A 55748-nucleotide genomic window follows, 5' to 3' on the forward strand; every position below is an offset into this window, starting at 1 on the left:
CTCGGCGCGTCCAGAAAGCAAGGCAGGAATGATCTGCACGTCCGCGCCGGGCTCGGCCAGCAACAATTCGGCGATTGCAGGCTGGGCCCCGGGGCGCAGGCTCAGAGCGGCCTCGAACCGGCCCGGCGGCCCGCTTCTGCGAAAGGCCAGCGTTTGTGTCCCTTGTCCCTCGACACGAAGGCTGCCTGCCAGGGTTTCGGGCAGCCGGGCCTCCCGATCATCCGCCAGGACCAGGACCGTGACGGTCAGGCGGTCTCCGTCCTGGCGCACCCGGATGTCATAGCGTTCCGGCTGGTTCCATCCCAGCAGAGCGGACAGGATCCTGTCCACGTCGTCAGGGGGCGCATCCGCTGGAAGCGCAGACAGAAAGACCCCGGTCGCGACACCCGGCTGATCCCGATCGCGCCTGAGCGCAAGCACCGGGTCGGGTGGCGGATCGGGATGAAGGCTGACGATGTCGGCATCGACTCGCGGATAGGCGATGGCCACGCCGGGAAGGCGGAGATCCGTCAGGGGGCCCGCGCCGGCCGCGGGGACAGACATGAACGTCTCGGGGCGGAAATATGCCTTGCGCTCTTCCGGCTCGAAGTAATCAAGGCGGATTTCCCCGATGCCACGACCGCTGTGCAGGAGGATCTCCTGCCCCCAGGCCGCGACGCCATCGGGAAAGCGGGCGCCTTCGGTCGATATGGCCGTGGTAAAGCAGCGGGGGCTGGTCGCGGGCGGGCTGAACCCGGCGTCTGAGATGAAGAAGAACGCGCAATAATTCGTTCGCAGGCCTGCTGCCTTTTGCAGCGTGCTGTCCGGCGCCGTGCCGCCCCCTGCGGCCAGTGCATCGACAAAAGCCCGTGCGACGGCAAGTGACTGCGGCGTTGCGTTTCGCCGATCCAGCGCCGGGCCGGGGCTGTCCGAGAAGGGCAGGATGGCGACCGTGTCCTGCGGCCGCAGCCGGTCCAGGATCGCACGGGCGGTTGCCTTGGCAATCCCCAGGGAATTCGCCATGGACCCGGACACATCGATCATGATCACGATGTCCCGTCCCGGCGGTTCGAGGAAGAAGCTGCGCGGATCGCTGTCGACCGGCAGGATCGGCGAAAGCGGCGTCTCGTTCCAGTCTCCGATGACCTGGCGGTCTTCGACGGTGCCGCGAAGACCGCCGTTGATCAGGAACAGGCCCGTTCGGCGGGATGCCTTCAAGAGCATGTCGGAGTAACCCGACGGGAACGCGGCGGGCGCCAGCGAGTCGATGACCACGATATCGAACGCAGCGGGGTCGGGAGGCGATCCCGGACTCGCCCGTTCGACAACCCAGCGAGCGGGGTCCATGCGGTCAAGCACCGGTGCCTCCCCAAAGGCGAGGATGCGGGCCGGACCGCGCACCAGCGTGTAAAGGACGCGCTCTTGCGTGACTCCATCGCTTTGAAACGTCATCCGGACATGCCGCAAGCCTCTCTGGGAAAAGCGCGCCGACAGCCGGACCGGTTGCAGAACAGAGGCGCCCGGCACAACGCGCTCGATCTTTTCGCCAGGCGGGGCTTGTGCCAACAGGGTGCCCCCGCCGAGAACCGTGCCACGCAGGACGGCATCGCTGTTGATGTCCTGTTCCGGCCCAAGGTTCGCGGCGATCAACCCGGCGCCCGGCGACGGCGAACCGACCGCAAGAAACCAGATCGGAACGCCCTGTGCCGCAGCCCGATCCAGCAGTCCGGGCGGCACCGGTTCGTCGAAATGTCCGTCGGAGAGCATCAGGATCATCCCACGCCCACCGGCGCGACCGATGAGTTCCAACGCGGAGTCCAGCCCAAGCTCCGCCCGGCTGTGCGCCCCATGCTCTGCGAAAGAGGCCGCGCGGATCAGGGCGGGCAGGCGCCCGATCGGCTGAGCAAGTCCAAGCGCCGTTACCGTGTCCGCAAAGCCCAGAACCTGCGCCGTCCAGCCTTCGGCCAGCGCCGGATCGGCCCCGATGCTACCGGCCTCGTCCGCAAGGCGGTCCAAGGCCGCGCGGGCGACCGCTTCATCCCGCCAGACGCTTTCCGACCCGTCGATCAGGGCGATCACCAACCCGCCATCGACCGCGCAATTGTCATGGCGCGCTTGCCAGACCGGGTGCGCTGAACCCAAGGCAAGAAGGCCGGCACTGGCGATCATCAGCAGGGACGAGGCGACAAGCGCAGCCTTTCGGCGCCACAAGGCATGGCCGCAAAGGATCAGCGAGATGGCGACCACCCCAAGTGCAAGCCAGGTCCCAAGAGAGGTGACCGGCGGCTTGCAGGCAAGATGGCCGCCAGCGATGGCCAGTCCTTCGATCAGGTGACAGATCACGCCACCGCCCTCCAACCTGCAAGGGCGGCCAGCGCCCAGAGCCTTTCAACCAACATGGCCGCCAGGGCGGCAACGACCAGCCACGGCCAGAGGGGCACCTCCTGCTGTGGCGCGCGCGCCGGGCGGAGCGACAGCGCGGCCCCGGGCTGTGTCAGCGGACGGGCCGTGTCACTTTCCTTCCACGCGGAAGAAACCGGCGTATCGCCGGCCGCGATCCATTCAGGCGACACCGGTTTTTCCCCGCCGCCGGTCAAACTCTGCAATCCGGTAAAGAACAGCGTCAGGGACAAGGCCTCGACCCGCTCCGCTGCCCCAAGTTGTGGCGCCGGCAGGATCAGACCGGGGGGATCGCCGCGGCGCGCGACGATGACCGCCCCGTTTTCGTCCTGGACAACCGGGGAGAAACCGGGCGGCAGGGGGCCGGTCAAGCCCGTGGGCAAATCCTGCTCCAGCGCATCGAAATTCAGTGGCTCGAAGAGATCGGCATCTTCTACGAAGGCCCCCAAACGGGCCTTCGCCGACGCGTTGCGCCAACCATCGTAGACCGCAAGGACAGGACGATCCGACTCTCCGGCGTCGAGACGCTCGAGATCGGTGACGACAAGCGCGCCTGCGCCCGCTGCGCCGGTCCCGGGCGGCGGCGGCAAGGCATCGAGGCGCCAATCGACCGCCACGCGATCCGCTGTCTCAAGCGAGAAGCGAACGCGATCATCCCCGTCATAGGCGCCGCCCCCATCCAGAGAAGCCTGGTAGTCTCCCGCCGACAGGAGGGGCAGCCGTGCAAGAAACCGTCCTGTCCGGTCGATGGATGGTTCCAGGCTCGGGATCATCGTTCCGTCCGGCCCGGCGACGGTCAGAACCGGCGGCGGCATGTCACCAAAGGTTTCGACCGTCAGGGTCAGTTCCGCCGGCTTGCCCCCCAACTGTGACGGGCGATAGGAGACGGCAGCGATCCCGGCGTTTGGACGGGGTTCTCCAACCTGGCGCCAGATCAGGGCCGGAGCCCGGGCAGGTGAATCGATCACGGGTTCGGGCAGATCTGACACGATCAACACATGCGTGATGGCACAATCGACAGGGTCGGCAAAAGCCGTGCGCAGAAGCGTCTGAACGTCCCCCGCCTCGGGTCGCGCGACCAAGTCCCCCAGGTCGGCTGTCGACACCGGAACGGCAATGGCACCGACGGCCTGCATCTCGATGCAAAGGTCGCCGCCATTTGCGGCCTCCTCGGCGGTTGAAACCGCCCGCCGGGCGATGTCGAGCGCCTGGTCCATTCGCGTCCCCGCATCGTCGGCGACGGACATGCTGTGCGACACGTCGATCACGATGCGGAGTCCGATTTGTTCCTGCCCCAATCCACGAGAGATCCTGACATCGAGGGCCATCGCGGCGATACACAGCAGGATCACGAGGAGATGCATCCAGAACGGAACCGACCGAACCGGTGGCACGACCGTGAAGCGCGGCGTCGGACGCGGATTTTCCGGTGGATCGGGCAACACCCTGGCAAACGACAACTGCACGCGTCGAGGCGCCCGGCGCTGCATGTACCAGGCCAGGACCGCCACCCCGGCGAAGGCGCCCAGAAGCAGCCCGATCATCCCAAGCCCCCCCGCGCCGCGATGCCGCGAAACAGGCCGCTGGACAGGAACCTTTCGTGAAACTGCTCGGCCAGCGCATCCCGACCCGGAGTGTCCGGCCAGATGACGGGGGATTCCACCACCAGTCCCGGACCGCGCCAGGATGCGACATTTGTTTCGATCTGATGGTCGATGTTGCGCCGCACCGACGCCTCGAAGGCCGCGTCACGCTCGAACACGGCGTCGGCCAGAACGCGTCCCTCGGTATCGGCGACCTTGAGCCTGTCTGTCCTGCGGAGCAAGGCCAACTCCTGGGCGGCGGAATCCAGCGGCTGGACGAAAAGCTGCCTCCAGCTCTTCTGAGCCTTCCGCAGAAAACCGGCGATCCTGTTGTCCGGATCGGCGAAGAGCAGATCCGACAGCAGAACCACGGCGGAGGACGGACGAAGATGGACTCGCCATCTGCCCGGATCGCAGACGGGCACCGCGTGGAGCGAGGCAGGATTGTCCCGCCAGATCCGTTCTGCGAACTCGCGTGCCGCCGCCTCGCAACCGCGCCCCTCGGCCTTGATGATCGGAGCACCCGGCGAAAACATCCGGATCAGCACGATGGCGTCGCCTGCCTCGGCTGCAACCCGCGCAAGGGCGCGCAGGACCCAAAGCGCGTAAAGCAGCTTTTCGGCGGACCGGGGCAAGCGCATGGCCGCGCGATCATCCACGACGATCATCAGGGACATGCGCTGCTCTGCCTCGAAAACCTTCAGGAACCAGTCCCGATCCGGACCATTGCGGACGGAAGCCCGCCAGTCGACCAGCCTGATGTCGTCGCCGAAGTGATAGGATCGGTAGTCACGGAACTCCATGGATTGGCCCGCCATCCGTCGCAGATGCGCCCCAAGCCCTTGCATCGGCACCGTCTTGCGCAATCGCAATCGGGTACGGGACAGGCGGTCTGGCGAAAGCGGCGGAGTGGTCGCGTCCATGGATCAGATCCGCATCGCTCGTGAAGCCTCGAGGTCCGCCGCAAACCTGGCGTCATAGCCGCCGGGGTCGTCTCCGACCCGTGCCTCCGGCGCTGCGTCCAGCGCAAGGCGGCACACCATGGCGTCGACCCGGTCTGCCTCGCCGATCTCTGCGCCATCATAGACATGAATGATCCGCACGCGGTGCCTCAGGGCGGGTCGCACGACCTGGGCCAGGGCACGGCGCGTATGTGCGCCGCTCTCCAGCGGGGTGGCCGGATCGGTCAGGCTGCAGGCGCTCCAGCACAGCGCCGCTTTCGCAAGCGCCGTCGCCGCACGCGGACCAAGAGGATACTCGATCTGCTCGGCAGTGGCGCGCAAAGCCTCCATGCGCCGGGCCGAAACGCCCCGGACCTGGTCGAAGGCCCTGTTGCTGGCCTGGATGATGTTCACGACATGCGTGCGCACGACTGGCGGGAGCGGGGTGGACAGTGCTCCGCGCCGCGCCCGGTCCAGCCGTTCCAGTGCCGTCTGCCTGTCTGGCCCCTGCAGGCCAGGCTGCGACCGGCGGGCAGACAGCCCCAGTTCCTTCTCCATGATTGCCTCGATGACTTGTGCATCGGGGAGAGACATACGGACCTTGAAAAGGAACCGGTCAAGTTGCGCCTCCGGCAGGCTGAACGTGCCGTCCTGCTCGACCGGGTTCTGGGTCGCCATGACCATGAAAGGCGTCGATACCCCGTCCATGCCCGCTTCGCTGCGGCGCAAGGCCCTGCGCTTGCCCAGAACGGTGACCTGGAATTCTGCCATGGCCTCCAGCATGGCGGACTGTGTCTTGGGCGTGGCGCGGTTGATTTCGTCTGCCAGCAGCAATTCCCGAAAGATCGGTCCCTCGCGAAACTCCAGCCGGTTGCGATCGTCTTCCGCAGGCATGAGCGAGCCGGTGATATCCGCCGGCATGAGATCCGGGGTGAACTGGATGCGGCCGACCTTGTCCTCTCCAAGGCCAAGCGCCTCCGACAGCGCCTTGACCAGCGCTGTCTTGCCCATGCCGGGATTGCCCTCCAGCAGAACGTGCCCTTCAGACAGGAGCGCGACGACCAGAAGACGCACGATGTCATCGAGACCGAACATGCCCCGCCCTGCCACCGTCTGCGGGATCGACCGGAGTTAGGAAATGTCGTCGCTTGTCAGATCTCTGCTCATTCCTGTCTTCCCTGTTCAGTTCAAGATCTCTGCGATCCATGCTGGTACTCTCTGGCGCGCCGGCCTTGGCGGACTCTCCGGCATGAACGACTCGGGCTCGTGGCCGAGCCGATCCTCGATCAGGGCAGGCGCCTGGCCACGTCCGGCAAACGGAGGGCCGCGAAGCCCGATCGCCAAGTCTTCCCCGGTGGATGGGGCCGTCGGCACGAGCATGCGGGCCTCGATATCCGCCTCTGGTCCGGTGCCAGCGACAGGCGTGGTTTGATCGGGAATGACAGGCCCTCCCGGTGCCTGCCGTTCCCCGGACATGGCTCCTGGGGTCGCACTCCCATCGACCGTCTGCGGTTCGGCCACATCCGAGCCCGCCATACCGCTTCCGCGGGTCGTCATTTCTCGCGCTGTTGCCTGATCTTGCGACCCAATGCCAGAGGCAGTTGGCGGCTCGACCGGTGCATCCTGCCCAACCAAAGGCCCGGACCCGCCAGCAGACTCGGGCGCAGCTGAAGACCCCGCAGCGCCGGACTGCCCTGACCCGCCAGCGCCGTCACCCGACGAGCCGGATCCACCGGCATCCGACTGGGACGACCCGGAAGACCCTGCATCGCCGGACTGCCCTGCCCCGCCAGCACCATCGCCCGACAACCCGGACCCACCGGCATCCGACTGGAACGACCCGGAAGACCCTGCATCGCCGGACTGCCCCGCCCCGCCAGCACCATCGCCCGGCGATCCGGACCCACCGGCATCCGACTGGGACGACCCGGAAGACCCTGCATCGCCGGACTGCCCTATACCGCCAGCACCATCACCCAGCGATCCGGACCCGCCAGCGCCGTCACCCGACGACCCGGAGCCACCGGCGTCAGACTGGGACGACCCGGAAGACCCTGCAGCGCCAGACTGCCCTGTACCGCCAGCACCATCGCCCGGCGATCCGGACCCGCCAGCGCCGTCACCCGACGACCCGGAGCCACCGGCGTCAGACTGGGACGACCCGGAAGGTCCTGCAGCGCCAGACTGCCCTGCACCGCGAACACCATCGCCCGGCGATCCGGACCCGCCAGCGTCAGACTGGGACGACCCGTGTTCCATCGAGTCCGAAGGGTTCTCCTGCACGTCGTCATCGCTTGCGGTATCCGAAAGCTCTCGCAGGGTCTCCCACAATTCCAAGGGTGCCGGCAGGGCAGGCAACATGGGTCGCGGCAAGATGACCGCAATGAGCCAGGTCAATATCGCAACGGTCACGGCCACGGGCATTACGGGCCATAGCCCACGCAGCCGAAGACCTGCATATCCACCGAAGTCCCTGACAAGACCTGACAGATCCGGACGTAGCCGTGCGCCGCTGTCGAGCGCGGCCATGATGTCCGCAATAGCGGGGGCAAGCGTTGCGCCACCATGCGCACCCACGAACCGTGCCGCCTCAAGACGAGGAGCAAAGCGCCAGCCGACCGAAAACGCCGCCTCCCGACCGACTGGTTTGAAAGAGCCATCAAACCCTGAAAACGCGGACGCCGGGATGAAGGACAAAAGTACGGCATCCGGCGCGCGAGCGACGGAGAAGGTGAATGGCACGACCACAAAAGCTGGCGTCAAAACCAAGACCAGTATCGGTGCAAGCACTGGCATTCCCGGAAAAGCAAGTGCCGCGAGAGCCGCCAATACGAAGAAACCCGCGACAGAGAAGCTTTGTCCGGATTGGAAGACCAAGCGTTCAGATTCTCCCAGCGCGCGCGATGCCTCGGGAAAGCCAATCGTTTCTTGGGAGTAGGCTCGGTGAGAAAGCGCACGCTTGATGCTGCCCATGCATCCGGTCGCAAATCCCATGAAGCAGAAGACAGCCGAAGAGAGGATGAACCATTCGGGAGCACCCGACGGCATGCCGATCGCCCAAATCGCAACGATGGCCGAAAGTGCCCCGGGAACAACGAACATCAACAGAACGGGATTGGCGACCATAACGGGTTGAAAGCTTCCCCGCTTCGAAAGAAAACGCAAGGGTTTGCAGGAACTCCACCTCAAAGAACTTGCAAAAAGGGCCCCGGCACCAGAAAATTAACGCAGGCTGAACAGAGGGCTCCGCTTGGCGTTAAGATTCCGTCGCACAATCACACTGGCGCCTTGGCTGCGGCTGAACCTGTCACGCGGTGGCGTCAGCACGACAGTCGGCCCGCGCGGAGCGAGCATCAACTTTGGACGACGGGGCCTCTTCTATAACTTGGGGCTGCCTGGGACTGGGCTATCCTACCGAGCACGTCTTTCGAAACCATCGGCATCGAAGAAATCGGGCGTTGCCGTAAATACAACCTTTGAGAACATCAAGAGTGACATTCGAGGATCGTCCGATGATCCAAAAATCGTTCTTGATCATCTTTCAAGGCATGAGCCATTTAGGTTCGGACACCGTTCCAAAACCTGATCATCGCTATTCCCGGCAGGCGGGCACCGCGATCCTTGGACGCTGTAGACTATACCCGACGAGTTGCGCCGCGCAAAGCCGGCAGTAAGAGGCTTGCTTGGTTGTTCGGAAGCGTAGACGGTGACCGTTCGGTCATTGCGGTCTTCGGTCCCTTCCTCCTGACTGACGTCCAAACCCCCAGAATACTCCTGCCATGCCCGGCGGGCAGGATCTCGGTCTCAGGCTTGACAAAAATGTCTGCTTGACAGACCAAGAGATGGCCTTGTTGGCCATCTCTTCGCACTCCCCTCAAGGGGTATGATCACTGAACTCGCCGATAATTCGTGACTGAGTCCTGACCCCTCACGGGGATGATCGCTGACAGGGCGGCAATCCCGGAGCCGATACCACCCTTACGGGGAATGATCGAGAACTGTTGCCCTTGAAAAACAGATAGACCTCGCAGGCCGTCCACAGAAGCGGAATTCGAGACGTCTTTGAAACACTCTTTTTCAACATGTGCGCGACATTATCGAGTCGGTCCTGAACAACCCCCAAGCCTCTGATTTGGCTGGCTGAGAGGGCGTTCGAGCTATTTCTGAACTGCAGGGTTTGCTACGATTCTGGTCAGAACCCTGCAATCCCGGATGCCCCATGAAGCCGAAGTCCCGCGCTCCCGAACAGGACGATCTGCTGCGCCCGCGGCTCACCGCGATGATCGACATGCGCCACGAGCTCGTGCGGCTCGAGGCGCTCATCGACTGGGCATTCTTCGAGCGCGAATGGGCCGGGTTCTTCCCCTCGCACACGGGCCGGCCGGCGACCTCGCCGCGGATTGTGGCCGGGCTGCTGTACCTCCAGCACGCCTACGGGCTGTCGGACGAGGCCGTGGTCGCCCGCTGGGTCGAGAACCCCTACTACCAGCATTTCTGCGGAGAGACGTTCTTTCAGCACCGGCCCCCGATCGACCCGTCCTCGCTCACGCGCTGGCGCGGGCGGATCGGGGAAGAGGGCGTCGAATGGCTGCTGACCAAGACGATCGAGGCGGGGCGCGAGGCTGGCGTGATCCGCGAGCGCTCCGCCGAGGCGGTGATCGTGGACACCACGGTCATGGAGAAGGCCATCGCCCACCCCACCGACGCGCGGCTCTACGAGAAGGCGCGCCTGCGCCTGGTGAAGCTCGCCCGCGAGGCCGAGCTCGCCCTGCGCCAGAGCTACGCCCGCCTCGCGCCGCGGCTGGCGGGCCAGGTCGGGCGCTACGCCCATGCCCGCCAGTTCAAGCGCATGCGCAAGGGGCTGCGGCGGCTGAAGGGGTACACCGGCCGGGTGATGCGCGACCTCCAGCGGCAGCTGGACGCCGTGACGGACACCGCCCTGCGGGAGCGGATCGAAGGCGAGATCGCCCTCGCCGACCGGCTGCTGCGGCAGAAGCCGAAGGACAAGGGCAAGCTCTATGCCCTGCACGAGCCGGAGGTCGACTGCATCTCCAAGGGCAAGGCCCGCGTGCGTTACGAGTTCGGCACCAAGGTCTCGGTCGCCACGACCCATCGCGAGGGCTTCGTCGTCGGCATGCGTGCCATGCCCGGCAACCCCTACGATGGCCACACCCTGCGCGAGGCGCTCGAGCAAGTGGAGATCCTCACCGAGACCCGCCCCCGCCGTGCCTTCGGCGACCGCGGCTATCGCGGCCACGGCGTGGAGACGGCCGACGTCTACATCTCCGGCCAGCGGCGCGGCATGACCCCGGCGCTCAGGCGCGATCTCCGACGGCGCAGCGCCATCGAGCCCGCCATCGGACACATGAAAACCGACGGCCGCTTCGCCCGCTGCCCCCTGAAGGGCTCGCTCGGCAACGCCCTCCACGCCGTGCTCTGCGGCTGCGGCCACAACATCCGCCTGATCCTCGCCCACCTCAGGGCTCTCATGGCCGAAATCCTGCGCGTCATCCTCAACGCCATTGCCGCGCTCATACCGACAGAAGGACCGTCTGAGACCCAGCGCCCGCTACCAGCGTGATGTTCAGGACCGACTAATGAGGGTTGAGGGGGAACGGGTGTCGGTCCGAAATGCCGGTCCCGTGGCCGCGCGCGGCCGATATGACACGGTCGTTGCCCGTCTGACAGGGCCGAAGGGCGGTTCGGCCCCGCCCTCAGCGCCTTGCCTGTTCAAAGGATACCGCGTCGTCCAACCGTTCCAGCAGCGCCCGTTCCAGATCCGGGTCGTAGCGGCGCGTGCGGATGAAGTCCCGCATCTTGCCGAGGTCCTCCATGCCGATCTCTGCCAGCTGTCTCCGGGTTTGGCGGGCCTCGGCGCGATCCTTCGCACGGGTGGCCGCAACGAAGCGCAATAACAGATCGATCGGCGCGCGACTGCGGGTCAGATGAGCCGTTTCGGCCAAGGCTTTCGCGTCGGTTCCAAAGGCAACCGCGTGAAGCGCCGGGACCACGTGGAAGGCGGCGGGTGGATCGACGTCAAGGGCAAGGGCACGCTCGATCAGGGCCAGCCCGATGTCCCACCGCCCCTCGACCGCGGCCATGCGGGCGCCGATCAGGGAAAGCGTGCCGGGGTGCCTTGGATAGAGTTCCAGCAACCGGGCCGCATGGCGGTGAAAGGCGTCGAAATCACGCTCGGGCGCCTCCACGCTCAGCAGCAGCGCGGCGTTCAGGGTCGCCATGTCGATGGGGGCGTATTTCAACGCTTCTTCAACCGCGCTTTCGGCGTCGGCCCACGGGTTGGCACCCGGTCGTGGGTTCATGCCAAAACGGCCCTCGTCAAGGTAGACAAGCCCAAGTGCGGCCCATGCAACCCCGTAATGCGGATAGGTTTCAACCACCTGCGTCAGGCAGGTGCGCAGGGTCCAGTGTGCCGCGTCGTCGGGATGGACGAGATAGGGATAGACGCCAAGCACGCAAAGAAAGGACTCAAGGTTCGTATCCGGGTACGGCGCGTTGATGCTTTTGACGAGGTCGGGCGCAACTCCGGCGGTCGCGGCAAGACGCTGCACGATCCGGCTGGCCACCATCTGTTCGGTTTCCTGAATGGCGGCTATCGTGGTGTCCAGATGCTTGGCATGGGTCCATGTCACCTCGCGCCCCGGCAGGGCGATCAGCTGGCTGTGAATCACAAGCTCATCCCCCTGCCAGATCAGCCGCCCGTTCAGCGCATAGTCGGCCCCGTCCCAGTCGCCCGCTGTGTCGATGACCGAGATCCACGGATAGGCCGACAGATCGGTGACGAATTCCGAAGACAGACCGAAGGCCAGCGTGGCGGCATGGGGGCTGTCGCCCTCCGCTTGCAGGGGTTCCACCGAGAGCCGCAAGACACGGTAAGGCAGGTCCGCAACGGGGCGCGCGGCCTTGAGGAACACCGCATCTTGCAGGTGCCGTTCATAGGCAGAGACGGCCAGAAACACGACGAGCGCCGCCGCCACAAGGCCAAGACCGGCGAACAGAGGGCGTTTCGGGCGCGGCCGTTCCGGCCGCATTGCACAGGCCGGCGCTGTGAAGCGCGGACGATAGGTTCCCTTGGGTATCTCGATCCCCGGCAAGGCAGGGTCCGGTGCCTTGCCGCGATAAAGCTCCAGCGCGCGCCGCAGCCGCCCGACTTCGGTCCTGACGATGCTGTCGGTTGCAGGGTCGAAGTCTTCGCCCCGGTCGAAGACGTCCAACGCGATGGCATAGGCTTTCAGCGACGCACCGTCGCCGGCAAGTTCCCGTTCGACGAGATACTCCAGCAGCCGCCCGCGCCGCTCCCCCTGACCCAGAAGGCCCGAGGCCCGGATCGCGGCAACGGCGGCGCTGACGCCCTCGGGGTCGATCTGCGCGGGACCTTCGGCGGCGGGCCGGATGATCAGGCTACCCTGCATGTCTTTACCAGTCGCCTTTGCGGATGTGACCTGCCTGTGCGGGGCACGTGCTGTCTGTGCCGCGATTTTCATCGGCAGGATGACCCATTCCTTAACGTGGGTGCAAGGCAATGAGTGACATGGACAACACGGGTGATGGCCCGAATGACAACACTGACAAGAAAACCGCACAGACGGCAGAGGTCAGCAAGGAGTGGATTGCGCAGGAACTTTACGATCTGGCCGACCGGGTGATGGAGGCCAGACTCGACCCGGAGAAGGTCGAAGGGTTCAGGGCAGACTGGGCGGCGAAACGCATGGATATTCTGGCGCAGGTCGACCCCGAAGGCATTCTTGAATGGCGCCGCTCGACGACCCATGACTGGATCCTCGAAACGCTGGAATATCTTGTCAAATACTGCGACCGCGAAGGGCTGGACCTGCTGAGCGAGTTCTTCACGGACGCGCGGGTTCTGGTGTTCGCCCTTCTGAAAAACAAGGCATGAGGCAGGGGCCGGATCACGGTCGGTCCGTGACTGGCAAACCCCGGCGGGCATAGCGTCCGGGGCCCCGGTTGCGGCGGTTTGTGGCCGCCGCAACCTTGCCCTCGGTGATCTCGAACCGGACCGGGCGCTGGGTCTTGCTCTGGATGATCGAGGCGCGCTCCTTGACCTGGCCCGCCGCGTAGACATCCGCGACCTTGAGTTTGACTAGGTCGGAGCCGCGGAGCTTGCTGTCGATGGCCAGGTTGAACAAGGCGAGGTCGCGGTGGTTCTTGACGATCTCCAGGCAAAGCAAAACTCGACTGTCAGAGCGCAAGCGAAAACTTGATTGCGTACAGAGCGATCGCTTACGGCAAGGGGTGCAGGCTCCGACGCATCCCGGCGCCGGAGCCCCGACTGTCAGACGCGGCGCTTGCTGCGCGTGATGCCGAAGGCCGAAGCGAGGCCGCCGAGCAGCAGCACAGCGGAGGCCGGCAATGGCACCGGCGCGCTGACCGGGGTCACGGTGATGCCGAAGCCGATGGTGGTGTTGCCCAAGGCGGAATCGTAGATACCGAGGCCAAAGGCATGGCTGCGGTCGGAGGTGATGCTGTAGGTGCCCGCAGCGAGCAGCGGCGGAAGCTGGCCTTCGTCTCCTTCAAGCAAATAGGTCACGTCGCGCACGGCGGTCGTGGCCGAGACGATGTCATCGCGATCCGGTCCGCCGAGGATGCGAATGGTCTGCTCGAGTTCGTAGTAGTTGGCGACCGGCCCGAGAATGTCGCCGTTTCTCGCCGTCTAGGTCAGGTTACCGTCGTCGATATTGAACAGTCGTGACGTGGCAAAGAGCCCACCGCCGCTGCCGAACAGGACCGGGTCAGCATCCTTGCGGGGCGCGTTCCCCAAAGCAAGAAGACCGCTTCAAGACGCGGATGGCGCCCCTAGGCCCGGAGGGCTGGAAAGGGCTGTCAAAGTCGCCGTCATTCCGAGGATCAGCGCGATCAGGAAAGTTTCGACAAGGATCGATCGGCGCAGGCGGTCCCCTGAACCCGGCGAGCCTGAGCTAAGGGCGGGTGTCAACCGAAACTTGTGCACCGCGGCAAGCGACAAGATCCCGGCGAAAAGCCCAAGCTTGATCGCGAAAAACTGTCCATATGGCGTGGCGAGCGCAGACGGGGTCGCGGCACCAAGAAGGGCGAGCGTTCCGGTCCCTGCGGCGACAAGAATGCCCACGATCCAGATCGCCTTGGTCCCGAATTCCTCCGCGAGAGCACCGGCGCGGTCGGACGGTTCGCGCCTGGCCGCAAGAAGGAGGGGGCCAAGAGCGCCGATCCAGAAGGCAAGCCCCAGCAGATGAACTGAGACCAAGACACCGGCGATCGCGCCCGGCGCCCCATATGCGTGGCCGCGCAGGGCGAAGGATACGCAGGCAAGTACGGCACCCACCGAGGCAAGCCGGGGACCGATGCGACCGGGACGCACGATGGCGCAGATCAGCATCAATCCGACGATCCGAACGGCAATACTCGTGCCGAGCGGGCTTTCTGCCACCATGCCCAGAACCATCGGGTCCATGGCACCGTCAAGGGTGCCGCCCATGAGGAAGCCGGCCCGGAGTGGCAGACGCAGGATGCTGAACAAGGCCGCGGCCATCGCGGCGAGTATGGCAGTCCGCACGAGGGCTTGACGACCTCGCGAACTCAGCCTTGCGAGGCCATGCGCGACCAGCACGCTGCCTGCCGCCAGAAGCGTTGCGGCATAGCTGGCGGTTTTCACGAGGATCGACAGCAGGGTCAGGGCGTCGATAGTCCCGAGGGCCGAGAGCATTTCCAGTCAGTCTGCGATCGTGAACGAGAAACTTCCCTTCATCGGGTGGCCGTCTCCGGAAAGCCCGCGCCATTCGACGTCATAGGTCCCTGTGCTCAAGCTGGCTGGCATCGCCTCGAATTCGGTGACGGGTTGCATGCCATCGGTGCGTGTGACGTCGATTTCGCTGCCGTTCCCGTCGGTCAGCCGGAACAGCGTCAACCGCATCGGGCTGTCGAATGTTATCGCGATCACCTCCGGGGCGGCGTTCAGGGACGCGCCATCGGCAGGATACGTGGCCTCTTTCTGCGAATGTGCGAAAACAGGCAAGGCAATGACACTGAAAAGCATCGCGGCCAGCGCGAGACGCGGTGTCGGGGTCATGTGCAGTCCTCCTTGAATTGGGGTGAAACGGACCCGCGGAAGGCGCCATGGCGCGCCGGCCACGGGTCCGCTGTCCTCAGTTCCGCATCATGCCGCCGATGGCGTACATGCCGTCGGCCCCCTTGACGAGCATCAGGGTCACCCGGTCGCCGGCGGCGACGTCGCCCATCATGTCCGCATTCTCAAGCAGCGGCAGATCCATCGTCATGGCGGGCCAGCCGATCTCGGGGATCGGCTCATGGCTGACATTGGCCATGCCACCCCCGATCGAGTTCACCACCGCCTCGGTATGGACGGCGCCCTCCATCTGCTCAGCGGACATCGGCATGTCGGAATGGTCCATGCCGTGGGACATCTGGGCGAAGGTCGCTGTCGCGGAAAGCCCGATGGCCGTAAGGGAGATCAGGAGTAGTGTCATGGTTGGTCCTTTCTGGGTTGCAGTTGTGGGGGATCATTCGGCCGGAAGCGCGCCCGGCACGGGGGGTGAGGCGGTCGCGATCTCGCGGTTGACGCGGTTCAGCGCGAGCCGTTTCCAGATGACGAAGATCGAGGGGATCACGAACAGCGTGAGAAGGGTCGCCGTCACCATGCCCCCGACCATCGGCGCGGCGATCCGCTGCATGATTTCCGAGCCGGTGCCGGTTCCGTACATGATCGGGATAAGCCCCGCGAAGATCGTCGCTACCGTCATCACCTTGGGGCGCACGCGCAGCACCGCGCCATCGAAGACGGCTTCCTCGATATCGGTCTTGGTCAACTTGCGGCGTTCCGACTGCGCGAGTTTGCGCCGTTTCTCCCACGCGATGTTGAGATAGAGCAGCATGACAATCGCGGTTTCGACCGCGACGCCCGCCAGCGCGATAAAGCCCACGAGAACCGCCACCGACAGATCAAACGCGAGATACCAGACGAACCAGACGCCACCCGCCAGCGCCACGGGCAGCGCCGCCAGGATGATCCCGACCTCGATCACGCGATTGAAGGCCATAAACAGCATCAGCGTGATGATCAGCAAGGTGGCGGGTGCGACCACCATCAGCCGGTCCTGCATCCGCTCGATATATTCGTACTGGCCGGACCAGCTCAGCGCGTAGCCGGGCGGCAGCGTGACCGCTTCCGAGACCCGGGCTCGCGCCTCGGCGACATAGCTGCCCAGGTCGCGCCCGGCGATGTCGATGAAGACGAAACCGGTCCGCCGCGCGTTCTCCGACCGGATCATGCCGGGGCCGTCGACGATCCGGATCTCCGCAAGCGAGGCGAGCGGAACATGCGCCCCCGATGGCGTAACCACGGGCAGGTCGCGCAGCCGCTCGGGGCTGTCGCGCCAACCTTGTGGATAGCGCAGGTTGATCGGGAACCGCTCCAGCCCCTCGACGGATTCCGAGACCTGCATGCCGCCGATGGCTGTCTGCACAACGTCCTGCACCTCCCGCACGCTCATCATGTAGCGCGCGGCGGCCTCGCGGTTCACGTCGATCTCGATGAACCGGCCGCCCACGGGCCGCTCTGCATAGGCCGAGGCGGTGCCCTCGATATCGCGTACGGCGCGCTCGACGGCGAGCCCGATTTCTTCGATGACGGTCAGATCGGCCCCCGTGATCTTCACGCCCACCGGGGTCTTGATGCCGGTCGCCAGCATGTCGATCCGGTTCTTGATCGGCTGGATCCAAACATTGGTTACGCCCGGGATCTGCACGACGCGGTCGAGTTCATTGCGGATCCCGTCCATCGTCATACCGGGGCGCCATTCGGCCTCGGGCTTCAACTGGATCGTGGTCTCGATCATCGTCAGGGGCGCGGGATCGGTCGCCGTGTCGGCCCGGCCCAGCTTGCCGTGCACGGTGGCCACCTCGGGGATCGTCGCGATCAGCCGGTCCGACTGTTGCAGCACTTCCCGCGCCTTGCCGATGGACACGCCCGGATAGAGCGACGGCATGTAGAGGAAATCGCCCTCGTTCAGTTCCGGCATGAATTCCGAGCCGATCCGCTGCAGCGGCCACCACATCGACGCGACCAGCGCCGCGGCCAGCAGAGTCGTGGCCCAGGGCCAGGCCACGGCTGCATCAAGGAAGGGGCGATACATCCATATGACGACGCGGTTCAGCGGGTTCTTCCGCTCGGGCAGGATGCGGCCCCGCACGAAATAGCCCATCAGCACCGGCACGAGCGTGATCGACAGGATCGCCGCGGCGGCCATCGCATAGGTCTTGGTAAAGGCCAGCGGCTGGAACAGGCGACCTTCCTGGTTCTCCAGCACGAAGACCGGCAGGAAGCTGACGGTGATGATGGCCAGCGAATAGAACAGCGCGGGTCCGACCTCGCTTGCGCAGTCCTGCACGATGCGCCAGCGGTTTTCGGGCGTCAGCCTTTCCTTTTCCAGCCGGCGATGCATCGCCTCGATCATCACGATGGCGGCGTCCACCATGGCGCCGATTGCGATGGCGATCCCGCCCAGCGACATGATGTTCGCGTTCACGCCTTGGGCCTTCATCAGGATGAAGGCGGCCAGGATGCCCAAAGGCAGCGACAGCAGGATCACCAGCGACGAGCGCAGGTGAAGAAGGAACGCCGCGCAGACCAGCACGACGACAATGAACTCTTCGGTCAGTTTCTTCTTCAGGTTATCGATGGCCCGTTCGATCACGCCCGAGCGGTCATAGGTCGTCACGAGCTCGACTCCGTCGGGCAGATTGGGCCGAAGCTCCTCGATCCGTGCTTCCACGGCCTTGATCGTTGCCAGCGCATTGCCGCCCCAGCGCAGGATCACCACGCCCCCGGCCGCATCGCCCTCGCCGCCGAACTCGCCGACGCCGCGCCGCATTTCAGGGCCCAGCCGGATGTCGGCGACATCGCCCAGCGTCAGCGCCGCGCCGCGGTCGTTGACCATCAGCGGCGCTTTGGCCAGATCCTCGATACTGTCGACATACCCGGCAGAGCGGACCATGAACTCCGCCTCGCCCATCTCGATCACGCTGCCGCCGGTTTCGCGGTTCGCCGCCTGGATCGCGTTCCGCAACTGCGCCAGCGTGATGTCATAGGCGCGCAGCTTGTTGGGATCGACGACCACCTGATACTGCTTGACCATGCCGCCGATGGTGGCGACCTCGGACACGCCCTCGACGGCCTGAAGCTCGTATTTCAGGAACCAGTCCTGCAGGGTCCTGAGCTGCGCCAAATCGTGCTGCCCGGTTCTGTCGATCAGCGCGTATTGATAGATCCAGCCCACGCCCGTGGCATCCGGGCCAAGCTGGGGCAACACGCCGTCGGGCAGGCTGCCGGTGATCTGGCCGAGATATTCCAGCACGCGCGAGCGCGCCCAGTAAAGATCGGTGCCGTCCTCGAACACGACATAGACGAAGCTGTCCCCGAAGAAGGAAAAGCCGCGCACATCCTTCGCCCCGGGCACCGCCAGCATGGCCGTGGCCAACGGGTAGGTGATCTGGTTCTCGACGACCTGCGGCGCCTGTCCCGGATAGGGCGTGCGGATGATGACCTGCACATCCGACAGGTCGGGGATCGCGTCCACCGGGGTTTCCCGGACCGCCCAGATACCGGCAGCCCCCACCATGAAGGCCAGCACGAGGATGACGAACCGGTTCGCGATGGAGGCGCGGATGATGGCCTGGATCATTGCGTGGCCCCCGGGCTTGCGGCGACACCGACGAGCGTCATCGAGAAATCGGGGTTCTGGTGCAGCAGCAGCGTCAGGTCGGTGCCGACGGGCAGGTCAGCCGGGTCCAGCGTTTCCGCCAGCGCGAAATCCATCGTCATGCCGGGCATGCCGATCTCGGTCATCGGCCCATGGGTGACATTGGCCAGGCGCGCCCCGGCATCGATGCTGTTGATCCGCCCCGACACCTCCATGGGCGGTGTGACCGGCTCGGCCGCGGCCAGAACCATGGTCATCCCGTCCGGCCGCGCGAATGTCAGCGTGACTTCGACGCCGATGGGCAGCGACGCGGCTTGGACTGAAGCGTCAAGCGGAAACTCCATGGTCATGCCCGGCATCCCGATCTCGACCATCGGCCCATGTGTCACGGTCGCACTGCCCGCCTCTGCGTCGGCGGCCTCAATGGTGCCCGAGACGATGATCGGCGGGGCGGCCTCCGCGGCTGCGGCGGTGGGCTCCGGCGATGCTGGCGTGCGCCCCTCGGCACGGACGGCGACGATGGTGAACATCCCGGCCTCGTCCCTGGCCAGATCGAACGCCAAGGGCGCGTCCAGCGGAACGGTGGCAAGGTCCACCCCGTCCACGGGTAGGTCCATCTGCATCGCGGGCCAGCCCAGCTCCGGGATCGGATCGTGGCTCAGCGTCAGCTTGCCATCGGCCGTGACGGCAAGCACGGTGCCGGTTCCGGTCGCGGCAATCCCGTCATCAGGCCGCAGGTCGACCAGGCCAAGCAGCCCGTCTGCGCCACGCACGGCCGCAAAGGCGACGGCCTCGCCCGCGCGTAACCGGTCCAGCGCTACGTCGGCCCGCACGGGAAAGTCGGACGTCATTTTCGGCCAATCCAGACTGGCGAGGGCGTCGTGCCGGATCGTCGCGACGCGGGTATCGCGGTCGAGCGCCACCAGAACACCGATGCCCCGCGCCGGTTCCGTATCGGTCGGCGCCATCCGCATGAACCCGGCGTTGAGCGCGCTTTCGCTGTCGATCAGGAACTGGGCCGAGGCGACAACCTCCTCCCCCGGCGCGAGCCCCTGCAATATTTCCGTGCGGCCACCGGTCCCGAAACTGTCGCGCAGGCCGGTCGTGACCAGCCGCGGCCGAAACGTGCCGGCGCCAGTCTTGAGGATCACCCGTTCCGCGGCACCGGTCCGGATGACGGCTTCGGACGGGACGGTGATCGCTTGCCGGCGCAGATCCGGCAGCAGGCTCACCGTACCGAACATGCCGGGACGCAGCAGGCCCTCGGCATTGTCGAAACGCAGCCGAACGGGCAGCGTCCGCGTCTCGGGATCAAGTTCGGGATAGATGTAGTCGACCTCGCCTTCGAACGTGCGCCCCGGAAGGTGCTCGAACCGGGCGACCGCGCGCATCTGCCCGGACAGTCGCCCGATGTCGCGCTCGAAGACGTCCGCGATCAGCCAGACGCTGCTCAGGTCAGCGACGGAGAAGGCCAGCGTACCGGGCTGCAAATACATGCCATCCGCCGCGTTCAGCGCGACAACGACACCCCCCTGGGGGGCTTCGATCCGGATGTTCCGGGCGAGTGTGCCGTTGGCCTCGATCTCCGCGATCTGGCGGTCGGACATGCCGTGGCTGCGCAGCTTGTTACGCGCCGCATCGAGGATAACCGGATCACCGTCTTCAACGGATCGCACGAGGTCTCCGGTTGCCGCGGCGACGAGGGGCGAAAAGAGGTCGAAAAGGACCTGACCTTTCTCGACGCGGTCGCCAAGTGCGCGGACCTCCAGCCGTTCGATCCAACCCTCGACCCGCGTATGCACATGGCTGGTCGCGTACTCGTCGTAGCCGACGAAGCCCACGGTCTCGATCCGCGGCTCGATCTCGGTCATTCGGGCAATCGCCGTACGCACGCCGATGGCGTTGATTTCCGCGGCGGACAAAGTGACTTCGGCCGGATCGCCCGCGGGCTCCTGCCCGGCATAGACCGGGATCAGGTCCATCCCCATCGGCGATTTTCCCGGCCCGTCCCGCCGGAAATTCGGATCCATCGGCGCGACCCAGTAGAGGATCTCTGCCCCTTCAGCCTCCCCCGGACCGCCGGGGTTCAGGTAAAGCCGTTCAATCCATATTCCACCGGCAATGCCGGCTGCACATGCAATAATGGTGAGCGCTGCATATCGTCCGCGCATCGAAACCTCCTGTCAGACCGGCAAGAAGAGACCGGTCGCCAATACCCCGAACCGACCGGGCCATCAGGTCCAGCCGGGAAGCGGAATGTCAGGAGAGCCGGGGAGGTCGTTCGGGAAGGCCCGCTGTATAAATGTCCGGGCATCGGTCTTCGGAGGTGTCCGGGTCAGTTGGCCTTGGAAGCACGACGAACTGTGGCCAGCCGGTTTGCGGGAAATACCCCACACAGCACGCCATCATGCCACAACTCTTGACCGTCCCTGCGCCGTGAACGCAGCCGCCCACCATGTCGACTGCGGCGTCGTGAACTGTCCTGGCATGACCGATGTGGCCACTCATTGGCACTACGGTTTCATCCATCTGCATGACATGGGAGCCAGCGCCGGAAGACGAGCTACCCGCCCCGAAAGCAAGGCATACACACGCAGCGATCACCAACAGGCGTTGCGTCAGATATGGCAGGGAGCGCCCAAGCATGGGTCAAGTTTTGCCTTTGCCCGATCCCGCGGCAACCAACATTTTTGCGAGCATGTACCGACCTCGTCCTTCAACCTGCGGCTAGGCACCCAGTTTGCACTGATCGGTTCCTGCGCTTCGAAGACATCGGTGTGTGCGCAGCAAAAAGGCATTGAGGATTGAGCGCAGCTGTGTTGAGCGTCAGCTCTTGAGCAATGGCCGATGAAAATTCGCACCTGCAGCAGAGCGGGAGCTGCGTCCGGCACATATGTCTCAAATGGGCTGGCCAACGACATCTGATGGTTTGTGTCAGGTATTCGCAATACCCGCGATGCGCGGTGCGCCGGATGCCCGGCTTCGCAGGCGCAGCGAATGGCTGAAATGACGGGCCGCGCCGCGGCAGCGGCCTGAAGAGTTGAAAGGCAGCTGTGGGCCGGCTATGCAAGCAGCGTCGCGTCTTGGGAACTTTGGAAAATCCATCACTGAACAGACATCGGTTGCAGCATTTCGTCGGTGTCAAGGTTGAGCGCGCTGCGCCAGAGTGGAGACTTGAACACATGGCATACATGCTTGCCGGCGCTTTCCTCGCGGGTCTCAATCAGCAATCCCGCCCATTCGAGCGGCTGCAACACGCAAGATGAGAACGCGGCCATCTCTCGCCACCCCGCGGTGTGCCAATCCTGTGTCTCACCGTAGAACGTTTCGAACAAGGCAGCCTCGGTCGTGCCATGGTCGGCCTCTACGTTGATCACGTTCATCCAGACATCCCACTTTCCGAAGGGACGGTTGTCGAAGCGCGCATAGGAAGCGTGATCGATCTGGAACAAAAAATAGGGGATCAGTTCGGCAAACAATTGGCCAGGGGCTTGCGCCAGCTCTGCGCCACGCTTGGTCAGTTGAAACGCGCCCTTTCGGTGACGCCCAAGGCGCAGCGATATTAGCAGGAAATGCAGAACCTCGAGCGGGGGAAACTCATACTCGTTGATCAACTTGTTGTAGCGGAACATCTCCTCAGCGCTTTTCCCCGGCCAGTCGAAGTGCTCAACGGCCCAATGGACGAAAACGCGCTTGAAGGCCTTGGTTTTGGTTAGACCGATTGATCCGTGCTCCTGAGCATATTGCAGGGTCAGGAGAGCGCCCCGAAGCAGCGGAGAATGCGCGAGGTCGGGATGGTCATCGGCGAGAGCGCGGAATTCGATCATGTCAGGATGCTGCCACAGACCGTGGCGAGGTTCCATGATGTCCGCGTTGTCAGCCTTCATCCGATCCGGCATCGTGCAAATGCCGCGAAAATCCGGACTCGCGGGCCGCACTGCGGCGATGCAGGACAAGGGTCAATGGCCGGAATGGGCCGAACTACTCCGTCAGATCGTCCAGCGTGACGTCGAGGGCGCCCGCGAGGGCACGCAAGCTGGCGACCGAACCCTGTTTCCGGCCCGTTTCGATCTCGGCCACGGTGACGCGATTGACCCCTGCTTTCTCGGCTAGCATGGCTTGGGTCAGGCCACGCAGATCCCGGTAAACGCGGAGAGGATTTTCACCGTCCAGCAGCCGGTTCGCGTAGTCAGCGGGAATCAGTTCATCCGCCCCTTCGGCCAAGGCCCCCTTTGCCCGACCGTAGTTCTGGAGATCGGCGAGGTCCTCGGCCGCGGCCCGCAGGCGGTCATATTCCTCGCGCGGGATCGTCACCATCTCGTTCATGTCAGTCCCTTTCAGTCATAAACGCCACCACGTGGGCCAATATCGAGAACCGCCAAGACATTGCCCTGGTCATCCATGATCACGCGCCAGTCCCCGACCCGCAGCCGGATCCCCTCTCGCCCCTTGAGGGACCTCACGTTGTTGCTCTGTGAGGCCGGGTCCCTCGCATAGGCCTCGATCTTGGATCGGATCAGCGTGGCCGTGTTGGCGGGCATCCGGCGCAAAGCCCGGATCGCGGCCTTCGTGTAGCTGATCTGCTTCATGTTGTAGCTATAGGCTACATGTGGCGCTGCGTCAAGCGTAATGTCGCCCTGGGCGACAAGCGCGGCTAGCTTGCGCCGGCCGCGTTTGCCTCAGAGGTCGATCCCCTCCGAGAGCGACAAAGCACTTCGATGTCGACGCCGAGGTAGCGCACGGTGCTGTCCATCTTCGTATGGCCCAGCAGAAGTTGGACCGCGCGCAGGTTGGTGGCTTCGTTCCGCCCTGCTGGGCTCTGTTGCACAAAGCCGCTGACGACGGAGCTACCCCTTTCCCCGGACACAGTGAGGATGTGAATGCCACCGGTCCGAATGTACATCCGAACCCCACGGCCTCGGTCACGGGTATGCCGAGCGAGGTGAAGCCGTTCATGACGGCGACACGGGTCTGAAGCTCGGCGACTTGGCGGTCGGGCTCCCGCGCCATCAGGCGTTGGCCCAACAGCTTCATGCAGTGCATCTTGGTTTCGGCCCGACTTCGGCGATGGTAGCCGCTCCACTTCCGCCAGATTTTCCGGCCCAGGCGTTTCGATGCGCGCAGCGCCTCGTTGCGGGCAATAGCACCCGCGCTGTCGGGCTTCCAGAACTTGGCATTCTTGCGGGGCGGGATGACGGCATAGGCCCCGCGGTCGGCGATGGCGTCGTGACACTTGCGCGTATCGTAGGCGCCGTCTGCAGTGACGCTGCCGATCTCCCGATCGGGCGGGATCTGGTCGAGCAATTCAGGCAATGAGGAGGATCAGGAAACGATCCGGGGGATCGTTTCCCCGACGAATGGGGGCGTCGCCGATATCGCTGCTGGTGAACTCCACCGCCCGGATTTCCAGTGTTTTTTCATCGATCCCGAGGTGAACCTTGCGCCAGATGCGGCGTTTGGCGCCGCCATGCTTGCGCGCATTCCACTCGCCTTCACCCTCGACCTTGATGCCGGTGCTGTCGATCAGCAGGTGCAGCGGTCCCTCCGACCCCCGATACGGAATGTTCACGTTCAGGGTCTTCTGGCGGCGTGACAGCGTACTGAAACCCGGGACCGACCAGTCCAACCCGCTCAACTGCAGAAGGCTTTCGACAACGCCCGTCGTCTGCCGGAGCGCCATGCCAAACAACACTTTCATCGTCAGGCAGGTCTGGATGGCGGCGTCACTGTAAGTGGGCTGTCGGCCCCGCTTGCCGGTCGGCCTAGCCTCCCACGTCATCGCTGGGTCGAACCAGATCGTCAGCGAGCCCCGGCGCTTGAGCGCTTCGTTATAGGCCCGCCAGTTCTTGATCTTGTAGGTCGGGGTAGATGGTCTGCTCATGCGCCCCAGCTATCACGCTGGATTCACGAGGTGAATCCCTCACGGGCTTTGTGCAACAGAGCCGGTCAGAACCCAAAACCCCGGTGTTGAAGGTCCGCTTTCACGGGGCAACCTAAGTCGCGCTGCAACGCGGCGAATTCACACTTCCCGCCCTTTTACCTTTCTTCAAAAGGGTTGATCAGCTTCAGCCCACCGATCTCGCGGCCAGCCTGCATATCTTCGGTATAGAGCGAACGAGCGCCGGAGCTCAAAGCGGCCGAAACGATGAGGCAGTCGAAGGTCGCGTAGCCCGTCTGCCGCGCCACCTGCAACGCACCGTCGAAAATCTCCTCCGTCATGGGGACAACGTCGAGGAGATCGCGAAGCGTGCCGGTCAGCGCCGCGATTTCGTCGATTTCGAGGCCCGCCTTGCGACGGGCAACATTTGTGAGCTCACCAAGGACCTGAACGCTGATCGTGCCGCCCCGGGCGACAAGTGTACGGGCGATCTCGGCCTTCCTCCGATCCGGCGACAACAGGTAGAGCAGGACATTCGTGTCGAAGAACCTGTCAGTCACGCGCGTTGGCGTCTTCGCGATCGAACCGGAAATCTGCCGGCAGACGACCGGCGAAGGCCTTGAGGCGGTTCACCAGGTCTTCGCGGCCGGCTTTTCGCGCGATGCCAAAGGTTCGGGCGTCAGCAAGCTGAATCTCGATATCGTCGCCTTCCTTGAGGTCGAGCGCCTTGACCAGATCGGCGGGCAACCGCACGGCGAGCGAGTTCCCCCATTTGGAAACCTGCATGGAAACCTCCTTGGATAAACGCGCTGATACATGTATATCGTGTCGGCTTGCAAGGGCGTCAACTGGCTTCTGCGGCGCCGAAGTCGAGAATGCGGTCGCAATCGTAACGCATCGATGCGGACAGCCAGATCGTCAGGCCGCGCGCGACCGTCACGCGCGCCTTGATCTCGGCATCGCCACCATCCTGCATCCGCGAATGCACAAGCTCGACGTATTCAGGGGGTCCGTTCCGGTAGGGGGCCAGATCGTATCATAAGGCGTCTTTGGGCATTCCGGCCGAGTGGCAGATGACGCCCGAAGCCGTCGGATCACCGTTTCGGCCATCGGTATTCTCCGGTCAGCAGGATATGCGCCCATCCAAGGGGCGAGACATGGGCGAGGAGGTTCGGCGAACAGTCCAGACCGGCCTTGCGCCTTGCCGCGACGGCATGGCCGAGATGGAGGGTGTTCCAGTAAATCACGATGGCGGCCAGCAGATTCAGGCCGGCCATACGGTAATGCTGGCCTTCGGCGGTCCGGTCCCGGATTTCGCCCTGACGGCCGATGCGCAGGGCGTTCTTGAGGGCGTGATGGGCTTCACCCTTGTTCAGCCCGATCTGGGCCCGGCGCTGCATGTCGGTATCGAGCAGCCATTCGATGATGAACAGCGTGCGTTCGATGCGTCCGATCTCGCGCAGGGCGATGGCCAGTTCGTGCTGGCGGGGATAGGCCGCGAACTTCTGCAACAGCTGGCTGGGTGGCATGATCCCGGCGGCCATGGTGGCCGCGCTGCGCAGGATATCCGGCCAGTTGGCGATGATCACGTTTTCCCTGATCTTGCCGCCGATAAGCGGTTTCAGCGCTGCGGGCACCGCGGCCGTGTCGAAAACGTAAAGCCGCTTCGACGGGAGATCGCGGATGCGGGGGATGAACAGAAAGCCAAGGAGCGCGGTTACGGCAAAGACGTGATCGGTGAACCCGCCGGTATCGGCATATTGCTCCCGGATGGTCCGGCCGACCTCGTTCATCAGCAGGCCATCGAGGATATAAGGGGCCTCGTTGACCGTGGCCGGAATGGTCTGCGTGGCGAAAGGGCCAAACCGGTCGGAGACATGGGTATAGGCCTTCAGCCCCGGTTCGGCACCGTATTTTGCGTTGATCAGGTTCATCGCTTCACCCTGCCGGGTGGCGGGAAAGAACTGGCCGTCGCTGGAGGCAGTGTCGCCCGCGCCCCAGAACCGCGCCATCGGCAGTGCTGCCTGCCCCTCGATCACCGTCGCAAGGGCGCGGTTGACGGCCTCGCTCTCGATATGCCAGCGCGACAGGCGGGAGAGTTCGAAATAGTCGTGGGTGTTCGAAGCCTCGGCCATCTTGCTCAGGCCGAGATTGATCCCTTCGGCCAGCAGCACGTTCAGCATGCCGATCCTGTCGGTGCAGGGCGCACCCGTGCGCAGATGGGGAAATGCGTCGGTGAAGCCGGTGGCGGCATCGACGTCCAGCAGGATGTCGGTGATCCGCACATCGGGCAAGCGCGCGCGGCAGCCGACGCGCTGGCTGGACTGAGCGGCGGCTCGAGGCTCAAGATCGAGAAATGGAGCCGCAACGTCGTTCGGCATGTCGACCGTCGCCGCGCGGCACATGACGATTTCCGGACGGATGCGGAGATCCTCGCGGCTCGGCTGCGCGCGCTCGAGATCGACGGCGAAGGGGCGCAAGCCCGCGACACCGCTCTGTATCATCTTTCCGAGGCGCTGCGGCTGTCGCATCGCGTGTCGGACCTCGTCGCCGCGGAGCGCGACCTCGCCTACCTGCGCGGCCTGACGCGCTGACCCCATCTGCGGGCACTCCTTCATCCCACCCACTCGTGTGCACTGCCCGCAGTCCGGGCGGGGTTCGTCCCCGCCCGGCTTTTCGCCATCCGTTCGAGGTCTCTTAATGCGTTTGCCGAGATTTCCAAGGCCGCTGCGCAATCCCGGCTTCCGTGTCCGCCACCCCGACCCGATCATTGTGCCTGCCGCCGCTTTGATCACGAAATCGCGTGACGCACAGGGCGTTCTCGACGCTCCCGCCGGCTTTTTCGCGGCACTCTTCTTCAAGGATATTGCCCAGATGCGACTCGCGATCCAAGACCGTCACCTTCAACGCGCCGACTTTCGTCATGCGCAGGTAATCCTCCTCGCAGTTGCGCGGATCCGGCATATGTGCGCGTTCGACAACAAGACTTTCGGCCGGTTCATCGAGGTCTGCGGTCCGGTGCTCGACGAAAACCGGCACCTTGGCGATCTTATCGCCGCCGAAGCCGCCTTCCTCGCCCGCGAGGGCCGCGCCAAACAGGCGCATTCCTGATGCGAACCGCCAGATGTTCCCAGCAAGCGGCTGGTTTTCCGGCGACCGCCGACGACCTCGTTCTTGCCTTGCGGGCGCGCGCGGCAAGCAGTTTCGCCGCCCTCGTGAAGCAAGTTCACGCGCTTTGCTCGGTGCTCACCTTCATGGCGTTGAAGGACCCGCTAAATGACATCAGGGACAGTCTTGGCCGAGACTTCGTAGACCCAAATGCCATGAGGAGCCTCGTGGAGGCATTCGCAAGGGAGTTCTGCGCGCAGGAAAACATGGGGTTCGTTGGCGAGATTGAAGCACGCAACCTTTATGCCGCAGCAGTGCAGGTAGATGCGCATCTGATCGCATACGCTTGCGCGATTGCAGAGATCGAGGTCGCTTCGGATCGGATCTTGCATTGATGGGCACTCGATAGTCGGTCCTGAACATCACGCTGGTAGCGGGCGCTGGGTCTCAGACGGTCCTTCTGTCGGTATGAGCGCGGCAATGGCGTTGAGGATGACGCGCAGGATTTCGGCCATGAGAGCCCTGAGGTGGGCGAGGATCAGGCGGATGTTGTGGCCGCAGCCGCAGAGCACGGCGTGGAGGGCGTTGCCGAGCGAGCCCTTCAGGGGGCAGCGGGCGAAGCGGCCGTCGGTTTTCATGTGTCCGATGGCGGGCTCGATGGCGCTGCGCCGTCGGAGATCGCGCCTGAGCGCCGGGGTCATGCCGCGCCGCTGGCCGGAGATGTAGACGTCGGCCGTCTCCACGCCGTGGCCGCGATAGCCGCGGTCGCCGAAGGCACGGCGGGGGCGGGTCTCGGTGAGGATCTCCACTTGCTCGAGCGCCTCGCGCAGGGTGTGGCCATCGTAGGGGTTGCCGGGCATGGCACGCATGCCGACGACGAAGCCCTCGCGATGGGTCGTGGCGACCGAGACCTTGGTGCCGAACTCGTAACGCACGCGGGCCTTGCCCTTGGAGATGCAGTCGACCTCCGGCTCGTGCAGGGCATAGAGCTTGCCCTTGTCCTTCGGCTTCTGCCGCAGCAGCCGGTCGGCGAGGGCGATCTCGCCTTCGATCCGCTCCCGCAGGGCGGTGTCCGTCACGGCGTCCAGCTGCCGCTGGAGGTCGCGCATCACCCGGCCGGTGTACCCCTTCAGCCGCCGCAGCCCCTTGCGCATGCGCTTGAACTGGCGGGCATGGGCGTAGCGCCCGACCTGGCCCGCCAGCCGCGGCGCGAGGCGGGCGTAGCTCTGGCGCAGGGCGAGCTCGGCCTCGCGGGCGAGCTTCACCAGGCGCAGGCGCGCCTTCTCGTAGAGCCGCGCGTCGGTGGGGTGGGCGATGGCCTTCTCCATGACCGTGGTGTCCACGATCACCGCCTCGGCGGAGCGCTCGCGGATCACGCCAGCCTCGCGCCCCGCCTCGATCGTCTTGGTCAGCAGCCATTCGACGCCCTCTTCCCCGATCCGCCCGCGCCAGCGCGTGAGCGAGGACGGGTCGATCGGGGGCCGGTGCTGAAAGAACGTCTCTCCGCAGAAATGCTGGTAGTAGGGGTTCTCGACCCAGCGGGCGACCACGGCCTCGTCCGACAGCCCGTAGGCGTGCTGGAGGTACAGCAGCCCGGCCACAATCCGCGGCGAGGTCGCCGGCCGGCCCGTGTGCGAGGGGAAGAACCCGGCCCATTCGCGCTCGAAGAATGCCCAGTCGATGAGCGCCTCGAGCCGCACGAGCTCGTGGCGCATGTCGATCATCGCGGTGAGCCGCGGGCGCAGCAGATCGTCCTGTTCGGGAGCGCGGGACTTCGGCTTCATGGGGCATCCGGGATTGCAGGGTTCTGACCAGAATCGTAGCAAACCCTGCAGTTCAGAAATAGCTCGAACGCCCTCTCAGCCAGCCAAATCAGAGGCTTGGGGGTTGTTCAGGACCGACGAAGTAAGCGGCGACGAAAACGCCTTTGCCCAGATGCTGGCGGCTGCCGTGGGGGGCGAACGGGAAGATGCCCTGATCTTCGCCCTGGCCCTGATGGGTACGCGTCATGCTTTCGAGGCGGTGCAACTGGCAGAGGAAATGGGGTTTGCCCTTCTGGGTCTTGTTCGGGCTGGTCCGGACGGTGGGCAGCCCAGCGGACTGCACTAGGACAAGCGGCCGATACGAAATCTTGCGTTTCTTGCTCGCTCTTTTGCGCGTTCGCCGGTCGTTCGGCAATGCGCACGGACAGGGTTTTGAAGGGCTGCAAAGGAATGCGGTGCGAAAGGCCACGCTGCGCGATCTTCGCAGCCTTTCGCAGCACAGGTTCCCCGTCAGAAGATGATTTCCGCCCCGAAATACAAACTGCGTCCCGGGCCCTTATCGTCGGTCGCTAGCCATGGGGTGTAGTCCTGGTTGAACAGGTTGGCGATCTTTGCGTGTATTGTCACATTGTCGCTCACTTCGTAGACGGCGAAGACATCTACCAGATCGTAGTCGTCATCGCGCTGTACGGCTTCCGTTGCATATGGCTCTGAGTAGAGACCGCCGGAGACATAATTGTATTGCCCCCCAAGGCGTAGCTTGTCCTGCAGGAACTTGCCGGTCAGGCGAATGCTGACCGTCTGGTCTGGCAGATACTGTCCGGTGCCAAGACCCGCGATCTGGCTGGGCATGTCGGAGTCGTTTGCCGTGAAGGACAGGCCTGCGAGGAGGCCGTCGTTCTCATAATCCAGTTCGACTTCCAGGCCGCTGGTTTCCGACGTGCCGGGCGCGTTGATGAAGGCGGTTCCTGTGTTTCCGTAGGCGTTGGTAAAGCCGAAGCTGGCAATGACGTAGTCCTCGACGTCCATCCGGTAGTAGTTTACGCGACCTGAAAGGTTGTCATCCGCCGAGAATAGCCCGGATTTCTGAATATTGAAGCCGATGTCGAAGCCGTTGGAGGTTTCGGGCTTGAGATCGGGGTTTGCAATCATGCCCGCCGTGCCGGCGCCGGGATGGGTCCCGCCGAGCAGGGTTTCCTGCAGTGTCGGTGCGCGCATTGTTCTGGACCATGTCACATAAGGTTGGAGCCAGGGCGTGACCCAATAGGCCACGGTCAGTTTCGGGTCGAGCGACTGATCGCTCTGGTCGAGCGGGCCGCTGTCCGTGTCGCCTTCAAGCTCATAGAAACTGCCGCGCAGCCCGGCGGTGATTTCCAGATCGCCGTAAGTTAAGATGTTCTCGGAAAAGAGCGCGGCGCGCGTGCTTGTCCCATCGGCGGGGTTGACGCCTGCGTTGCTGCCCGAAAGCCTGTCTTGCGAGATTTCTGCGCCGTTGATTGTGGTAACATCCCATGCGCCGAACGACACCTCTGATATATTGGTCACGTCGCCGCCCGCGGTCCTGGTTGTCATCTGCCTTCCGACAGAACCGCCGCCAAAGGACGACGTGCCGACATAATCGCCGTATTCAGAGTCAATCCTGGCGTAGTAGAGGTCGACATCGAGGTTGATCAGCCCATCGCCGGCATCGAAATCGTAGCCCAGAGTATAGGTGTCGCTGGTCAACTCCTGTTCATAGCTGTTCGCCGAAAATTCGCTGTCATAGCGCATGGCCGAGAAGGACAGCTTCTGCCGGTCGTCCAGACGATAGCCCAGTTTCAGAAGGCCGGAGCGGGTATCCTTGCCTGAATACGCGACCGCGTTGCCGTTGGCGTCGTCATAGTCGTCCGACCCGCGGCCGCTGACGGCGACGAACATGTCGAACCGGTCGTCAAGATAACCCACGCCGAGCATTGGTGAAAAGTCATTGCCGTTGTCTCCGTAATTCAGCCGGACGATTCCGCCGAAGCCCTTGCCATCCACGACATCCTCGGCCGAGAGGGTGCGGAAGTTAACGGCGCCCGCAATGCCTGTGCCTCCTGCCGTTGTGACCGCGCCCCGTGTGATATCGATACCCGCAAGCAGGTTCTCATCGACATAGGTGTAGCCTTGTGCGGCATGGCCCGTGAACCGGTAGGTCTGCGGCACGCCATCCACTGACGTCGCGACGCGGCCTGATCCTTCGAAACCGCGGATGTTTACGGCAACGCCGGGGTTGGCAGGGTTTTCTTGCGTGAAGACCGACGTCTGTTGCCGCAGAATGTTGTCGATCGAGGTCGTGCCACCCTGTTCGCGCAGATCGTCGCGGTCGAGGCCGGTTGTGTTCTCGCCCGCGGTTATCGGTGTGCCGTCCTGCGAATAGCCGAGCACGACCTTGCCGAGCAGCATTGTCTCCGAAAGCTCTTGCGCCGGGGCAGTCCCGCCGGTGGCGGCGAGCCCGAGCGCGATAGCGGTCGTGCGGACCAGTCGATTGCGATACGTCATCTTTTGCATACTCCGAAACCCCCGCACCGCCGCCGGCGATGCGCACCCTCTCTTCCGCAAACAGATCGACAGACCCGCCGTGGGCGGTGCGGGTCGATCCTGCGGGGTGATTGTCGCTGGCTGGAGAAGGCCCGATGCCATGCGCGGCATCTCTGGGCGTTCCAAGACTGGCTCCGAAAACAGGCTTAACCGAAAACCTGCCGTTTTCAAGTGTTTTAGTCAGGAATAGTGCGGGGCGCTGTGCATGTGTCTCTGGCGCGACAGGGTGCCATCTATTGCGCCGCCGCGACCTCCTCAGCCGCTAAATGGCCCGCGGCATGGGGCAACAGATAGGGACCCTCGCGCGGCGTGGTGTTCATGCGGATCGCACAGCGATAGGCCCGGCTCAGCAACGCGTCACACAGAACGTCATGCGGGCCGCCATGGCCCAGCACGCGCCCTTCGGCCAGCAGGGTGACGGCATCGGCGAACATCGCGGTCAGGTTCAGGTCGTGCATTACAGCAACCACGCCGCCGCCCTGGTCCGCAAAATCCCGCGCGATCCGCATCACCTGCAACTGGTGGCCGATATCAAGGCTTGAGACGGGTTCATCGAGAAACAGCCAGCGTGGCGCCCCGTGGGCCGTTGGGTTCCAGACCTGTACCAGAACGCGGGCCAATTGCACCCGTTGCTGCTCGCCGCCCGAAAGTTCCTGATAATAGCGCCCTTCGAACCCGGCCAGCCCGACGCGCGCCAGCGCCGCGGCTACCCGATCAGTCTCGGCCGCCTCGATGCCCGCGGTCAGGCCCAGCCGCACCACCTCGGCCGCGGTGAATGGAAAGGCCAGAGGCGTGGCCTGCGGCAGCACACCCCGCAGGGCTGCGAGCGCCCATGGGCGAAGGGAGGCAAGGTCGCGGCCGTTCAGCCTCACTTGGCCTTCGTGGGAGAGATCGCCCGTAAGCGCTCGCAAAAGGGTTGTCTTGCCCGATCCGTTTGGGCCGACGATGGCGGTGATCTCGCCCGGGCGCGCGTGGAACTCGACCGCGTTCAGGATCTCTCGCCCGCCGAGGCGAAGGGTGATGCCGATTGCCTCCAGCATCACAGATCCACAACGCCCCGGCGGCGCAGCAGGATCCACAGGAAGAACGGTCCGCCCAGCGTGGCCGTAACGATGCCGATGGGTAACTCCGCGGGCGCGATGATCGCGCGGGCAATGACGTCCGCGAGGATCAGGAGCGTCGCCCCCAGAAGGGCCGCGTTGATCAACAGGAAGCGGTGATCCGGCCCTGTGGCCAGCCGCAACAGATGCGGCACGACGATGCCCACGAAACCGATTCCGCCAGAGACGGCAACCGCTGCGCCCGTCGCCCCGGCCACCGTCAGGATGGCCACGTTCTTCAGCCGCTGGACAGGAATGCCAATATGCGCCGCGGCCGCCTCCCCCAGCGCCAGCGCGTTCAGGCCCCGGGCCAGCATAGGCGCGCAGGCGAGCGCCAACAGCATCAACGGCGCGGCGGTGGCGAGCTTGCCCCATGTCGCGCCTGATAGCGACCCAAGGCCCCAGAAGGTCAGGTCGCGCAATTGCGCGTCATCGGCCATGTAGACCAGAATGCCCGACAGAGCTCCGGCCAGTGCACCAGTGGCGATTCCGGCCAGCAGCATGGTTGCGACCGATGTGCGCCCCTTTCGGGTTGAAATGGCATAAAGCGCCAGCGTCGTGCCCCAGCCGCCAAGGAAGGCTGCCACCGGAACGGCATAGTAGCCCAGTGCTGCCGCAAGCCCGGCGGGCAACAGACTACCAAGCACGATGGCCGAGATCGCGCCGAGGCCCGCCCCGGCACTGACACCCACAAGCCCCGGATCGGCCAGCGGGTTGCGGAACAACCCCTGCATCACCGCGCCCGAAACGGCGAGCGACGCCCCCACCAGCGCCCCCATCGCCAGCCGGGGAAGCCGGATCTCGAACAGCACGACGCGGTCGGCCAGCGCCACCTCGCGCCCCGCAACCAGATCGGCCAGAACCTGCCACGGGGACGTCCCCGCCGCGCCCACGGTCAAGCTGAACAGGGCGACGGACGCAAGGGCGGCCATCAGCACAAAGCTCGTGCGGCGGGCCAGCGGTGCGCGATCCCAGCCTTGCGCGGCGGCTGTCTCCGGAGCGATGGCAACCACGGTGTCAGCCCCCTAGCGCGGCGAGTTTGAGGGACAGTTCGCGCGCCGCATCGGCGGTGCGCGGCCCGAAACCCAGCAAGTAAAGCCCGTCCATACGGATCACCGCTCCCGCGCGCCCGGCCGGGGTGATCTTCATCGCCGGGTGGGACTGGACGCGCTCAACGAGTTCGGTACTTCCGTTACGGTCCATCATCAGGATCGCGTCTGGTGCGGCCGCAATCACCGCCTCATCGGTCAGTTGCTTGTAGCCCTCGAACGCCGTCATCGCATTCTGTGCTCCGGCCAGGCGGATGATACCGTCGGCGGCCGTCTCGCGCCCAGCAGCAAGGATACGCCCGCCCTGCACCGACATTACGAACATCACCTTCGGATGTGCGGCATCAGCCCCGGCCGCCGCCGCGGCATCGAGAGCACGGCCGACGTCATGGGCCAGAGTTGCGCCCCGCTCCTCGACGCCAAGCGCCGCGGCAATGGCGCGGATCTTGTCCAGAACGGCTTCCCGGTCGAAGCCATCGGGGATCTCGACAAACGGAATCGCTGCTTCGCGCAAGAGTTGCACGGTCTCCGGCGGGCCGGAGCCCTCTTCGGCAAGGATCAGGTCGGGCGAAAGCGAGAGAACGCCTTCTGGCGAGAGCCGGCGCATGTAACCGACATCGGGCAGGTCGCGCGCGGCCTCTGGCCAGGTCGAGGTTGTGTCGCGCCCGACAAGGCGATCCTCTTGCCCCAGGGCATAAACGATCTCGGTGACCGCGCCGCCGACCGACAACACCCGGTCGGCCGCTGCGGGCAGGGGCGCAAAAAGCGCTGCGACAAGAATCAGGATGCGCATCACAGGGGGGCCTCCGCCGGTTCGGGAAGGGTTCCGACAAGATCAACCCAGGGGGCCATGTGGTCGACATTGTCGGTGCGTAGACCGAAAGCTTGCAGGATCAGCCTACCCGCCGCGTCGAACGCCTCCACCGACAGGGTCGGGCCGCGCCGCGTGGGCTTGCTCACCGCCCAAACCTCTGCGACGTGATCGCCCCGCAGATGCAGGTTGAACCGCGGGTCGAGGATGTTCAGCCACGCCCCGGTGGGTTTGGTCGTGTCGATCGGGCCGGAATGGATCTCGATACAGCCGCTATTTCCAACAAACAGCATGAACGGCAGACGGGCTGCGGACAGCCCGTCCAACAGGGAACCGATGCAATCGTGGGCCAACGGCCGCACGTAAGGTGCACCGGCAATCCGGTAGGCGCCGAGGCGGTTCATCTTCAGCTTGCGCACCATCTGCAGGAACTGGTGCGTGTCGGTCAGGCGGTCCCATTCGCTGCGGAGGCGGTCGGTCTTGGCTGGGTCGGCTTTTGTGGGCTCCACCGGGGCGCGCGGAAACAGGTCGAGGACTTGCGACTGATCTTCCATGCTCAGATCTGCCACCAGCCCATCCCAAACCTCATCCGGGGTGTCCACGGGCACATGGATCTTGTGTACCGCATCGCCTGCTGCGTCGAATATCTGGATCGAACGGCGCAGCTTTGGCCCTTTCTGCTCCTTCAAAGCGAAGGCATGGACCCAGTGTTTTGGAAAAATTCGCAGGTCGATCTCAGGGCTCAACACCATCGCAGCATGAGCACCGGGGGTGTAGTCACCGTACTGGCCAGTCTTCTCGATTACCGCGCTGTCGTTGCGGGTCAGGGCCATTACCTCGCCAAAGGCTGGCATCAGCGGCATTATCCGATCCGGGTCGGCCGAGATACGGGTCGCGTCATGGCCCGTTTCGGCGGCGACAAGCTCTGCCTCTGCCAGACCCATCGCACTTGCCAGATCGCGCGCAAATGCTTTGGGGTTCTCTTGACGCGCCGCACGTATTTCGCCGGGCGTGATGGCCCTTCCATCTGCCATTCGGACACTCCTGTCACCGGTTCGATTTTCTGGAATTCGATCTTGCCGGCCGAAGCGTCAGTGCGCCCGGCATCGCTGGACCGGTCAGGGCATCCATTGCCCATACTTGATAGAAGTTATCAGCTTTATGGCGCGACGCAAGATTTACCTTTTTGACAGGCCCGTGAACAGAACACTTCTCCCGGGTCGACGCCGCGTCAAAAAGTCGACAAATTTGCAAAGGCATTGCGGGCGGCGGGCCGATGTGTTCTTTTGTCAGGGTCGACTCCAGCCAGATACGGGCCGTGCGTCCCCCGCCAGACAGCCGACATGTTTGTGATGTCTGAAGGGATGGGGAAGCAATGAGCCTTTGGCGATTTCGGGCCGCGGCAATCGGTTTCATCGCTGGTACAAGCGCAGCGGCAAGTGGGCAGGAAAGTTCTGCGTACCTTTCTATCGAGTTGAACGCGCTCTCCCCGGCCGAGCGCGGCTGCACCATCAGTTTTCTGGTTCGCAATGGCCATGACCGAGATATTGCGGCCGCGGTGTTCGAGACGGTCCTGATCGACGCCAACGGGCAGGTGGACCGGTTGACGCTGTTCGATTTCGGTGCGCTGCCCGCCGGTCGGCCCCGCGTGCGCCAGTTCGCCCTTCCCGATCTGTCCTGCGGCGACCTCGGGCTGGTGCTTATCAATGGCGTCAGCCGCTGCGAGGCCGGCGATCTGGGTGCGAAGGCCTGCAGCGAGGAGTTGAAACTGAGCAGCCGTACGGATGTGGAGTTGGCAGGATGATGGAACCCGTTCTGGAAACCTTGCGCCGTATTGCCGATCTGGGCGGGCCCGTCGTTTTGCTGCTGATCGCGATATCGGTCGTGACGCTGGCCGTTGTTCTTTACAAGTTTTGGCAGTTCGCGGTGGCCGGCGTCGGGCGCCATCGTGCGCTATCTCAGGCTGTGGCGGCCTGGGATGCGGGCGACCGCGCTGCGGCGCGGGCCACTTTGGACAGCTCGCGCAGCTATCTGCGCCCGGTGATCGATCTGGCGATGTCAGGCCATCGCGATGACGCGCGGCTGGCCGCCGAGGCCGAGACCCGCTTTGCCAAGTTAGAGCGCGGTTTCCGGTTTCTGGACTCCGTAGCGCAGGTTTCGCCGCTATTGGGTCTGTTCGGCACCGTTCTGGGCATGATCTCGGCTTTTCAGGCGTTGCAGGCGGCCGGTGCGCAGGTCGACCCTTCGATTCTGGCCGGCGGCATCTGGGTGGCGCTGCTGACAACTGCGGTGGGCCTTGCCGTTGCCATGCCCACCGCGCTGATCCTCAGCTGGTTCGAGGGACGGATGGAGGCCGAGCGGGTGCTTGCGGAAAAGGCCCTGCGTACCGTTCTGGCCCCCACCCGCCGCGAGGCCGATCAGGTTGCACCCGCCGGGGCGAACGCCCATGCATAGCCGCGCGCGTCGGCGCATGTCGCTCACGCCGCTTGTCGACGTGATCTTCCTGCTCCTGCTATTCTTCATGCTGACATCGACCTTCACCCGCTTTGCCGAGGTCGATCTGACCGCTGCCGGGCCTGCACAGGCGGCAAGCCCGGACAACCGTCCGCTGTTTCTGCAACTGGAGCCGGAGGCGCTGCGGCTCAACGGTCGGGCAGTCGGGCTTGAGAGTCTGCCGGAGGCGCTGACCGAAATTGTGACGGAGGATGAAAACCCCCTGCTGGTGGCCCTGCGCGGATCGGTGTCGGCGCAACGTCTGACCGATCTTCTTGTCGTCTTGCGGCGCATGCCCGGGTTGCAGGTCACAGTTCTGGGGGCGTCATGAGACGGGCCGGGCGATACAGCCGGCGCGAGCCGACCATTGCGCTTATCAATGTGGTGTTTCTGCTTCTGATCTTCTTTCTGGTGGCGGGCACCATTGCCGCGCCGCTCGACGGGGACGTGCGCCTTGTCGATACCGCCGATCTGGCTGGCGCCCCCCCTGCGGATGCGCTGGTTTTGCATCGCGACGGGCGGCTGACCTATCGGAGCGTGGCGGTCACGGCGGAGGAGTTCGTCGAAGCTCAGACCGTGGAGGACGCCCCGGACGTGCGTGTCGCGCCCGACCGGGAGGTTGCGGCGACAGAGCTTGTGGCGCTTGGTCGGGATTTGCGGGTGGCGGGGGCAGCGCGGGTGATCATTGTCACCGAAAGGGGGCTGCGATGATCCCGTCTTCGCAAGGCGGCAAGGGGCTGGCGCTGGGGCTGGCGGTTGCGGGCCATGCGGCGCTGGCGCTGACCCTGATGCCGCGGCAGGAGGTGTTGATCGAGGGCCGCGCGGGAGCTACCGAGGCGGCGATCGGATCGAGTTTCACCGACATGGTGGCCGGGCGGATGACGCCCGAGGCACCCGAGGCCGTGATTGAACCGCAGGCGGAACTGACTCCCATTGCCCCCGCCGCCGCTGTCGAGACGGTCAGGCCGGTCAAGGCCGACCTTGTCGAACAGCCGCAACTCCGCCCGCTTGCCGCCCCCGTCCCGGCGGGGGCTGCCGCACCGACACCCGCCCTCGATGCCCCCCCGCCGCGGCCCGAACCCCGTCGTATCGCAGCCACGGCCCCGCGCAAAAAGATCAGCTCCGAACCGGAGCGGAAACCTGCGGCGCAACCCGCGCCGCGCGGCAATTCCGAACGAACCGCACGCACCGGACAGGCGAGCGGCAGCGCGCGTGCGAAGGCGGCCTCCAGCGGGCGGGGCGGCGCCTCGGCAGAGGCCGGCAATACGGCGGTCAGCAACTATCCCGGCCTGGTTATGCGTAAACTCGCCCGCGTGCCGAAACCCAGGGTCAGCAGCCGCGGTGCGACAGTCATCGCCTTTCGCATCGCCTCAGGCGGTGGGCTGTCGGCGGCCTCGGTCGCCCACAGTTCCGGTTCTTCCGTGCTGGATCGGGCCGCATTGCGCCTTGTCCGGCGGGCGGCCCCTTTTCCGGCCCCGCCAAACGGCGCGCAGCGCAGCTTTTTGATCAGGATCGAAGGGCGATAGGCAGATAGTCCGTCTGACCGATGTCGCCATGCTCGACCAGGACGGGATCGAAGATCGGGAAAGTCCGCGATATCGAAGCATGCAACCGGCGGGCAAGACCCCAGGCCCTTGCCCTAACCGCGCGCACCTTGCCCTCCGATTCTGGCTTCAACGAGACGGCCGGATTTGACGGTATCATCCGAAAGCCGGTCTCGCGCGGGGGCTTGGAACGGCTGTGTTCAAGGCGCTATTCGGCCGAGGTCACCAACCGGAACTCTGTCAGTTCCTGCCGGTCGAGCACGTAGATCTCTTCTGGGGGTGTGCGCATCGCGGGTTCCATCAGCGCGGGATCGACGCCCATGGCGCGCAAATGGGCCATGACATCGGCCTGTCCGCGCTGGATGTCCTTGACGGCCATGAAGGCGGGCAGGAAAGTGTTCTCGCCGAAATAATGCTGGTGCACACCCAGCCGTCCGCCAGCCTCCACCCGCCGCGCGACCCCGCCGGCAAAGATGTAGGGACAGGCGGAAAAGCAGATGGCGCCATCGACAACTTCGGTGTCGATCTCGCCAGCGCGCAGGGCGCGGCCGATGGCCAGTGCGTCGTGCACCGACCCGCCGGTGCTGTCGAGATCGAGGACGCGGACGGGCGTGCCCTCATGTTCGCGCCGGGAAAGTTCCAGCATCAAGCGCTCGGCATCGCCCGGTGCAATCTTGCCGGTCAGATGCAGGCGCGCACCCGTCCCGTCAAAGGTCAGACGATCCGCCATGGGGCGCCCGCGCGGCGCGTCGGGGCTGGCCGGATGCCGATCCGGGGTGTAGGGGCGCACCGATGGCCCGGTCGGCCCCGGGCTCGTGGGAAACCCGGGCTTCGGAAGGGCCGAAAAAAGGTCCATGGCCACCAGAAGGGCTGCGATGCAAGCCTGCACCCCGAGCACGGCCATGATGGCCCGGCGCAGTCCGCGCGCGGAAGGGGCCTGCGGGTCCTTCATAGCCTATTCGGCCACCCGGACCGGGCCGGGTTTTGATCGCGGGCTGTCATCCCCTGCGCTGTCAGGCGCCGTGGGGCGGTCGTTTAGTCCCAGCGCGCGGGCAGAATCGAGGGCGGCGCGCAATTCGGCGACCGTCATCGTGTCCTGAAGGGTACTGACACCCCGGCTGGACCGGATCGCCTGATGCGTGACCATGAGGATAAACACCAGAACCGCCGGCAACAGGTCGATGGCGATGGCCCCTGCCCAGGAGGGCACGAAATTCCCCGCATAGCGGATGACCGCATCGGCAGCAGAGAGCGGCGTATATTCGACTTCGGCCGGTTCGGGCCGGGTCGCAACGTCGGTCGCAGCGGCTTCCAGCGTATCCGCCCGGTCGCGCAGTGCCGCGAGCACCGAGGCAATGGTCGCCTGCTGCGACTGACGCCCCGAGGCAGAGCTTGCATCCAGATCTGGGAGAACGACCGAGTCCCGCAGATCACCCGCCGCGCGCACCACCAGCGGCGCGGCGTTCAACTGGCGCAGGCGGGCGACAATCCCGGAAAGCCGCACCGCTTCTTCCGAGAACAAAAGAGACCGGTTCTCGACCGCGCCGGACTGGACGGTCAGCGCCCGCATCCGGCTGAGGATGGCATTGCCTTGGGCAAACGCCTCCTCCACGGCGCGGCTCTGCCCGGATATCTGCGCCTCAAGCGCGGCCAGTTCCGCGGCCTTCTGGGTCAGGATCCGGAACACCGCGCCGCGCCCGGCAAGGCCCGAAAGGTTGCCGCCCTCCTCCTGGTCCGAGAGTGTTTCGAAGCTGGCGCGCACCCGGGCGACATCCCGTGCAAGGCTTTGGCCTGCGATTGTGTTGGCATGGGTGCGTTCCAGCGCGGTCTGATAGTCCTGCACCGTATGTGCCAAGTGCTGTTCCACGGCCGCCGCGCCCGCCAGGGCCGCGGCATTCAGCCAGGACGACATGGCGATGATCGCAGCGCTTCCCAGGGCCATCGACAAAAGCAACCCGACACGCGAGGCGGCGTTTCGCATCGCGGGCAACAGGCGCATCATGTAGGTCCAGAACACGAAGATTGCGACCGAGACCGCCAGCGAATAGGCCAACGCGGCAAAGGTCGTCCACGCCCCGCTGGCATCGAGCAGGGAGCGCACGCCGATATAGGTGTAAATGCCGGAGGCCGCCGCCAGAACGCCAAGCGCCACCCCGGTAAAACTGTCAAGCCAGGCGAGATGCGTGGTCAGTTCCCGCGCATGCAGGGCCATGTCAGGCGGCGCCTGCGCGGTGTCAGGGTCGGTGTCGGGCGGATGGGTCACATCGCGATCCTTCCAGAATGCAGGGCGGTCGATTTAGGCATCGCCGGTTGCGGGAGACAACATATTTCAGATCGCTGTCGTTCACAGTGCCTGAACGTGTCCTTGTTACGGCCAGCGGGTCGCCGCCGGTGCATTCTTCTGGACGGAACGATGGACGGGCCTGTGCCTGCAAAGCCACAGGCCCGATCGCAACTCATCCGGCGTCTTCCCGATCAGGTCATGCGTTTCAGGAGCGATGATTTCCACACCACCTGATGGAAGACCACCGCGCCCACATGCAGGGCTATCATGCCCAAAACGACGTTGGCACCGAATTCGTGTAGACGCGCGGCCCAACCGGCCTCAAGAAACCATGCGATGAGACCCAACAGGGGCATGGCGATCAGAACGGCGTAGAATGCGACGTGTGTCAGACCCGCGAGCGTCGCAGCCCAATCGGGTTCGCCCTGCGGGCTTGAGGGCACGCCATGCGCGCGGCGGATTGCGAGGCGCCAGAGCATAAGGACAAGGATCAAGCTGCCTGCAATCGAGTGGGCGATACCGCCCTGCGAAAAGACCAACTCCCCGCTTTGCATGCCCCGTCCGAAATCCCGGCTGATCGAGTCGAAGGCCAGGTATTGCAGGGCGACAAGCGCCACCACGGCCCAGTGCAGCAGCTTCTGTCTGGAGGAATAGGTGTCGGGCGTGTCGTGCGGATCGGTAATTGCGGTGCTCATTCGGCTATCCTTTCAGGAAATCGGGTTGCGAATTCGGGCCGGATGCATCGCGCAAGGATGAACTGCACGCGGCGCAACGTCATGTTCCGGCCACCCTCAAGCCCAATGCTGGGGAAGTGAGGAAGTTTCCGCTTATCGCCGCACAGGGCATCCTCCAAAAGCGCAGACCGGCCCCGTTCAACGGCACGTTTCGGGATCACGTCACCGTGGGGCCCGTTCCATTGCGGCTCAGCGACGCCATACTTGCTTTCAGAGAGTGCGCAGATGTTCGTCCCGGCGAGAGAACGCCGTATGCCTCTGCCAACACTTGCGGAAAGGAAAGACTGCCATGACCGCCCATCGCCGGACACGCCGTAGCCTGCTGATCGCTGCCGCCGCGACCGGGGCCGCAGTGACAACAGGCGTTTCTGGTTTGGTTGTTCCCGCCCGCGCACAGGGGCTGACGCCTACACGTACGATGCGGGGCGGTGCGAACAACTACCTTCCCGGTGCGCCCATCGTCGAACGGATCGGCAATGGCGGGTTCTGGATGACCGGCACGGTTCGTCGCGCAGGCGACGGTGCGCCGCTTGAGGGCATTCGCATCCAGATTTGGGCTCATACGACCGAGGGGCATGAGCGCGAGCGGAAAAGTCACGGCGCGACCCTGACCGATGCGGAGGGGCAGTTCCGCCTCGAGATGCCGCAGATCGTGCCAGCCTTCGGCCAACCCCACGGCCATCTCGCCTATGACAGCGGTGCGTTCGAAAGCGTTTTTCTACGCCCGGTCATGGCCAGCGCCCGCGACACCAGCCTGAGCGCCGATTTCGTCCTGCAACCGGTCTGAGACCGCCCTTGGCCCGTGCGTTTCTGGTTTGGAGTGCCATTGTCGCGCTGGGGGGAGTGCCGGTTGCAATCGCCATGACAAGCCCCCTGCTGGCCTGGCGCGATCCGGTTTACATCCTCGGCGGGTTTGCCGGAGTGGTGGCCCTGGTACTGATCCTCTTTCAGCCATTGTTGGCGGACGGCGCGCTCCCCGGCCTGTCCGTCCGCCGGGGTCGGATCGTGCATCGGTGGCTGGGCACTCTGCTGGTGCTGGCGGTGCTGCTTCATGTCGGCGGGCTCTGGTTGACCAGCCCGCCCGACGTGATCGATGCGCTTCTGTTCCGGGCACCGACGGCATTCTCGGTGTGGGGCGTGATCGCGATGTGGGCGCTGTTCGCGGCGGCTTTATCGGCCATGCTCCGGCGACGGCTGCGGCCGTGGAGGTGGCGCAACGCCCATGTGGTGCTTGTGTCGATCTGCGTCGCTGGCTGTGTCGGGCACGCGCTTCTGATCGAAGGCACGATGGGCACGGTGTCCAAGGGCGTCCTTTGCGCCGCCACGCTCGCCGCGACTGCGAAAACCATTTTCAACTTGCGCCAAGGGCCATGAATCGCTGTACGAACACAACCGTCACGGAGGGCGGTGCAAGTACCGGTTTTCCTTCGGTGAAGATCGAAAGATACCGTATTTCACGCTGCCGGGCCCGGGGTTCGACACCGACAACGATACCGTGAAGAACTGGTGCAAGGCGCGGAGCGTGACCTTCACTCGCTCGCGCCCGCAGGAGAGTGTTCATCAGCGGGAAAGGCTCCGGAAGATGTGTCTCCGCCCTCGGCCTCCATTCCGCGCCTGGCGACAAGGGGGCAGATCAGGCCCTCAGCGCTATATGCAATCCCCCGGCACCCCTGCGCTATTTGTCGCATTCCCGTTTCAGGGAAGGAAACGCTTGATCCGTTAGCCTATCCCTTGCACCCTTTCCGCATGCGGGGAGGAATTCTGTTTAGCCTTGTGCTTACCTTGGGAGGGGTCGGCCAAGGCATCGCCCAGTCCGGGCCAGAGGAGATCGGCGATCCCGAGCGGGGCGCCGACGTGTGGATCTTCTGCAGTGGGTGCCATCAGATTGGGCCTGATGCAGAAACGGGGATCGGGCCGCCCCTGAACGGCATTTTCGGGCGGCGCGCGGCCGCGATAGAGGGTTTCCCGTATTCCAAGTCAATGCGGCGCATGGGAAATGACGGGCTGACCTGGACGTTGGAGACCCTCGACGCTTATCTCGAAAATCCCAGGGTTCTTGTCTCTGGCACCCGGATGAGTTTCGACGGGCTGGAAGATGCGGGGGAGCGTGCGGACCTTCTGGCCTACCTGCGGGTATATTCCGATCGTCCGTCAAACATTCCCGAGGCCGCGCCGACGGCCCGACCGGACTATCCGCATCTGCCAGCAGAAACACTCGCCATCGTGGGTGATGCGGCCTATGGCGAATATCTGGCCAGCGAATGCCAGACCTGTCACCAGAGCGACGGATCGGACAGGGGGATTCCGTCGATCACGCTCTGGCCCGAAGAGGACTTCGTCCTGGCCATGCATGCCTACAAGCAAAGACTGCGCCCGCACCCGGTGATGCAGATGATGGCGAGTCGCCTGTCGGACGAGGAGATCGCGGCGCTGGCCGCCTATTTCGGTACGCTGTCCCGGTAGACGGCCCGAATTTCGCGAACTTGGAAACGCGCGGTAACCATGTCTAGGGAGGACATACAGACATGACGCTGAACAGACGGAATTTCATCGAAGCAGGTGTGGCACTCGGCGCCGCGCTTTCCGCGCCCCGCGTTATCGGACAGGCGCGGCCGAAGGTCGTGGTCGTGGGCGGCGGTGCAGGTGGGGCCACCGCTGCGCGCTATCTGGCCAAGGACGGCAAGGGCGCCATGGACGTGACGTTGATAGAACCGACGCGCACCTATTACACCTGCTTCTTTTCCAACCTTTATATCGGCGGGTTTCGGGAGTTCTCCTCCATCGGGCACAGCTATGGCGAACTGGCGTCGGGCTATGGCGTGAATGTCGTTCATGACTGGGTCGTGGGGGTCGACCGCGACGCGAGCACCGTTGCCACGGCGGCAGGCCACACCTTCCCATATGACCGGCTTATTGTGGCACCGGGCATCGATTTTGTGGCAGGCGCCGTGCCGGGATGGAGCGCGGCCGCCCAGAACAAGATGCCCCACGCCTGGAAGGCCGGCAGCCAGACCCAGTTGCTCAAGGCGCAGATCGAATCGATGCCGGAGGGCGGCGTTTACTGCATGGTGGCCCCACCCAATCCCTATCGCTGTCCGCCCGGGCCGTATGAGCGGGTGTCGATGGTCGCCCATGTGCTGAAGGAGAAGAATCCCACGGCGAAAATCCTTATCGTCGATCCAAAGGCGAAGTTTTCCAAACAGGCTTTGTTCCAGGAGGGCTGGACCCGGCATTACGACGGAATGATCGAATGGGTCGGCCCGGATTTCGGCGGGGCGAATGTTTCGGTCAACCCCGATACGATGGAGGTCGATATCGACGGAACAGTCGAAACGGTCGATGTCTGCAATGTCATCCCCAGGCAGAAGGCAGGCCACATCGCTCATGTGATGGGGCTGACCGAAAGCAGCGGATTTTGCCCCATCGTGCCGACGACCATGCAAAGCAGGATGGACGAGAACATCCATGTTCTGGGCGACGCCACCATTGCCGGCGACATGCCGAAATCCGGCTTTTCGGCCAACAGCCAGGCCAAGGTAGCGGCCATGGCAGTGCGCGGCGCGCTGACCGGCAGCCGTGTGTTCCCAGCGAAATACTCCAACACCTGCTGGTCGTTGATCGACACTGATGACGGGGTAAAGGTTGGTGCCTCCTATCAGGCGACGGACGAAAAGATCGCCAAGGTCGATGGTTTCATCAGCCAGACCGGGGAAGACGCGGCGCTACGCAAAGCGACCTACGAGGAGAGTGTCGGCTGGTATGCGGGGATCACGACCGACATGTTCGGCTGATTGTCACACACGGGGAGGGTCCGGCCGCGCGCCTTGGCCGGGCCATCTCCTTTCCCGTTGAGTTCAGGTACCACTCTTGCCTGTGGTATGCGAACGCGCCGAAGCGCTGCGCCCGGCGCTTTGCGTCTAAAGCCCCGCGCGCCTGCACATTGCTGGGGTAGCTTCCCGCTTTGATATGCCTTGCACGCACCGAGCGAGCGGACAGATTTCCGGGGCACGCGGACCTGCCGCGTCGCGGGCGGGCGTGCAGCGCAATCTCGACCGGCTCGCCGACCGCGGGCGGATCCGAGAGGTGACCGGGCATGGGCGCGATTGGCTCTGGGCGGCGGCAGTGTGACGAGTGGCGACCGCGGTCATGAACGGGCTCAACGAGGATGCTGCCCGGGTTTATCGCGCGCGAGGTCATGGTGGACCTGGTCTGGGTGCTCGAACGGGCCTACGGCTTCAGCCGCGCCGAGGTGGCCGGCGCGCTGGAGAGCCTGCTTTCGGCGGCCGGGATCGACGTGGCAGCGGCGGACGATGTCGGGCAGGGCTTGTTTCGGTAACGCGACACGGGCTTCGGCTTTGCCGATCTCATGATCGCCGCCGCGGCCCGGCGGGTCGGGGCGCGCCCGCTCGTGACCTTAGACCGGAAGGCCGCGCGCCTGACCGGGGTCGAACTGTTGCAAGGCTGAGCGGGCCGAAGGTGCGTGGCGGTGTTCAATTCTCCCCTGACGGGACGACAGGGCGCGGGCTGTTCCAGGGCATCAAGGGGCGCCATGGGATGCAGACGGCCTTGGCATGACGCTCGGGGCAGAAGATGATCGGTCGCCCTGGAAATCTGATCTGCTTGTGGTCCGGCGGCCATTGTGGCACGACAGCGAGATTGACCTCTGGCATCTAGCTATCTATCTGGACATAAACAGGGAGGCGCGGATGTGGACACTTCACGATGCCAAGAACCGGTTCAGCGAGGTGGTGAACGCCGCCCTTGCCGGCACGCCGCAGGAAATCTCCCGGCGCGGCAAGCCCGCGGTCGTCGTCCTGTCGGCCAGCGCCTATGCCGATATGAAGGCGCGCGTGACGGCCGAGCGGCCGAGCTTTGCCGAGCATCTGGCGCGGTTTCCGGGCATGGGGGATGACGACCTCCCGCGGCTTGAGGCACGGATGCGCGACCTCGACCTCGGATGATCCTGCTCGATACCAATGTGCTCTCCGCCCTGCGGCGACCGGAGCGCGCGGAGCAGGTCGCCCGTTGGCTTCGGGCACAACCCGATGACGCGCTTTTCCTAAGTGTCGTGACGATCGGCGAGATCGAACGCGGCATCGCCCTGCAGGCGCCGAAGAACCCGGATTTCGCCCGCGACTTGGCCGACTGGCTGTCGGCGACGATGGACTATTACGCGGATCGCATTCTCGACTTCGGCGCGGCCGAGGCCCGCATCTGGGGGCGCCTCTCTGCAGAGATCGGCTCGGCCGGCGCCGATCTGATGATTGCCGCCACGGCGTTGCATCATGGCGCGGCCGTTGCCACCCGGAACGTGACGGATTTTCGGCCAACCGGTGTCGCGGTGATCGATCCCTTCGCGGGTTGAGAAAGCAACGAACCCGGCACTTTTCCGAAGCAAGCCCATTACCCGGACGGTCCGAAAACCTGCCGTGTCACAATAATTTCTGAACCCTCTTCAACGCCGGATAGAGGGCCCTGTATGCGGCCAGCCGGTCTTGTACCCCCTCGGCCGCGTCTGGCGACGGTTTGAACCATCTGTTGGGTTCGGGCTTGGCCATTACCGATGCGGGATCAGCCATACCTGTCGAGGCCAGGGCCAGTCGGGCCGCGCCCAAGGCCGGGCCGACATCGGCGCCGTCGCTCCGGGCGAGGGGGCAGCCTGTCGCATCGGCGATCATCTGCATCAGGAGGTCGTTTCGCGCTCCGCCACCGATGGCCAGAAGGCTGTCTGGCTTCGTGCCAGCCTCTGCAAGCGCTGCCATCGCGTCGGCAAAGGTGAAAGCAATCGCCTCCAGCACTGCGCGCATGAGACTGCCTTGCGTTGTTGTTTCGCCCAGCATGGCGAACCCGCCGCGGATCGCCGCATCGCCATGCGGCGTTCGTTCGCCCATCAGATACGGCAGAAAAAGCGGGCCGGTAGAAGCGGATTCGGCTTCGGCCAGCAACGCCTCGATGGGCCGGTCGAGAAGTCCTGCCAGCCAGGCAATCGGGCGCGCGCCATTCAGCATGGCCGCCATCTGGAACCAGCGATCCGGCAAGGTGTGTGCGTAGGCGTGGATGCGGCTTTCGGGGTTGGGGCGGTAATCCCTTGTGGTGACAAACAATTGACCGGAGGTGCCAAGCGACAGGAACCCGTCGCCTTCCTCGATCGCGCCGATGCCGACCGCCCCCGCCGCGGCATCGCCTGCACCGGTCGCGACGGGAATGCCAGCCGGCAGGCCGAGGTCCTCGGCCGCGCCGGGCAGCAGCTGGCCGGCGATGTCGGCTCCGTTGCGCAGGTCGGGCAGCCAGGCGGGGTCGGTCGCGCTGATCTCGCACAGCCGGTCCGACCAGGCCCGCCGTTGCTGATCAAGCCACCCGGTGCCCGCCGCATCCGATGGATCGGTCACACAGGCGCCATGCAGGCACAGGCCGATGTAGTCCTTGGGCAGAAGGACATGGGCGATACGCGTATGGGTTTTCGGTTCATGCCGTGCCAACCACAAAAGCTTGGGCGCGGTAAAGCCCGGCATGGGCGGTACGCCGGACAGCTGGCCGACCTGCGGTTCGGCGTCCGTCATCGCGGCGCATTCGGCTGTCGCGCGGCCGTCATTCCAAAGGATCGCAGGGCGGATGGGCTTGTGCGCGGCATCCAGCAGGACGGCCCCGTGCATTTGACCGGACAGCCCGATGGCGCACACCCGTGCCCGCGCTTCGGGCGGCAGCCCGCGCACCGCCTTGCAGGCACCCGTCCACCAGGCATCACAATCCTGTTCACTGGCCTCCCGAAACGGATGCAAGACCGAAAGCGAGGCGGATGCCGTGGCGCTGACAGCGCCACGGTCGTCAATGATGCAGGCTTTCACAGCCGAAGTACCGAGGTCGATCCCGAGATACATGCCCAGCGATTCCCTTGCCATTTGCAGCGTATCGGACACCGTTTGCCGCGCTTGCGCGAAGACGAGGCAGGCGATGCCGTCCTACATCTCTGCCCCGGTTTCCAGCGACAGTTTTCGTCTGGAGGACGGTTGCGCCCCTGTCCGCATCACGGCCATTCCGATTGCGGCAATGCGCTGTTCCAGCGCCGCCCGCAGCATGTTTCCGAAGTCGTCCGCGGACAGACCCGCCAGCAGGCCCTTCGGGACAACAAGCCGCCCCAGCGCGATGGTGGTGTTGAAGCCGGCACCGTCACGATGGGCCGGACAGGCCGGGTCTTCCACCAGATCGCGAACCGGGATCGTGGCGATCAGCACTTTACAACAGCCCAGGATCATCGCGCGCCCTTTCCGGTTACGACGGGTCGGGCCATTGCCTGATCGGTCATTGGGGCGGGTGCCCCTGCATATAGGCCTTAAGCGCGGAGTCCGTGCCATCGCTCCATAGCATGCGCAACCATCGGTCGAACGGCGCGGCAAAGCGAGGCTCCTGTGCCAGCGTCCCGTAGGTGGCGGCTTGCTCAAGCCAGGCGGCGGGCCGGTCGCGCGCCTGCAATGCGGTCGCGTGCAGCACGTCCCAATTGGGATCGTTGGGCGCGATATCAGAGCCGTCCTCGCGGCGACCAGCGCACATGCGGGCCCAGAGCGCCTCTACCAGAGCCAGCCCGTCCACGGGGGAATCGGCAGTCAGCGCATCGCGCAGGATCGGCAGCACGAAGCCCGCGTGGCGGGACGAGCCGTCGAAGGCAACGCGGCGCGTGGTGTCGCGAATGGCGGGATTGGAAAACCGCGTCTCGATCAGGCGGAGGTATTGCTCTGGGGACATGCCCGGTACCGGCGCGACCTGTGGCACGATCTCTTCCGCTTCGACCTTGCGCCAGAAGGGGGCGATTTGGGGATGTGCCATGCAGTCGGCGATGGTCTCCACCCCCAGCAATTCGCCCGCATTCGCCAAGACCTGGTGGCCGGCGTTGAGGATACGGATCTTCATCGCCTCATAATCGTGGACCCGGTCGGTAAAGGTCGCGGCGGCCTTGTCCCAGTCCGGACGGCCGGCGCAGAACGCATCCTCCATCACCCATTGACGGAAATTCTCGTGTGTCACCGGGGCGGCGTCGTCGATGCCGAGCGCCGCCGCCGCGGCGATCTCGGCCGGGCCGGTGGCTGGCACGATGCAGTCGACCATCGAGTTTGGAAAGGTGCACTGCGCCTCGATCCACTCTGCCAGCGCCGGGTCCGACATACGTGCCAGGCCCACCACCGCGTCGCGCGTGATGGCACCGTTGCAGCGCAGGTTGTCGCAGCTTTGCACGGTAAAGGGGCCGCTACCCGCATCGCGGCGTAGTCGCAGGGCGGCGACGATGGCCCCGAAAGCCGTCCGCGGGGCTTCCGGCTGGGCGGCGTCGTGGGCGATGTCGGGGTGGCCGGGGTCGAAGGCGCCCGTGGCAGGGTTCACGAAATAGCCGCCCTCGGTCACGGTTAGCGACACGATGCGGATCGCGGGGTCCGCCATCTGCGCGATCAGCGGGCCATTGCCCTCTTCCACCGGTAGAAAGTCGATCATGGAACCCACGATCTCGGCCGAGATGCCGGTGGGGTCCAACTCGATCAGAGTGGTCAGGCAATCTTGCGCCAGCAGGCGTTCGCGCATCGCGTTGTCGGCGGGCCGCACGCCCGCGCCGACGATCGCCCAATCATGGGCCAGGCCCTGCTGCATCAATCGGTGTAGATACCAGGACTGGTGGGCGCGGTGGAAATTGCCCAGCCCGATATGCACGATGCCGGGGGTCAAGGCGCTGCGGTCATAGCTGGGGCGTTCGATGCCCTCGGGCAGGTCGGCCAGCGTGGCGGTGCTGAGTTTCATCGGGTGGCTCCCCGCGGTTGGGTGTTCATCAGCTCATCCAGTTGCCGCCATCGACATTGTAGGTCTGGGCGACGATGTAATCTGCCTCTTTCGAGGCGAGGAAGATGGCCATGCCGGTCAGATCTCCGGCCCGGCCCATGCGGCCATAGGGGACGGCGGCGCCAACTTCCTTTTTCTTCTGGCCCGGGGCTTTGCCTTCGTACTTGGCGAAGAGCGCATCGACCCCGTCCCAGTGTTCACCATCCACCACACCCGGCGCGATGGCGTTCACGTTGATGCCGTGGGCGATCAGGTTCAGCCCGGCCGACTGGGTCAGGCTGATAACCGCGGCCTTGGTGGCGCAATACACGGCGACGAGCGACTCGCCCCGGCGCCCGGCCTGGCTGGCCATGTTGATGATCTTGCCGCCGCCGCCACGTGTGATCATGTGGCGCGCCACCGCTTGCAGGGTGAACAACGTGCCCGCCACGTTGACGGCGAAAACGCGGTCATAGTCTTCACGCGTGATCTCGGTGATGGGGGCGGCGGTGAAAAGCGCCGCATTGTTGATCAGTATGTCGATGCGGCCCAGCCGGTCGGCGGTGTCCGCCACGGCGGTGTCAACGCTGTCCTGGCGGGTCACGTCCAGTTCCACCGCGATCGCGGCGGGGCCGATTTCAGCCGCCGCGGCCTGCGCGGCCGCGATGTTGATATCGGCGATGGCGACCTTTGCGCCCTCGTCTACGTAAGCCTTCGCAAAGGCCAGCCCGATGCCGCGCGCCGCGCCCGTGATCAGGGCGCATTTGTCCTGCAAGCGTTTCATCCGTCGATCCTGTTGCCCTGCGCGTCGAAGCGGTGGATTTGCGATTCATCCGGCGTCATGCAGATCCGGTCGCCGTGGTAAAGGTTCACGTCCCCCCCGGCCCGGACCGTCAGCGGCGGCAGATCCTGCCCCTTCATGTGGATATGGAAGAAGGTGTCCGAGCCCAAGTGTTCGGAGACGCCGACCTCGCCCTCCCAGACGCAGACCTTTTCGTCGGAGACGGTGATATGCTCGGGCCGAATGCCGATCGTATGTGCGCCGCGCTTTTCGGCCTCAGGGCCGGTCAGGAAGTTCATCTTGGGCGACCCGATGAAGCCCGCAACGAAGAGGTTGCGGGGCGTGCGGTAGAGCTCTAGCGGGCAGCCTACCTGTTCGATCCGGCCTGCATTCAGCACGACGATCTTGTCTGCCATGGTCATCGCCTCCACCTGGTCGTGGGTGACGTAGATCATCGTGGTCTTCAGCCGCTCGTGCAGTTCGCTGATCTCCAGCCGCATGCCCACGCGCAGCGCGGCATCGAGGTTCGACAACGGTTCGTCAAACAGAAATGCCGCCGGTTCGCGCACGATGGCGCGCCCTATGGCAACGCGCTGGCGCTGTCCGCCCGACAACTGACCGGGGCGGCGATCCAGATAGTCGGTCAGGTTCAGCACCTTGGCGGCGGCCTCGATCCGGCGTTCCTGTTCGTCCCGCGGCAGGCCTGACATTTTCATAGGGAAAGCGATGTTCTTCTTCACCGACATATGCGGATAAAGCGCGTAGGACTGGAACACCATGGCCAGACCGCGCTTGGCGGGCGGCACGTCCGAGGCATCCACGCCGTCGATCTTTATGGCGCCCGATGTGATGTCCTCAAGCCCCGCGATCAGGCGCAGCAGGGTGGATTTGCCGCAGCCCGAGGGCCCCACGAAGACGCAGAATTCGCCGTCTTCGATGGTCAGGTCAAGGGGCGGGATAACTTCGATGCGGCCGAAGCTCTTGCTCACCTTTTCAAGTGTGATCTGTCCCATCTCTTCCCCCTATTTCACCGCACCGAAGGTGAGGCCGCGCACAAGTTGTTTCTGGCTGAACCAGCCCAGGATCAGGATCGGCGCGATGGCCATGGTCGAGGCCGCCGACAGTTTCGCGTAGAACAGCCCCTCGGGGCTGGAATAGCTGGCGATGAAGGCCGTGAGCGGTGCCGCCTTGGCCGCGGTCAGGTTCAGCGTCCAGAAGGCCTCGTTCCAGGCGAGGATGAAGTTCAGCAGGATCGTAGAGGCGATTCCAGGCACCGCCATCGGCGTCAGGACATAGAGGATTTCCTCTTTAAGACCGGCGCCGTCCATCCGCGAGGCCTCCAGGATCTCGCCCGGGATTTCGCGGAAATAGGTATAGAGCATCCAAACGATGATCGGCAGGTTGATCAGCATCAGGATCATGACCAGGGCCGCGCGATTGTCGAGCACGCCAAGTTCTATGCAAATCAGATAGATCGGATAGAGTACGCCCACCGCCGGCAGCATTTTGGTGGATAGCATCCACAGCAGGATGTCCTTGGTCCGGCGCGAGGGGACGAAGGCCATTGACCACGCTGCCGGCACCGCAACGAGGATGCCCAGCAGTGTCGAGCCGCCCGCGATGATGACCGAATTCCAAAGAAACCGCAGATAGTCCGAGCGTTCCTGGACGATACGGTAATTCTCCAGCGTCCAGTCGAAACCCAGGAAAATCGGTGGATCGGCGACGGCCTGTGCCTCGGTCTTGAAGCTGGTGAGGATCGTCCACAGGATCGGGAAGAAGATCAGCAGACCCAGACCCCAGGCGATGGCGGTGTTGAGCGCCTTGCGGCGCGGGGTGACGGCGCGTGCCATGATCAGGGCCTCACTTGTCCAGGTTCTTGCCGACGATGCGCATCAGGAAGATGGCGACGATATTGGCGAGGATGATGGCGTAGACGCCCCCCGCGCTGCCCAGACCCACATTCTGGCTTTCCAGAACGCGCTGGAAGATCAGGTAGGTCAGCGTGCGGGTGCCGAATGCGCCGCCCGTGGTCACGAATATTTCCGCGAAGATCGACAGCAGAAAGATCGTCTGGATCAGGATCACGATGGTGATCGCCCGGCTCAGATGCGGCAGGATGATGTAGAAGAAGCGCGCCAGCGGACTGGCCCCGTCCATTTCAGAGGCTTCCAGCTGTTCGCGGTCCAGCGACTGCACCGCCGTCAGCAGGATCAGCGTGGCGAAGGGTAGCCATTGCCAGGACACGATCATCACGATCGAGGCGGTCGGAAGCTCGGACAGCCACGCCACGGGGTCTGCCCCGAAGAACCGCCAAAGATGCGCCAGAAGGCCGTTCGTTGGGTCCATGAACATGTTCTTCCACACCAGCGCTGACACGGTTGGCATGACGAAAAACGGCGCAATGACCAGGATGCGCACTGCGCCCTGTCCCCACATCGGCTGGTCCAGCAACAGGGCCAGCAGCACGCCCAGAACGACGGTGATGAAAAGCACGCCGCCGACGATCACCAGCGTCGTCTGTACGCTGGGCCAGAAGGCACTGGAGGTCAGGAAGCGTTCGAAATTCGAGAAGCCGGCCCAGCCAGGTTCGCGGTCGGGGCGTAGTGGGAAATAGTTGCGGAACGAGAACCACAGCGTCATCGTTAGCGGAACCAGCATCCAGCCCAGAAGCAGGATCACGGCTGGTGCCATCATCAGGCGTGCGGCGGAGCGGGAATGCTGGGTAGCCATTGGGCAAAACCTTTCTGGTCAAGCCTGCGACCTGCGCAAATAGGATCGTGATATCACCGAGGTCAGCGGGCAGCATATTTGCCGCCCGCAGGAAGGCCGGGGTTAGTAGCCGGCGGCTTCCATTTCCTCGGTGGCGATGGCCTGCGCCTTTTTCAGGGCGTCCTGTACCGATTGCTGGCCAGCGTAGACGGCAGAGAACTCCTGGCTGACCTGCGAGGCGATTCCGGCGAATTCCGGGATCGCGACGAACTGAATACCGACATAAGGCACGGGGTCGACCGTCGGGTTGGTCGGATCGGCTGCTTTGATCGATTCCAGCGTCATCTTGGCGAACGGGACCTTTTGATACTCTGGCGTCTCATAGAGTGACGTGCGTGCGCCCGGCGGCACGTTCGCCCAGCCCTCGTTCGCAGCTACAAGCTCGATATAGTCCTTTGACGTCGCCCATTCGATGAACTGCTTTGCGGCGTCTGCTTTCTGCGTGCCCGCCGGGATCGCCAGCGCCCATGCCCACAGCCAGTTGGAGCGCTTCTCAACGCCTTCCTTGTTCGGCGCCAGGGCGAACCCCACATGATCGGCGACGGTCGACTCCTCGGGGTTCGTCACGAAGGAGGCCGCCACGGTGGCGTCGATCCACATGCCGCACTTGCCCTGCTGGAACAGCGACAGGTTTTCATTGAAGCCGTTGGTGGCGTAGCCTGCCGGGCCGTAGTCGTTCATCAGGTTGGTGAAGAAGGTCAGTGCCTCTTCCCACTCGGGCTGGTCGAACTGGGGCCGCCAGTTTTCGTCGAACCAGCGCGCGCCGAAGGAGTTGCCCGTCACCGTGATGAAGGCGCCGCCTTCGCCCCACCCGGCCTTGCCGCGCAGGCAGATTCCGTTGATGTCGTTGGCATCGTCGTCCATCGCGGCGGCCGCTTCGCGGATGAATTCCCAAGTCGGGGCCTGGGGCATTTCCAGGCCAGCTTTCTCCATCAAGTCGGTGCGGTACATGACCATGGAGCTTTCGCCGTAGAATGGTGCAGCATACAGCGTTCCGTCATGGCTCAGTCCATTACGCATCGCGGGCAGGATGTCGTCGACGTCGTATTCGGCGGACAGGTCATCCAGTGGCACCAGCCAGCCGTTCGCACCCCAGATCGGTGTCTCGTACATGCCGATGGTCATGATGTCGAACTGGCCGCCCTTGGTGGTGATGTCGGTGGTGACACGGCTGCGCAGCACGTTCTCTTCCAGTGTGACCCACTCGACGCCGATGCCGGTCGCCTCGGTGAACTGGTCGGTGTAGCCCTGCATCCGGATCATGTCGCCGTTGTTCACGGTGGCGATGGTGATCGTGGTGTCTTGTGCAAGGGCCGCGCCGGTGAGCAGCGAAAGCGCCGTCGTGGCACCGAGAACGCGCTTGAGTGACATCCGAATTCCTCCCTGAGCTTGGATGTTGTGCACGATTCGATACGCTATTGCACAGATTCGCGTCAATAA

55 protein-coding genes and 3 pseudogenes are annotated in these 55748 nt (G+C 64.6%); 20 read left to right on the plus strand and 38 right to left on the minus strand.

All coding sequences use genetic code 11. From position 1 onward, the window contains the following. Positions 1-2318 precede the first annotated feature (2318 nt). The 4 genes from RGUI_RS20260 to RGUI_RS20280 all read right to left on the minus strand — a co-directional run bounded on the left by RGUI_RS20260 (position 2319) and on the right by RGUI_RS20280 (position 7044). On the minus strand, positions 2319-3923 hold the full coding sequence (locus RGUI_RS20260; RefSeq protein ID WP_081536287.1) for a hypothetical protein: 1605 nt from the start codon (positions 3921-3923) through the stop codon (positions 2319-2321). Then, a complete protein-coding gene (locus tag RGUI_RS20265; RefSeq protein ID WP_081536288.1) occupies positions 3920-4885 on the minus strand; it encodes a DUF58 domain-containing protein in 966 nt (321 codons plus the stop codon). Before RGUI_RS20265 ends, RGUI_RS20260 begins: the two co-directional genes overlap by 4 nt. A 3-nt stretch (positions 4886-4888) precedes the next feature. After that, the gene (locus RGUI_RS20270; RefSeq protein ID WP_081536289.1) at positions 4889-5998 is read right to left on the minus strand and encodes a MoxR family ATPase; all 1110 of its coding nucleotides are present in this window, start codon (positions 5996-5998) and stop codon (positions 4889-4891) included. A gap of 860 nt (positions 5999-6858) precedes the next feature. After that, on the minus strand, positions 6859-7044 hold the full coding sequence (locus tag RGUI_RS20280) for a hypothetical protein (RefSeq protein ID WP_156883118.1): 186 nt from the start codon (positions 7042-7044) through the stop codon (positions 6859-6861). 545 nt (positions 7045-7589) lie between these two features. Here RGUI_RS20280 and RGUI_RS21610 point away from each other — a divergent pair. From RGUI_RS21610 to RGUI_RS20290, 3 genes are all read left to right on the plus strand, one after another. Beyond that, positions 7590-7841, plus strand: a complete 252-nt coding sequence (locus RGUI_RS21610; protein WP_156883119.1) for a hypothetical protein — start codon at positions 7590-7592, stop codon at positions 7839-7841. Positions 7842-8153: 312 nt separating this feature from the next. Continuing rightward, positions 8154-8489: a DUF4236 domain-containing protein gene (locus RGUI_RS20285; RefSeq protein ID WP_081536292.1), complete on the plus strand. Its 336-nt coding sequence runs from the start codon at positions 8154-8156 to the stop codon at positions 8487-8489. 633 nt (positions 8490-9122) lie between these two features. Beyond that, a complete protein-coding gene (locus tag RGUI_RS20290) occupies positions 9123-10484 on the plus strand; it encodes an IS5 family transposase (RefSeq protein ID WP_081536293.1) in 1362 nt (453 codons plus the stop codon). Between the two features lie 133 nt (positions 10485-10617). On the opposite strand, the gene RGUI_RS20295 is transcribed toward RGUI_RS20290, so the two are convergent. Beyond that, positions 10618-12333, minus strand: a complete 1716-nt coding sequence (locus tag RGUI_RS20295; protein WP_081536294.1) for a hypothetical protein — start codon at positions 12331-12333, stop codon at positions 10618-10620. Between the two features lie 110 nt (positions 12334-12443). Between RGUI_RS20295 and RGUI_RS20300 the strand changes: the two genes are divergently transcribed. Next, positions 12444-12818: a hypothetical protein gene (locus RGUI_RS20300; RefSeq protein WP_081536295.1), complete on the plus strand. Its 375-nt coding sequence runs from the start codon at positions 12444-12446 to the stop codon at positions 12816-12818. A gap of 85 nt (positions 12819-12903) precedes the next feature. Here the strand turns inward: RGUI_RS20300 and RGUI_RS20305 are convergent. The 7 genes and pseudogenes from RGUI_RS20305 to RGUI_RS20335 all read right to left on the minus strand — a co-directional run. Further along, a pseudogene (locus tag RGUI_RS20305) lies at positions 12904-13131 on the minus strand (hypothetical protein); the annotation flags it as partial. 83 nt (positions 13132-13214) lie between these two features. Continuing rightward, positions 13215-13469 carry a VPLPA-CTERM sorting domain-containing protein gene (locus RGUI_RS20310; protein WP_172841228.1) on the minus strand — a complete coding sequence of 85 codons (255 nt, stop codon included), beginning with the start codon at positions 13467-13469 and terminating at the stop codon, positions 13215-13217. Between the two features lie 246 nt (positions 13470-13715). After that, a complete protein-coding gene (locus tag RGUI_RS20315; protein ID WP_081536297.1) occupies positions 13716-14621 on the minus strand; it encodes a CopD family protein in 906 nt (301 codons plus the stop codon). Positions 14622-14627: 6 nt separating this feature from the next. Continuing rightward, positions 14628-14984: a copper resistance protein CopC gene (locus RGUI_RS20320; protein WP_081536298.1), complete on the minus strand. Its 357-nt coding sequence runs from the start codon at positions 14982-14984 to the stop codon at positions 14628-14630. 76 nt (positions 14985-15060) lie between these two features. Continuing rightward, on the minus strand, positions 15061-15402 hold the full coding sequence (locus RGUI_RS20325) for a copper-binding protein (protein WP_081536299.1): 342 nt from the start codon (positions 15400-15402) through the stop codon (positions 15061-15063). Positions 15403-15435: 33 nt separating this feature from the next. Continuing rightward, the gene (locus tag RGUI_RS20330) at positions 15436-18615 is read right to left on the minus strand and encodes an efflux RND transporter permease subunit (RefSeq protein WP_081536300.1); all 3180 of its coding nucleotides are present in this window, start codon (positions 18613-18615) and stop codon (positions 15436-15438) included. Next, the gene (locus RGUI_RS20335; protein WP_081536301.1) at positions 18612-20804 is read right to left on the minus strand and encodes an efflux RND transporter periplasmic adaptor subunit; all 2193 of its coding nucleotides are present in this window, start codon (positions 20802-20804) and stop codon (positions 18612-18614) included. Before RGUI_RS20335 ends, RGUI_RS20330 begins: the two co-directional genes overlap by 4 nt. Before the next feature lie 316 nt (positions 20805-21120). On the opposite strand from RGUI_RS20335, the gene RGUI_RS21615 reads away from it, so the two are divergent. Continuing rightward, the gene (locus RGUI_RS21615) at positions 21121-21441 is read left to right on the plus strand and encodes a hypothetical protein (protein WP_156883121.1); all 321 of its coding nucleotides are present in this window, start codon (positions 21121-21123) and stop codon (positions 21439-21441) included. Positions 21442-21737: 296 nt separating this feature from the next. On the opposite strand, the gene RGUI_RS20340 is transcribed toward RGUI_RS21615, so the two are convergent. The 8 genes and pseudogenes from RGUI_RS20340 to RGUI_RS20370 form a co-directional block, all read right to left on the minus strand. After that, positions 21738-22496 carry a hypothetical protein gene (locus tag RGUI_RS20340; RefSeq protein ID WP_081536341.1) on the minus strand — a complete coding sequence of 253 codons (759 nt, stop codon included), beginning with the start codon at positions 22494-22496 and terminating at the stop codon, positions 21738-21740. 118 nt (positions 22497-22614) lie between these two features. Next, positions 22615-22959 carry a helix-turn-helix transcriptional regulator gene (locus RGUI_RS20345; RefSeq protein WP_081536302.1) on the minus strand — a complete coding sequence of 115 codons (345 nt, stop codon included), beginning with the start codon at positions 22957-22959 and terminating at the stop codon, positions 22615-22617. A gap of 11 nt (positions 22960-22970) precedes the next feature. Then, the gene (locus RGUI_RS20350; protein ID WP_081536303.1) at positions 22971-23222 is read right to left on the minus strand and encodes a type II toxin-antitoxin system RelE/ParE family toxin; all 252 of its coding nucleotides are present in this window, start codon (positions 23220-23222) and stop codon (positions 22971-22973) included. 319 nt (positions 23223-23541) lie between these two features. Beyond that, positions 23542-24514 (minus strand): annotated as a pseudogene (locus RGUI_RS20355) (IS5 family transposase); the annotation flags it as partial. Between the two features lie 155 nt (positions 24515-24669). Beyond that, positions 24670-25071 (minus strand): PIN domain-containing protein, encoded by a 402-nt coding sequence (locus RGUI_RS20360; protein WP_172841229.1) that lies wholly within the window; start codon positions 25069-25071, stop codon positions 24670-24672. Then, positions 25064-25297 (minus strand): AbrB/MazE/SpoVT family DNA-binding domain-containing protein, encoded by a 234-nt coding sequence (locus tag RGUI_RS20365; RefSeq protein ID WP_081536305.1) that lies wholly within the window; start codon positions 25295-25297, stop codon positions 25064-25066. Before RGUI_RS20365 ends, RGUI_RS20360 begins: the two co-directional genes overlap by 8 nt. Positions 25298-25355: 58 nt before the next feature. Continuing rightward, a complete protein-coding gene (locus RGUI_RS22420) occupies positions 25356-25487 on the minus strand; it encodes a hypothetical protein (RefSeq protein WP_256387894.1) in 132 nt (43 codons plus the stop codon). Between the two features lie 118 nt (positions 25488-25605). Further along, positions 25606-26808 (minus strand): annotated as a pseudogene (locus RGUI_RS20370) (Tn3 family transposase); the annotation flags it as partial. Here RGUI_RS20370 and RGUI_RS21810 point away from each other — a divergent pair. Beyond that, on the plus strand, positions 26731-27105 hold the full coding sequence (locus tag RGUI_RS21810) for a hypothetical protein (RefSeq protein WP_172841227.1): 375 nt from the start codon (positions 26731-26733) through the stop codon (positions 27103-27105). The pseudogene RGUI_RS20370 and the gene RGUI_RS21810 sit on opposite strands and share 78 nt — an antisense overlap. 103 nt (positions 27106-27208) lie before the next feature. Here RGUI_RS21810 and RGUI_RS20375 read toward each other — a convergent pair whose 3' ends face one another. Beyond that, a complete protein-coding gene (locus RGUI_RS20375; RefSeq protein ID WP_081536306.1) occupies positions 27209-27616 on the minus strand; it encodes a hypothetical protein in 408 nt (135 codons plus the stop codon). Between the two features lie 5 nt (positions 27617-27621). Here RGUI_RS20375 and RGUI_RS20380 point away from each other — a divergent pair, with 5 nt between their 5' ends. Beyond that, a complete protein-coding gene (locus tag RGUI_RS20380; protein ID WP_081536307.1) occupies positions 27622-28014 on the plus strand; it encodes a hypothetical protein in 393 nt (130 codons plus the stop codon). Between the two features lie 27 nt (positions 28015-28041). Here RGUI_RS20380 and RGUI_RS20385 read toward each other — a convergent pair whose 3' ends face one another. Continuing rightward, positions 28042-29403 (minus strand): IS5 family transposase, encoded by a 1362-nt coding sequence (locus RGUI_RS20385; protein WP_081536293.1) that lies wholly within the window; start codon positions 29401-29403, stop codon positions 28042-28044. Between the two features lie 103 nt (positions 29404-29506). Between RGUI_RS20385 and RGUI_RS20390 the strand changes: the two genes are divergently transcribed. Further along, positions 29507-29728 carry a hypothetical protein gene (locus tag RGUI_RS20390; RefSeq protein WP_081536308.1) on the plus strand — a complete coding sequence of 74 codons (222 nt, stop codon included), beginning with the start codon at positions 29507-29509 and terminating at the stop codon, positions 29726-29728. A gap of 164 nt (positions 29729-29892) precedes the next feature. Here the strand turns inward: RGUI_RS20390 and RGUI_RS20395 are convergent, their stop codons facing one another. The 5 genes from RGUI_RS20395 to RGUI_RS20415 all read right to left on the minus strand — a co-directional run bounded on the left by RGUI_RS20395 (position 29893) and on the right by RGUI_RS20415 (position 35938). Continuing rightward, positions 29893-31914, minus strand: a complete 2022-nt coding sequence (locus RGUI_RS20395; RefSeq protein WP_172841230.1) for a TonB-dependent receptor domain-containing protein — start codon at positions 31912-31914, stop codon at positions 29893-29895. A 263-nt stretch (positions 31915-32177) separates the two neighbouring features. Next, the gene (locus RGUI_RS20400; protein WP_081536310.1) at positions 32178-32984 is read right to left on the minus strand and encodes a heme ABC transporter ATP-binding protein; all 807 of its coding nucleotides are present in this window, start codon (positions 32982-32984) and stop codon (positions 32178-32180) included. Next, positions 32984-34057 (minus strand): iron ABC transporter permease, encoded by a 1074-nt coding sequence (locus tag RGUI_RS20405; protein ID WP_081536311.1) that lies wholly within the window; start codon positions 34055-34057, stop codon positions 32984-32986. Before RGUI_RS20405 ends, RGUI_RS20400 begins: the two co-directional genes overlap by 1 nt. A 4-nt stretch (positions 34058-34061) precedes the next feature. Further along, positions 34062-34886: a hemin ABC transporter substrate-binding protein gene (locus RGUI_RS20410; protein WP_081536312.1), complete on the minus strand. Its 825-nt coding sequence runs from the start codon at positions 34884-34886 to the stop codon at positions 34062-34064. After that, complete coding sequence (locus RGUI_RS20415) at positions 34886-35938, minus strand: hemin-degrading factor (RefSeq protein ID WP_081536313.1); 1053 nt, start codon at positions 35936-35938, stop codon at positions 34886-34888. Before RGUI_RS20415 ends, RGUI_RS20410 begins: the two co-directional genes overlap by 1 nt. A 341-nt stretch (positions 35939-36279) precedes the next feature. Between RGUI_RS20415 and RGUI_RS20420 the strand changes: the two genes are divergently transcribed. The 5 genes from RGUI_RS20420 to RGUI_RS20440 are packed head-to-tail and all read left to right on the plus strand — an operon-like array spanning position 36280 to position 38923. After that, entirely contained in the window at positions 36280-36708 is a 429-nt protein-coding gene (locus tag RGUI_RS20420; RefSeq protein WP_081536314.1) for a hypothetical protein, read from the plus strand. Next, entirely contained in the window at positions 36705-37358 is a 654-nt protein-coding gene (locus RGUI_RS20425) for a MotA/TolQ/ExbB proton channel family protein (protein WP_081536315.1), read from the plus strand. Before RGUI_RS20420 ends, RGUI_RS20425 begins: the two co-directional genes overlap by 4 nt. A gap of 16 nt (positions 37359-37374) precedes the next feature. Then, positions 37375-37728, plus strand: a complete 354-nt coding sequence (locus RGUI_RS20430; RefSeq protein WP_081536316.1) for a biopolymer transporter ExbD — start codon at positions 37375-37377, stop codon at positions 37726-37728. After that, a complete protein-coding gene (locus tag RGUI_RS20435; protein ID WP_081536317.1) occupies positions 37725-38108 on the plus strand; it encodes a biopolymer transporter ExbD in 384 nt (127 codons plus the stop codon). Before RGUI_RS20430 ends, RGUI_RS20435 begins: the two co-directional genes overlap by 4 nt. Next, a complete protein-coding gene (locus RGUI_RS20440) occupies positions 38105-38923 on the plus strand; it encodes a TonB family protein (protein WP_081536318.1) in 819 nt (272 codons plus the stop codon). Before RGUI_RS20435 ends, RGUI_RS20440 begins: the two co-directional genes overlap by 4 nt. Before the next feature lie 226 nt (positions 38924-39149). Here the strand turns inward: RGUI_RS20440 and RGUI_RS20445 are convergent, their stop codons facing one another. The 3 genes from RGUI_RS20445 to RGUI_RS20455 all read right to left on the minus strand — a co-directional run bounded on the left by RGUI_RS20445 (position 39150) and on the right by RGUI_RS20455 (position 41920). Beyond that, positions 39150-39893, minus strand: coding sequence for a hypothetical protein (locus RGUI_RS20445; RefSeq protein WP_081536319.1), 744 nt, complete (start codon positions 39891-39893; stop codon positions 39150-39152). 3 nt (positions 39894-39896) lie between these two features. Continuing rightward, positions 39897-41153 (minus strand): hypothetical protein, encoded by a 1257-nt coding sequence (locus RGUI_RS20450; protein ID WP_081536342.1) that lies wholly within the window; start codon positions 41151-41153, stop codon positions 39897-39899. Positions 41154-41416: 263 nt separating this feature from the next. Continuing rightward, entirely contained in the window at positions 41417-41920 is a 504-nt protein-coding gene (locus tag RGUI_RS20455; protein ID WP_081536320.1) for a cytochrome b, read from the minus strand. A 328-nt stretch (positions 41921-42248) separates the two neighbouring features. Here RGUI_RS20455 and RGUI_RS20460 point away from each other — a divergent pair, with 328 nt between their 5' ends. From RGUI_RS20460 to RGUI_RS20485, 7 genes are all read left to right on the plus strand, one after another. Beyond that, entirely contained in the window at positions 42249-42746 is a 498-nt protein-coding gene (locus tag RGUI_RS20460; RefSeq protein ID WP_081536321.1) for a twin-arginine translocation pathway signal, read from the plus strand. 74 nt (positions 42747-42820) lie between these two features. Next, the gene (locus tag RGUI_RS20465; RefSeq protein WP_081536322.1) at positions 42821-43333 is read left to right on the plus strand and encodes a ferric reductase-like transmembrane domain-containing protein; all 513 of its coding nucleotides are present in this window, start codon (positions 42821-42823) and stop codon (positions 43331-43333) included. 372 nt (positions 43334-43705) lie between these two features. Beyond that, positions 43706-44422 (plus strand): c-type cytochrome, encoded by a 717-nt coding sequence (locus RGUI_RS20470; RefSeq protein ID WP_081536343.1) that lies wholly within the window; start codon positions 43706-43708, stop codon positions 44420-44422. Between the two features lie 62 nt (positions 44423-44484). Beyond that, entirely contained in the window at positions 44485-45750 is a 1266-nt protein-coding gene (locus tag RGUI_RS20475) for an NAD(P)/FAD-dependent oxidoreductase (RefSeq protein WP_081536323.1), read from the plus strand. 374 nt (positions 45751-46124) lie between these two features. Further along, positions 46125-46295 carry a hypothetical protein gene (locus tag RGUI_RS21620; RefSeq protein WP_156883123.1) on the plus strand — a complete coding sequence of 57 codons (171 nt, stop codon included), beginning with the start codon at positions 46125-46127 and terminating at the stop codon, positions 46293-46295. A gap of 370 nt (positions 46296-46665) precedes the next feature. Beyond that, positions 46666-46920, plus strand: coding sequence for a type II toxin-antitoxin system Phd/YefM family antitoxin (locus tag RGUI_RS20480; protein WP_081536344.1), 255 nt, complete (start codon positions 46666-46668; stop codon positions 46918-46920). Further along, positions 46917-47324, plus strand: coding sequence for a type II toxin-antitoxin system VapC family toxin (locus RGUI_RS20485; RefSeq protein WP_081536324.1), 408 nt, complete (start codon positions 46917-46919; stop codon positions 47322-47324). The genes RGUI_RS20480 and RGUI_RS20485 overlap by 4 nt, the downstream gene beginning before the upstream one ends. 67 nt (positions 47325-47391) lie before the next feature. On the opposite strand, the gene xylB is transcribed toward RGUI_RS20485, so the two are convergent. From xylB to RGUI_RS20525, 8 genes are all read right to left on the minus strand, one after another. Continuing rightward, complete coding sequence (gene xylB, locus RGUI_RS20490; RefSeq protein WP_253799369.1) at positions 47392-48876, minus strand: xylulokinase; 1485 nt, start codon at positions 48874-48876, stop codon at positions 47392-47394. Between the two features lie 42 nt (positions 48877-48918). Further along, positions 48919-49191 carry a hypothetical protein gene (locus tag RGUI_RS20495; RefSeq protein WP_172841231.1) on the minus strand — a complete coding sequence of 91 codons (273 nt, stop codon included), beginning with the start codon at positions 49189-49191 and terminating at the stop codon, positions 48919-48921. Between the two features lie 67 nt (positions 49192-49258). Continuing rightward, positions 49259-50737 carry a mannitol dehydrogenase family protein gene (locus tag RGUI_RS20500; RefSeq protein ID WP_081536327.1) on the minus strand — a complete coding sequence of 493 codons (1479 nt, stop codon included), beginning with the start codon at positions 50735-50737 and terminating at the stop codon, positions 49259-49261. 28 nt (positions 50738-50765) lie between these two features. Then, complete coding sequence (locus RGUI_RS20505) at positions 50766-51539, minus strand: L-iditol 2-dehydrogenase (protein WP_081536328.1); 774 nt, start codon at positions 51537-51539, stop codon at positions 50766-50768. Then, entirely contained in the window at positions 51536-52549 is a 1014-nt protein-coding gene (locus tag RGUI_RS20510; RefSeq protein WP_081536329.1) for an ABC transporter ATP-binding protein, read from the minus strand. Before RGUI_RS20510 ends, RGUI_RS20505 begins: the two co-directional genes overlap by 4 nt. Positions 52550-52558: 9 nt before the next feature. Continuing rightward, positions 52559-53389: a carbohydrate ABC transporter permease gene (locus tag RGUI_RS20515; RefSeq protein WP_081536330.1), complete on the minus strand. Its 831-nt coding sequence runs from the start codon at positions 53387-53389 to the stop codon at positions 52559-52561. A 10-nt stretch (positions 53390-53399) separates the two neighbouring features. After that, positions 53400-54269, minus strand: coding sequence for a carbohydrate ABC transporter permease (locus tag RGUI_RS20520; RefSeq protein ID WP_081536331.1), 870 nt, complete (start codon positions 54267-54269; stop codon positions 53400-53402). 102 nt (positions 54270-54371) lie between these two features. Continuing rightward, positions 54372-55679, minus strand: a complete 1308-nt coding sequence (locus RGUI_RS20525; RefSeq protein WP_081536332.1) for a sugar ABC transporter substrate-binding protein — start codon at positions 55677-55679, stop codon at positions 54372-54374. Positions 55680-55748: the final 69 nt, after the last annotated feature.

The sequence above is a fragment of the Rhodovulum sp. P5 genome (assembly GCF_002079305.1).
In the GTDB taxonomy this organism is placed as follows: domain Bacteria; phylum Pseudomonadota; class Alphaproteobacteria; order Rhodobacterales; family Rhodobacteraceae; genus Rhodovulum.

Bases quoted from the DNA above. Each gene is read 5' to 3' on its own strand.
- RGUI_RS20440 (WP_081536318.1), top strand. From the start codon at position 38,105: ATGATCCCGTCTTCGCAAGGCGGCAAGGGGCTGGCGCTGGGGCTGGCG.
- RGUI_RS20465 (WP_081536322.1), top strand. From the start codon at position 42,821: ATGACAAGCCCCCTGCTGGCCTGGCGCGATCCGGTTTACATCCTCGGC.
- RGUI_RS20460 (WP_081536321.1), top strand. From the start codon at position 42,249: ATGACCGCCCATCGCCGGACACGCCGTAGCCTGCTGATCGCTGCCGCC.
- RGUI_RS20365 (WP_081536305.1), bottom strand. From the start codon at position 25,297: ATGCAGGTTTCCAAATGGGGGAACTCGCTCGCCGTGCGGTTGCCCGCC.
- RGUI_RS20455 (WP_081536320.1), bottom strand. From the start codon at position 41,920: ATGAGCACCGCAATTACCGATCCGCACGACACGCCCGACACCTATTCC.
- RGUI_RS20410 (WP_081536312.1), bottom strand. From the start codon at position 34,886: ATGCGCATCCTGATTCTTGTCGCAGCGCTTTTTGCGCCCCTGCCCGCA.
- RGUI_RS20500 (WP_081536327.1), bottom strand. From the start codon at position 50,737: ATGAAACTCAGCACCGCCACGCTGGCCGACCTGCCCGAGGGCATCGAA.
- RGUI_RS20520 (WP_081536331.1), bottom strand. From the start codon at position 54,269: ATGGCTACCCAGCATTCCCGCTCCGCCGCACGCCTGATGATGGCACCA.
- RGUI_RS20260 (WP_081536287.1), bottom strand. From the start codon at position 3,923: ATGATCGGGCTGCTTCTGGGCGCCTTCGCCGGGGTGGCGGTCCTGGCC.
- RGUI_RS20475 (WP_081536323.1), top strand. From the start codon at position 44,485: ATGACGCTGAACAGACGGAATTTCATCGAAGCAGGTGTGGCACTCGGC.
- RGUI_RS20525 (WP_081536332.1), bottom strand. From the start codon at position 55,679: ATGTCACTCAAGCGCGTTCTCGGTGCCACGACGGCGCTTTCGCTGCTC.
- RGUI_RS20330 (WP_081536300.1), bottom strand. From the start codon at position 18,615: ATGATCCAGGCCATCATCCGCGCCTCCATCGCGAACCGGTTCGTCATC.
- RGUI_RS22420 (WP_256387894.1), bottom strand. From the start codon at position 25,487: ATGCAGGATGGTGGCGATGCCGAGATCAAGGCGCGCGTGACGGTCGCG.
- RGUI_RS20270 (WP_081536289.1), bottom strand. From the start codon at position 5,998: ATGTTCGGTCTCGATGACATCGTGCGTCTTCTGGTCGTCGCGCTCCTG.
- RGUI_RS20425 (WP_081536315.1), top strand. From the start codon at position 36,705: ATGATGGAACCCGTTCTGGAAACCTTGCGCCGTATTGCCGATCTGGGC.
- RGUI_RS21615 (WP_156883121.1), top strand. From the start codon at position 21,121: ATGACCGATGTGGCCACTCATTGGCACTACGGTTTCATCCATCTGCAT.
- RGUI_RS21620 (WP_156883123.1), top strand. From the start codon at position 46,125: ATGCTGCCCGGGTTTATCGCGCGCGAGGTCATGGTGGACCTGGTCTGG.
- RGUI_RS20375 (WP_081536306.1), bottom strand. From the start codon at position 27,616: ATGCGCCTGTTTGGCGCGGCCCTCGCGGGCGAGGAAGGCGGCTTCGGC.
- RGUI_RS20510 (WP_081536329.1), bottom strand. From the start codon at position 52,549: ATGGGACAGATCACACTTGAAAAGGTGAGCAAGAGCTTCGGCCGCATC.
- RGUI_RS20290 (WP_081536293.1), top strand. From the start codon at position 9,123: ATGAAGCCGAAGTCCCGCGCTCCCGAACAGGACGATCTGCTGCGCCCG.
- RGUI_RS20345 (WP_081536302.1), bottom strand. From the start codon at position 22,959: ATGAACGAGATGGTGACGATCCCGCGCGAGGAATATGACCGCCTGCGG.
- RGUI_RS20445 (WP_081536319.1), bottom strand. From the start codon at position 39,893: ATGAAGGACCCGCAGGCCCCTTCCGCGCGCGGACTGCGCCGGGCCATC.
- RGUI_RS20515 (WP_081536330.1), bottom strand. From the start codon at position 53,389: ATGGCACGCGCCGTCACCCCGCGCCGCAAGGCGCTCAACACCGCCATC.
- RGUI_RS20420 (WP_081536314.1), top strand. From the start codon at position 36,280: ATGAGCCTTTGGCGATTTCGGGCCGCGGCAATCGGTTTCATCGCTGGT.
- RGUI_RS20480 (WP_081536344.1), top strand. From the start codon at position 46,666: ATGTGGACACTTCACGATGCCAAGAACCGGTTCAGCGAGGTGGTGAAC.
- RGUI_RS20295 (WP_081536294.1), bottom strand. From the start codon at position 12,333: ATGCAGGGTAGCCTGATCATCCGGCCCGCCGCCGAAGGTCCCGCGCAG.
- RGUI_RS20325 (WP_081536299.1), bottom strand. From the start codon at position 15,402: ATGACACTACTCCTGATCTCCCTTACGGCCATCGGGCTTTCCGCGACA.
- RGUI_RS20395 (WP_172841230.1), bottom strand. From the start codon at position 31,914: ATGCAAAAGATGACGTATCGCAATCGACTGGTCCGCACGACCGCTATC.
- RGUI_RS20415 (WP_081536313.1), bottom strand. From the start codon at position 35,938: ATGGCAGATGGAAGGGCCATCACGCCCGGCGAAATACGTGCGGCGCGT.
- RGUI_RS20385 (WP_081536293.1), bottom strand. From the start codon at position 29,403: ATGAAGCCGAAGTCCCGCGCTCCCGAACAGGACGATCTGCTGCGCCCG.
- RGUI_RS20470 (WP_081536343.1), top strand. From the start codon at position 43,706: ATGCGGGGAGGAATTCTGTTTAGCCTTGTGCTTACCTTGGGAGGGGTC.
- RGUI_RS20335 (WP_081536301.1), bottom strand. From the start codon at position 20,804: ATGCGCGGACGATATGCAGCGCTCACCATTATTGCATGTGCAGCCGGC.
- RGUI_RS21610 (WP_156883119.1), top strand. From the start codon at position 7,590: ATGAAGGACAAAAGTACGGCATCCGGCGCGCGAGCGACGGAGAAGGTG.
- RGUI_RS20315 (WP_081536297.1), bottom strand. From the start codon at position 14,621: ATGCTCTCGGCCCTCGGGACTATCGACGCCCTGACCCTGCTGTCGATC.
- RGUI_RS21810 (WP_172841227.1), top strand. From the start codon at position 26,731: ATGGGGAAATGCGTCGGTGAAGCCGGTGGCGGCATCGACGTCCAGCAG.
- RGUI_RS20300 (WP_081536295.1), top strand. From the start codon at position 12,444: ATGAGTGACATGGACAACACGGGTGATGGCCCGAATGACAACACTGAC.
- RGUI_RS20380 (WP_081536307.1), top strand. From the start codon at position 27,622: ATGCGAACCGCCAGATGTTCCCAGCAAGCGGCTGGTTTTCCGGCGACC.
- RGUI_RS20400 (WP_081536310.1), bottom strand. From the start codon at position 32,984: ATGCTGGAGGCAATCGGCATCACCCTTCGCCTCGGCGGGCGAGAGATC.
- RGUI_RS20340 (WP_081536341.1), bottom strand. From the start codon at position 22,496: ATGGAACCTCGCCACGGTCTGTGGCAGCATCCTGACATGATCGAATTC.
- RGUI_RS20435 (WP_081536317.1), top strand. From the start codon at position 37,725: ATGAGACGGGCCGGGCGATACAGCCGGCGCGAGCCGACCATTGCGCTT.
- RGUI_RS20265 (WP_081536288.1), bottom strand. From the start codon at position 4,885: ATGGACGCGACCACTCCGCCGCTTTCGCCAGACCGCCTGTCCCGTACC.
- RGUI_RS20505 (WP_081536328.1), bottom strand. From the start codon at position 51,539: ATGAAACGCTTGCAGGACAAATGCGCCCTGATCACGGGCGCGGCGCGC.
- RGUI_RS20485 (WP_081536324.1), top strand. From the start codon at position 46,917: ATGATCCTGCTCGATACCAATGTGCTCTCCGCCCTGCGGCGACCGGAG.
- RGUI_RS20450 (WP_081536342.1), bottom strand. From the start codon at position 41,153: ATGGCCCTGCATGCGCGGGAACTGACCACGCATCTCGCCTGGCTTGAC.
- RGUI_RS20350 (WP_081536303.1), bottom strand. From the start codon at position 23,222: ATGAAGCAGATCAGCTACACGAAGGCCGCGATCCGGGCTTTGCGCCGG.
- RGUI_RS20430 (WP_081536316.1), top strand. From the start codon at position 37,375: ATGTCGCTCACGCCGCTTGTCGACGTGATCTTCCTGCTCCTGCTATTC.
- RGUI_RS20320 (WP_081536298.1), bottom strand. From the start codon at position 14,984: ATGACCCCGACACCGCGTCTCGCGCTGGCCGCGATGCTTTTCAGTGTC.